Origin of the sequence: Virgibacillus kekensis (assembly GCF_042654125.1) — a bacterium.
GTDB classification, from domain to species: Bacteria; Bacillota; Bacilli; order Bacillales; family Amphibacillaceae; genus Lentibacillus; species Lentibacillus kekensis.
The window spans coordinates 446,103-503,773 of the sequence record NZ_JBHSFU010000003.1 but is presented as its reverse complement, the minus strand read 5'-3'; the positions used below and the strand labels follow the sequence as shown (position 1 = coordinate 503,773).

55 protein-coding genes, 1 other RNA gene and 3 pseudogenes (2 of these 59 cut by a window edge) are annotated in these 57,671 nt (G+C 36.2%); 32 read left to right on the top strand and 27 right to left on the bottom strand.

Annotated features, from left to right (window positions below; genetic code table 11):
- Together ACFO3D_RS03920 and recU are read right to left on the bottom strand one after the other, a co-directional pair.
- On the bottom strand, positions 1-291 hold the 5' portion of the coding sequence (locus ACFO3D_RS03920; RefSeq protein ID WP_390293299.1) for a PBP1A family penicillin-binding protein. 2,583 nt of this gene lie to the left of the window's left edge; the window shows 291 of its 2,874 coding nt (coding positions 1-291); its start codon is at positions 289-291; the stop codon falls past the left edge of the window.
- 18 nt (positions 292-309) lie between these two features.
- A complete protein-coding gene (gene recU / locus ACFO3D_RS03915; RefSeq protein ID WP_390293298.1) occupies positions 310-903 on the bottom strand; it encodes a Holliday junction resolvase RecU in 594 nt (197 codons plus the stop codon).
- 93 nt (positions 904-996) lie between these two features.
- Between recU and ACFO3D_RS03910 the strand changes: the two genes are divergently transcribed.
- The 8 genes from ACFO3D_RS03910 (at position 997) to ACFO3D_RS03875 (ending at position 7,213) form a co-directional block, all read left to right on the top strand.
- Positions 997-1,938 (top strand): DUF2515 family protein, encoded by a 942-nt coding sequence (locus ACFO3D_RS03910; protein ID WP_390293297.1) that lies wholly within the window; start codon positions 997-999, stop codon positions 1,936-1,938.
- Between the two features lie 306 nt (positions 1,939-2,244).
- Positions 2,245-2,493, top strand: coding sequence for a hypothetical protein (locus ACFO3D_RS03905; protein ID WP_390293296.1), 249 nt, complete (start codon positions 2,245-2,247; stop codon positions 2,491-2,493).
- Positions 2,494-2,555: 62 nt separating this feature from the next.
- On the top strand, positions 2,556-2,912 hold the full coding sequence (locus ACFO3D_RS03900; RefSeq protein ID WP_390293295.1) for a DUF1798 family protein: 357 nt from the start codon (positions 2,556-2,558) through the stop codon (positions 2,910-2,912).
- A gap of 159 nt (positions 2,913-3,071) precedes the next feature.
- Complete coding sequence (locus ACFO3D_RS03895) at positions 3,072-3,473, top strand: cytidine deaminase (protein ID WP_390293294.1); 402 nt, start codon at positions 3,072-3,074, stop codon at positions 3,471-3,473.
- 194 nt (positions 3,474-3,667) lie between these two features.
- Complete coding sequence (gene gpsB / locus ACFO3D_RS03890; RefSeq protein ID WP_390293293.1) at positions 3,668-3,967, top strand: cell division regulator GpsB; 300 nt, start codon at positions 3,668-3,670, stop codon at positions 3,965-3,967.
- A 65-nt stretch (positions 3,968-4,032) separates the two neighbouring features.
- Positions 4,033-4,417, top strand: an RNA gene (rnpB, locus tag ACFO3D_RS03885) — RNase P RNA component class B.
- 153 nt (positions 4,418-4,570) lie between these two features.
- Positions 4,571-5,701, top strand: a complete 1,131-nt coding sequence (locus ACFO3D_RS03880; protein ID WP_390293292.1) for a THUMP domain-containing class I SAM-dependent RNA methyltransferase — start codon at positions 4,571-4,573, stop codon at positions 5,699-5,701.
- 12 nt (positions 5,702-5,713) lie between these two features.
- On the top strand, positions 5,714-7,213 hold the full coding sequence (locus ACFO3D_RS03875) for a carboxypeptidase M32 (protein WP_390293291.1): 1,500 nt from the start codon (positions 5,714-5,716) through the stop codon (positions 7,211-7,213).
- Positions 7,214-7,270: 57 nt separating this feature from the next.
- Here the strand turns inward: ACFO3D_RS03875 and ACFO3D_RS03870 are convergent, their stop codons facing one another.
- Positions 7,271-7,417: a cytochrome c oxidase subunit 2A gene (locus tag ACFO3D_RS03870; protein WP_390293290.1), complete on the bottom strand. Its 147-nt coding sequence runs from the start codon at positions 7,415-7,417 to the stop codon at positions 7,271-7,273.
- A 185-nt stretch (positions 7,418-7,602) separates the two neighbouring features.
- Here ACFO3D_RS03870 and ACFO3D_RS03865 point away from each other — a divergent pair, with 185 nt between their 5' ends.
- Complete coding sequence (locus ACFO3D_RS03865) at positions 7,603-8,691, top strand: type III polyketide synthase (RefSeq protein ID WP_390293289.1); 1,089 nt, start codon at positions 7,603-7,605, stop codon at positions 8,689-8,691.
- A complete protein-coding gene (locus ACFO3D_RS03860; protein ID WP_390293288.1) occupies positions 8,688-9,200 on the top strand; it encodes an isoprenylcysteine carboxyl methyltransferase family protein in 513 nt (170 codons plus the stop codon). The genes ACFO3D_RS03865 and ACFO3D_RS03860 overlap by 4 nt, the downstream gene beginning before the upstream one ends.
- A 34-nt stretch (positions 9,201-9,234) precedes the next feature.
- On the opposite strand, the gene ACFO3D_RS03855 is transcribed toward ACFO3D_RS03860, so the two are convergent.
- Together ACFO3D_RS03855 and ACFO3D_RS03850 are read right to left on the bottom strand one after the other, a co-directional pair.
- A complete protein-coding gene (locus tag ACFO3D_RS03855; RefSeq protein ID WP_390293287.1) occupies positions 9,235-9,909 on the bottom strand; it encodes a queuosine precursor transporter in 675 nt (224 codons plus the stop codon).
- A gap of 300 nt (positions 9,910-10,209) precedes the next feature.
- A complete protein-coding gene (locus ACFO3D_RS03850; RefSeq protein WP_390293286.1) occupies positions 10,210-10,410 on the bottom strand; it encodes a cold-shock protein in 201 nt (66 codons plus the stop codon).
- 347 nt (positions 10,411-10,757) lie between these two features.
- On the opposite strand from ACFO3D_RS03850, the gene ACFO3D_RS03845 reads away from it, so the two are divergent.
- Both ACFO3D_RS03845 and ACFO3D_RS03840 read left to right on the top strand, forming a co-directional pair.
- The gene (locus ACFO3D_RS03845; protein ID WP_390293285.1) at positions 10,758-12,428 is read left to right on the top strand and encodes a formate--tetrahydrofolate ligase; all 1,671 of its coding nucleotides are present in this window, start codon (positions 10,758-10,760) and stop codon (positions 12,426-12,428) included.
- The gene (locus tag ACFO3D_RS03840; RefSeq protein WP_390293284.1) at positions 12,428-13,030 is read left to right on the top strand and encodes an HD domain-containing protein; all 603 of its coding nucleotides are present in this window, start codon (positions 12,428-12,430) and stop codon (positions 13,028-13,030) included. The genes ACFO3D_RS03845 and ACFO3D_RS03840 overlap by 1 nt, the downstream gene beginning before the upstream one ends.
- Positions 13,031-13,074: 44 nt before the next feature.
- Here ACFO3D_RS03840 and ACFO3D_RS03835 read toward each other — a convergent pair whose 3' ends face one another.
- Positions 13,075-14,088: a C40 family peptidase gene (locus tag ACFO3D_RS03835; protein ID WP_390293283.1), complete on the bottom strand. Its 1,014-nt coding sequence runs from the start codon at positions 14,086-14,088 to the stop codon at positions 13,075-13,077.
- A gap of 129 nt (positions 14,089-14,217) precedes the next feature.
- Here ACFO3D_RS03835 and ACFO3D_RS03830 point away from each other — a divergent pair, with 129 nt between their 5' ends.
- The 7 genes from ACFO3D_RS03830 (at position 14,218) to ACFO3D_RS03800 (ending at position 17,909) form a co-directional block, all read left to right on the top strand.
- A complete protein-coding gene (locus tag ACFO3D_RS03830; RefSeq protein ID WP_390293281.1) occupies positions 14,218-15,177 on the top strand; it encodes a thymidylate synthase in 960 nt (319 codons plus the stop codon).
- 25 nt (positions 15,178-15,202) lie between these two features.
- Positions 15,203-15,691, top strand: a complete 489-nt coding sequence (locus ACFO3D_RS03825) for a dihydrofolate reductase (protein WP_390293280.1) — start codon at positions 15,203-15,205, stop codon at positions 15,689-15,691.
- Between the two features lie 16 nt (positions 15,692-15,707).
- A complete protein-coding gene (gene mobA, locus ACFO3D_RS03820) occupies positions 15,708-16,286 on the top strand; it encodes a molybdenum cofactor guanylyltransferase (RefSeq protein ID WP_390293279.1) in 579 nt (192 codons plus the stop codon).
- A 147-nt stretch (positions 16,287-16,433) separates the two neighbouring features.
- Entirely contained in the window at positions 16,434-16,637 is a 204-nt protein-coding gene (gene tatA / locus ACFO3D_RS03815; RefSeq protein ID WP_390293278.1) for a twin-arginine translocase TatA/TatE family subunit, read from the top strand.
- Positions 16,638-16,657: 20 nt separating this feature from the next.
- Positions 16,658-16,837, top strand: coding sequence for a twin-arginine translocase TatA/TatE family subunit (gene tatA / locus ACFO3D_RS03810; protein WP_390293277.1), 180 nt, complete (start codon positions 16,658-16,660; stop codon positions 16,835-16,837).
- A 73-nt stretch (positions 16,838-16,910) separates the two neighbouring features.
- Complete coding sequence (gene tatC / locus ACFO3D_RS03805; protein WP_390293276.1) at positions 16,911-17,675, top strand: twin-arginine translocase subunit TatC; 765 nt, start codon at positions 16,911-16,913, stop codon at positions 17,673-17,675.
- Between the two features lie 12 nt (positions 17,676-17,687).
- Entirely contained in the window at positions 17,688-17,909 is a 222-nt protein-coding gene (locus tag ACFO3D_RS03800) for a YozE family protein (RefSeq protein WP_390293275.1), read from the top strand.
- Positions 17,910-18,320: 411 nt separating this feature from the next.
- Here the strand turns inward: ACFO3D_RS03800 and ACFO3D_RS03795 are convergent, their stop codons facing one another.
- Entirely contained in the window at positions 18,321-18,650 is a 330-nt protein-coding gene (locus ACFO3D_RS03795) for a YolD-like family protein (protein WP_390293274.1), read from the bottom strand.
- Positions 18,651-19,511: 861 nt separating this feature from the next.
- Here ACFO3D_RS03795 and vrrA point away from each other — a divergent pair.
- The 4 genes from vrrA to ACFO3D_RS03775 all read left to right on the top strand — a co-directional run bounded on the left by vrrA (position 19,512) and on the right by ACFO3D_RS03775 (position 21,968).
- Positions 19,512-19,958: a VrrA/YqfQ family protein gene (vrrA, locus tag ACFO3D_RS03790; protein ID WP_390293272.1), complete on the top strand. Its 447-nt coding sequence runs from the start codon at positions 19,512-19,514 to the stop codon at positions 19,956-19,958.
- A gap of 85 nt (positions 19,959-20,043) precedes the next feature.
- Positions 20,044-21,003 carry a peptide-methionine (R)-S-oxide reductase MsrB gene (msrB, locus tag ACFO3D_RS03785; protein ID WP_390293271.1) on the top strand — a complete coding sequence of 320 codons (960 nt, stop codon included), beginning with the start codon at positions 20,044-20,046 and terminating at the stop codon, positions 21,001-21,003.
- A 43-nt stretch (positions 21,004-21,046) separates the two neighbouring features.
- The gene (locus tag ACFO3D_RS03780; RefSeq protein WP_390293270.1) at positions 21,047-21,253 is read left to right on the top strand and encodes a DUF6501 family protein; all 207 of its coding nucleotides are present in this window, start codon (positions 21,047-21,049) and stop codon (positions 21,251-21,253) included.
- Positions 21,254-21,416: 163 nt separating this feature from the next.
- Positions 21,417-21,968 carry a histidine phosphatase family protein gene (locus ACFO3D_RS03775; protein ID WP_390293269.1) on the top strand — a complete coding sequence of 184 codons (552 nt, stop codon included), beginning with the start codon at positions 21,417-21,419 and terminating at the stop codon, positions 21,966-21,968.
- Between the two features lie 5 nt (positions 21,969-21,973).
- Here ACFO3D_RS03775 and ACFO3D_RS03770 read toward each other — a convergent pair whose 3' ends face one another.
- Positions 21,974-23,164, bottom strand: coding sequence for a M14 family metallopeptidase (locus tag ACFO3D_RS03770; protein WP_390293268.1), 1,191 nt, complete (start codon positions 23,162-23,164; stop codon positions 21,974-21,976).
- 155 nt (positions 23,165-23,319) lie between these two features.
- On the opposite strand from ACFO3D_RS03770, the gene ACFO3D_RS03765 reads away from it, so the two are divergent.
- Positions 23,320-23,559, top strand: a complete 240-nt coding sequence (locus ACFO3D_RS03765; RefSeq protein ID WP_390293267.1) for an indolepyruvate ferredoxin oxidoreductase subunit alpha — start codon at positions 23,320-23,322, stop codon at positions 23,557-23,559.
- Positions 23,560-23,587: 28 nt separating this feature from the next.
- On the opposite strand, the gene ACFO3D_RS03760 is transcribed toward ACFO3D_RS03765, so the two are convergent.
- Positions 23,588-23,860: an acylphosphatase gene (locus tag ACFO3D_RS03760; RefSeq protein ID WP_390293266.1), complete on the bottom strand. Its 273-nt coding sequence runs from the start codon at positions 23,858-23,860 to the stop codon at positions 23,588-23,590.
- Positions 23,861-24,126: 266 nt separating this feature from the next.
- Between ACFO3D_RS03760 and ACFO3D_RS03755 the strand changes: the two genes are divergently transcribed.
- The 5 genes from ACFO3D_RS03755 (at position 24,127) to ACFO3D_RS03735 (ending at position 27,307) form a co-directional block, all read left to right on the top strand.
- Complete coding sequence (locus tag ACFO3D_RS03755) at positions 24,127-24,354, top strand: hypothetical protein (RefSeq protein WP_390293265.1); 228 nt, start codon at positions 24,127-24,129, stop codon at positions 24,352-24,354.
- Positions 24,355-24,371: 17 nt separating this feature from the next.
- On the top strand, positions 24,372-24,542 hold the full coding sequence (locus tag ACFO3D_RS03750) for a respiratory nitrate reductase subunit gamma (RefSeq protein WP_390293264.1): 171 nt from the start codon (positions 24,372-24,374) through the stop codon (positions 24,540-24,542).
- 129 nt (positions 24,543-24,671) lie between these two features.
- The gene (locus tag ACFO3D_RS03745) at positions 24,672-26,198 is read left to right on the top strand and encodes an FAD-dependent oxidoreductase (RefSeq protein WP_390293263.1); all 1,527 of its coding nucleotides are present in this window, start codon (positions 24,672-24,674) and stop codon (positions 26,196-26,198) included.
- Between the two features lie 405 nt (positions 26,199-26,603).
- Positions 26,604-27,104 carry a tyrosine-type recombinase/integrase gene (locus tag ACFO3D_RS03740; protein WP_390293262.1) on the top strand — a complete coding sequence of 167 codons (501 nt, stop codon included), beginning with the start codon at positions 26,604-26,606 and terminating at the stop codon, positions 27,102-27,104.
- On the top strand, positions 27,101-27,307 hold the full coding sequence (locus ACFO3D_RS03735) for a tyrosine-type recombinase/integrase (protein WP_390293261.1): 207 nt from the start codon (positions 27,101-27,103) through the stop codon (positions 27,305-27,307). The genes ACFO3D_RS03740 and ACFO3D_RS03735 overlap by 4 nt, the downstream gene beginning before the upstream one ends.
- 747 nt (positions 27,308-28,054) lie before the next feature.
- Here ACFO3D_RS03735 and ACFO3D_RS03730 read toward each other — a convergent pair.
- Entirely contained in the window at positions 28,055-31,177 is a 3,123-nt protein-coding gene (locus ACFO3D_RS03730) for an NACHT domain-containing protein (protein ID WP_390293260.1), read from the bottom strand.
- A 10-nt stretch (positions 31,178-31,187) separates the two neighbouring features.
- Positions 31,188-32,390: an MBL fold metallo-hydrolase gene (locus ACFO3D_RS03725; RefSeq protein ID WP_390293259.1), complete on the bottom strand. Its 1,203-nt coding sequence runs from the start codon at positions 32,388-32,390 to the stop codon at positions 31,188-31,190.
- A 491-nt stretch (positions 32,391-32,881) separates the two neighbouring features.
- Between ACFO3D_RS03725 and ACFO3D_RS03720 the strand changes: the two genes are divergently transcribed.
- Positions 32,882-33,370 carry a tyrosine-type recombinase/integrase gene (locus tag ACFO3D_RS03720; protein ID WP_390293258.1) on the top strand — a complete coding sequence of 163 codons (489 nt, stop codon included), beginning with the start codon at positions 32,882-32,884 and terminating at the stop codon, positions 33,368-33,370.
- A gap of 104 nt (positions 33,371-33,474) precedes the next feature.
- Here ACFO3D_RS03720 and rpsI read toward each other — a convergent pair.
- From rpsI to ACFO3D_RS03675, 8 genes and pseudogenes are all read right to left on the bottom strand, one after another.
- Positions 33,475-33,552, bottom strand: a pseudogene (gene rpsI, locus ACFO3D_RS03715) (30S ribosomal protein S9); the annotation flags it as partial.
- A gap of 801 nt (positions 33,553-34,353) precedes the next feature.
- Complete coding sequence (gene tnpA, locus ACFO3D_RS03710; protein ID WP_390293257.1) at positions 34,354-34,590, bottom strand: IS66 family insertion sequence element accessory protein TnpA; 237 nt, start codon at positions 34,588-34,590, stop codon at positions 34,354-34,356.
- 432 nt (positions 34,591-35,022) lie between these two features.
- Complete coding sequence (locus ACFO3D_RS03700) at positions 35,023-36,246, bottom strand: MFS transporter (protein WP_390293256.1); 1,224 nt, start codon at positions 36,244-36,246, stop codon at positions 35,023-35,025.
- Positions 36,246-37,526 (bottom strand): gluzincin family metallopeptidase, encoded by a 1,281-nt coding sequence (locus ACFO3D_RS03695; protein ID WP_390293255.1) that lies wholly within the window; start codon positions 37,524-37,526, stop codon positions 36,246-36,248. The genes ACFO3D_RS03700 and ACFO3D_RS03695 overlap by 1 nt, the downstream gene beginning before the upstream one ends.
- Before the next feature lie 578 nt (positions 37,527-38,104).
- Positions 38,105-38,563 (bottom strand): ASCH domain-containing protein, encoded by a 459-nt coding sequence (locus ACFO3D_RS03690; protein WP_390293254.1) that lies wholly within the window; start codon positions 38,561-38,563, stop codon positions 38,105-38,107.
- Positions 38,564-38,597: 34 nt separating this feature from the next.
- Positions 38,598-40,463, bottom strand: a complete 1,866-nt coding sequence (gene abc-f, locus ACFO3D_RS03685; RefSeq protein ID WP_390293412.1) for a ribosomal protection-like ABC-F family protein — start codon at positions 40,461-40,463, stop codon at positions 38,598-38,600.
- A gap of 203 nt (positions 40,464-40,666) precedes the next feature.
- A complete protein-coding gene (locus ACFO3D_RS03680; RefSeq protein ID WP_390293253.1) occupies positions 40,667-40,777 on the bottom strand; it encodes an RAxF-45 family protein in 111 nt (36 codons plus the stop codon).
- Between the two features lie 637 nt (positions 40,778-41,414).
- Positions 41,415-41,582 (bottom strand): IS3 family transposase, encoded by a 168-nt coding sequence (locus ACFO3D_RS03675; protein WP_390293411.1) that lies wholly within the window; start codon positions 41,580-41,582, stop codon positions 41,415-41,417.
- A gap of 82 nt (positions 41,583-41,664) precedes the next feature.
- Here ACFO3D_RS03675 and ACFO3D_RS03670 point away from each other — a divergent pair, with 82 nt between their 5' ends.
- A complete protein-coding gene (locus ACFO3D_RS03670) occupies positions 41,665-42,531 on the top strand; it encodes a hypothetical protein (protein ID WP_390293251.1) in 867 nt (288 codons plus the stop codon).
- Positions 42,532-42,723: 192 nt separating this feature from the next.
- Here the strand turns inward: ACFO3D_RS03670 and tnpC are convergent.
- From tnpC to ACFO3D_RS03650, 4 genes and pseudogenes are all read right to left on the bottom strand, one after another.
- Positions 42,724-44,290: pseudogene (gene tnpC, locus ACFO3D_RS03665) on the bottom strand (IS66 family transposase).
- Positions 44,291-44,342: 52 nt separating this feature from the next.
- Positions 44,343-44,693 (bottom strand): annotated as a pseudogene (tnpB, locus tag ACFO3D_RS03660) (IS66 family insertion sequence element accessory protein TnpB).
- Complete coding sequence (tnpA, locus tag ACFO3D_RS03655) at positions 44,690-44,992, bottom strand: IS66 family insertion sequence element accessory protein TnpA (RefSeq protein WP_390293250.1); 303 nt, start codon at positions 44,990-44,992, stop codon at positions 44,690-44,692. Before tnpA (ACFO3D_RS03655) ends, tnpB begins: the two are co-directional and overlap by 4 nt.
- 344 nt (positions 44,993-45,336) lie before the next feature.
- Entirely contained in the window at positions 45,337-45,459 is a 123-nt protein-coding gene (locus ACFO3D_RS03650) for a hypothetical protein (protein ID WP_390293249.1), read from the bottom strand.
- 1,208 nt (positions 45,460-46,667) lie between these two features.
- On the opposite strand from ACFO3D_RS03650, the gene ACFO3D_RS03645 reads away from it, so the two are divergent.
- Complete coding sequence (locus tag ACFO3D_RS03645; RefSeq protein WP_390293248.1) at positions 46,668-49,241, top strand: sigma-70 family RNA polymerase sigma factor; 2,574 nt, start codon at positions 46,668-46,670, stop codon at positions 49,239-49,241.
- On the opposite strand, the gene drmB is transcribed toward ACFO3D_RS03645, so the two are convergent.
- From drmB to ACFO3D_RS03625, 4 genes are all read right to left on the bottom strand, one after another.
- Positions 49,208-50,899, bottom strand: coding sequence for a DrmB family protein (gene drmB, locus ACFO3D_RS03640; RefSeq protein WP_390293247.1), 1,692 nt, complete (start codon positions 50,897-50,899; stop codon positions 49,208-49,210). The genes ACFO3D_RS03645 and drmB overlap by 34 nt on opposite strands.
- Positions 50,892-54,191, bottom strand: a complete 3,300-nt coding sequence (drmA, locus tag ACFO3D_RS03635) for a DISARM system helicase DrmA (RefSeq protein ID WP_390293246.1) — start codon at positions 54,189-54,191, stop codon at positions 50,892-50,894. The genes drmB and drmA overlap by 8 nt, the downstream gene beginning before the upstream one ends.
- 1,326 nt (positions 54,192-55,517) lie before the next feature.
- Positions 55,518-57,209, bottom strand: coding sequence for a UvrD-helicase domain-containing protein (locus ACFO3D_RS03630; protein ID WP_390293245.1), 1,692 nt, complete (start codon positions 57,207-57,209; stop codon positions 55,518-55,520).
- Positions 57,194-57,671, bottom strand: the end of a protein-coding gene (locus ACFO3D_RS03625) for an ATP-dependent nuclease (RefSeq protein ID WP_390293244.1). The gene runs 1,580 nt beyond the window's last position; the window shows 478 of its 2,058 coding nt (coding positions 1,581-2,058); its start codon lies off the right edge, out of view; the stop codon is at positions 57,194-57,196. The genes ACFO3D_RS03630 and ACFO3D_RS03625 overlap by 16 nt, the downstream gene beginning before the upstream one ends.

Sequence of the window (57,671 nt, the reverse complement as noted above, 5' to 3'; positions counted from 1 at the left end):
AATTAACACATCGGGAAGTTCACTGTATTCCACTTTGGTACGTTGTGTAGCACCCAAATCCGCAAATAGGTCTCCATCTTTATCATAAATCTTGGATGAATAAGGACTATCCAGTTTAGATGCATCAATTTCCGGGGCAGTGGAAATATAGTAGGTGAATAGTGCACCAACCCCTATGCCGATTGCCAGCATTCCAATCAATGCAATTAGTAATATTTTTTTCCATATAGGTTTTTTTGATGTTTTCTTCTGTTTTCTTCTTGCTGTACGAGATTGGCCTTTTTCCGCCATAACTCATCTTCCTCCAATCTAAAAATAAAGCTTATCAATTATAGCTAAATAGTTAACTCTTGCCTGGTAATGAAAGGGTATTAAATATCCCTCGTTCGTTATGGTTTCATATGGAATTGACTTTTTGCCATCTTTTTTGAACTGTTGATCCCAATAAGGGAAAAAAGACTCAGCTGGAATATAATATGTCTTATTATATACTGCAAAACGGATTATTAAAAAGCTGATGCCTCCATGATGAATCACCGATTTCATATGGGCGATTTGGTGCTCGTGAATATTTGCCAGCGGAAAACGCGTCTTATTCTTTGTCTCCTTTGCTTCGAAATCAATATATTTGTTCCGGTATATACCGTTGTAGTCGGTAGTGGAAGCCTGCTTGAAATACGCTTCTGTAATTACAGCAGCACTCCTTTTCGGATAGTTAACATTAACAATTTGTACTGGTGTTGGTTTCTTATGGATGACTGCTCTGTCCGTATCCAGGTAAAAAGTATTGGTAGCATTAATATCCTCTTCCAGCGTCATCCCTCGGTTACTGTAACCTTGTGAGAAATTGGTTCCAGGGGATTTTCCAGCGCTGCTGTACTGTTTGCCGTTTGGATATTTCATTTATATTCCCCCTAGCGTATTACAGTATCATACCAAAAAAAAGATACATTGATAACCTTAATTATACACTGAAATAAGAAGGGAGGTGGCATTATGGAGTCTGAGCGGGATATCAAGTATATATCCAGGCAAGTAAGTAGTCATAACCTCGATAACATTTCCCGAACCCGAGCATACCAAAACTTTTTTCTTGAATTTCCGGAGATTAAATGGGCATTTGTTGCCAGCATGGTTTCCAGGAACGCTGGCTGGAATATGACCGATTTATTCCTGAGTCCTTTCCGAAAACTTCTTTCACATAAAGAACGTAAACAACTCTTCATGACATACGAGCGAGCAAACTGGCTTATTTTTTCAGATGCGTATCCTCAATTACTTATATATAAACTTTCCAAAGAACTAAATAAGCCTATGTTTCATTTGCTCCCAGCTTTCCACGTGTCGCGGTTTATGGTGAAGGAATGGTTTATTTTCTGGGAGGATCAAGATGAACACCGGTTAATGACAGCTTTGATCATAAATGAACAAAATGTTATCCATCAACCTGTCATTAAACAATCTTATTTTAAATATCAAATATTCCTTAGATTTCCATACCTTCTTCAAGATCGTTTGTTTATGAATGCCGTCCTGATTCCCGCTTTTCAGGATAAACTATACGGTATTTATATTCATGGATTTACCAATCTAACTCGTCGAATTACTGTTGGAAAACAAATTGCATCTGTATTATTTAATCCTCTGGTATATGAGGGTGTGAAACAGTTTGCTGTTGAGACAGAGCATACCGGTTCACGCCGTGATTATGAAAGACTGCTGTATCGCCATTTTGAAAAGGGTCCTCTGTTACGGACGGTCTACCCAGTAATAAACCATCAAGATAATATTCGGAAAGACTGGTGCAGGAAAGGGGGGATTCATCATAAATGGTGGGCACAGGACGACTGTAAACCGGACGCCGAAGTGGCTAATTCATTCTATAAAAGAAGAAAGATATTATATACCTATTATCACCTTAGAGAGTGGCTTAAGTGAAAAAAGGATTTGTGGGTGACAAATCCTTTTCTCTATAGGAATTATGCTTAAGTAGATGGACGATCCGGTCCATCCAGTTTTTTATTTCTTGTTTTGTCCTGCTTGTTTTTCCTGTATTTTTCAGTCTTCAGTTCCTGCTTGCTTTTTTTCATATATATTCCCTCCTTCCCTGCATAGTTTGTCTTAGAACAAGCGAATCTACACTTCTTTTGCCGCTTTTATTCTAGTTTTGTCGACCGTGAAGGGATAGGAGAAATAACGCCGAAATTATATAACAGCAGAAAATCTTAGGTTGGAGGTGGCATGATGGGGATTTTAAAAGAAGCGGATGAGAATTTTTACGGAGTAGACAGAAAGGAGTTTGCGGGTTCTCTTGCGAAATTGAATGATCAACTTCGGTTAATTGAGCAGAAACTAACGGTTTTTACTGACAATGAAATCAACAGGTTATATAGAATACGGAGAAGTGAACTGAGCCACTTACGGGTTAGACTGGAAAATAGCAGATTAAACAAAGAAGACGGCAGTTCAGCACAAACAAAGAAATTGTCCTGATTCCTGTTCATTATGATAAAATAATTTGTGGAATACATTAATCAAAAAAGGCAGGATTTCTTATGGATTTGGAATTACAAACCGAACTGTTTAAACAGCATACAGAGAAGTTAAAGGAAAGATACGAATTAAACGAGCCTCCGGAAAACAAAAAGGATAGAGAGTTTTTCCTGATGGTAAAAGAACATACAACACCTATTTATACGTTGCTCGAAGACTGGGAAGAAAATGCTTTGGCTGCAGTTAAGGAACGACGAGTCACCATTCACCCGCATCAGGTCACATCAACCAGGGAAAACATGGAGTTGCTTCTTATGCACAGTTTTTATGTCGATGTAAAACGAAAAAGATATATGGAGCTGAATCATTCCATACACTTCATTCTCGACCAGCTGCTGCGAGACCTGCGAGAGAAGTAATAACTTTACAGTAATTTCAATTTCTTTTAAACTGAAATAAGGAAAAGTAATCACCTTAGACCGATAGTAACAACAACGAACGGCTTATCCAAAGTATGTTTACCGAGATAAGTCATTTCTTGTGATTATCTTCCGAGTAAGATATAAGGGGAGAAGAGCTTGGCCAAAAAAGATCTGATTCAAAAAGCAGAAGAAATACGCAATAAAGCATATGTACCTTATTCATCATTCCCTGTAGGTGCTGCCCTTTTAACTAGATCGGGAAAAGTGTATACTGGCTGCAATATTGAAAATGCCGCTTATCCTGTTTCATGCTGTGCCGAACGTGTAGCTATATTTAAAGCAATTGCCGATGGGGAAAAGGATTTTACCGAGATGGCCGTCATTGCAGATACAAAACGTCCGGTACCTCCTTGTGGCTCTTGCCGTCAGGTGATGAGTGAATTTTTCAACAAAGATATGACAATCCATCTAACAAATTTACATAATGAAATCAGAACGGTAACGATGGAAGAGCTTCTGCCTTTTTCTTTCCAGCCTGAAGATTTGAATGATCGATGACAGTGGGAGCTGCTTAATTAAGCAGCTTCTATTTTTGTTCACTGGAAGCTGAAAGACAAGTTCCGAAATTAATGTTATACTAGGAAAAGAGTATTTGATGCATAAAATAGATGGACAAAAATACAATTAAAATGGACAACTGATTATGTTTTCTTTGTAATGATGACAATCGGAAAAATACGAGGTGACGTAAAATGAATTCAGATCGTATTCAACTCAGCGGTAAAGACATCCTGGAGAAAGAATTTAAAACAGCTATGCGGGGATATCATCAGGAAGAAGTAGATGAGTTCCTGGACACAGTAATTCAGGACTATGAAGCGTTTCAGCAGGAAATCGACCGGCTCCGGCAGGAAAATGAACGACTGAGAAAGCAGACAGACCAAACCAGAACACGTACACAGACACCAAATCATCAGGTTAATTATGACATTTTAAAACGTCTGTCTAATTTGGAGAAGGCAGTCTTCGGTAAAAAGTTTGCTGATTCCTGATAATTACAGAATTTGTCAGTGAATTACACCTTGAATTATGATATAATAGTTTTAGCAGATGTTGAATACTCACGTAATCGCTGTATACTTCAGTATGCAGAGGAAAGTCCATGCTCACACAGGCTGTGATGCCTGTAGTGTTCGTGCTCAACGAAATCATAAGTTGAGGTAGCCTTTATAGGTTAACGGCAGTGTAAATTCCTAAGTCCTCGGATACGGAATGATACGCTTGAAAGTGCCACAGTGACGTAGCCGGTCTGGAAACAGCCCGGGTGGAACGCGGTAAACCCCACGAGTGAGCAACCCAAATAATGGTAGGGGCATCCTTGATTAGGGAAATGAACCGAAAAAGGGACAGACAATGACTTTTGTCTGTAGATAAATGGTTACGACCATTGTACGAGGCTGACCATCGTTTGAGTACAATGGAACAGAACATGGCTTATTGAGTATTTAACGGTCAACTATTATACGTAAACTACAGACCTCATCAGTTGAGTTATCTTAGCTGATGGGGTTTTTTGCTGTCCTATGCTTTGAGTATTCCAAAAGCAGATGGTAAACTATTACTGATTTAAAATCCTGGAAGTGAGTGAAGCATTTATGGCTAAAGATGTTACATTAATCGCAACAGCTGCAATGGGTCTTGAGTCGGTTGTTGGAAATGAAGTAAAGCAATTAGGATATGAAATCAATGTGGAAAACGGCAGGGTAGTATTTCAAGCACCAATATCTGCCATCCCTCGCTGTAATCTATGGCTACGGTCTGCCGACAGGGTTAAGGTGCTAGTTGGTAAATTCAATGCTACCACTTTTGATGAATTGTTTGAAGCCACTAAAGCGTTGCCTTGGGAGCAGTATATTGATGAAAATGGTAAGTTTCCTGTTTCTGGTAAATCCGTAAAGTCCACGCTATATAGTGTTTCCGATTGTCAGGCTATTGTAAAAAAAGCAATTGCTGAACGACTTAAAATAAAACATGGTGTCGCTGGTAAAATGCCTGAGACGGAAGGTTCTTATAAGGTAGAGGTGGCTATTCATAAAGATGAAGCCCTTCTCACAATTGACACTTCCGGTGCAGGATTGCATAAACGAGGATACCGAGTCGGACAGGGAGAAGCCCCGCTTAAAGAGACAATGGCAGCTGCTCTTGTCATGCTTACTAACTGGAAACCAGACTATCCCTTGATTGATCCATTCTGCGGTTCAGGAACCATCCCGATTGAAGCTGCTCTGATCGGACAGAATATTGCTCCTGGTTTTAATCGGGAGTTTGCTTCAGAGGAGTGGAGTTGGATAAAACCTCGGTATTGGAATAGTGCATTTGAGGAAGCAGAGGACCTGGCGAACTATGATCAACCGCTTGATATTACTGGTTCTGACATTGACCATAATCTTACTAAGATTGCAAAGGATAATGCAACTGAAGCAGGTCTGGCCGATCTGATTGAGTGGAAGCAAATGCAAGTCAGAGACTTGTTTATCCGTCAGGAAAATGGGTATATAATCGGGAACCCCCCATATGGTCAGCGGATAGGGGATCAGAAAGAAGTTGCGAAAATTTATCAGGATCTAGGAAAAATCATGCGTGAACATCCTACCTGGAGTGTTTATATTCTGACGGCATATGATCGTTTTGAAAAAGAGTATGGAGTGCAGGCAACGAAAAAACGCAAGCTATTTAACGGTTTCATTGAGACCAACTATTATCAGTATTTCGGCAATAAACAATAGGGGGACAACCTGATGGACAACGTTAAACAAATTGAAAAAGATTTTAGGGAATTGCTTACCGAGCAGAATGCATATCGTGAAGCGATTACGCTGATTCATTGGGATATGCGTACTAAGATTCCTAAAAAAGGGGTTGAGCAACGCTCCGAGGTAGTTGGTTTCCTTTCAGAAAAGCTCCATCAGATTGAGACCTCTGATAAAATGAAATATTTTATTGATATACTGAAAGACAATACCGAAGATGAAATCCTCAAGAAAACCATAGAAGATTGTGAAGAGACATATGAAAGGAACCGGAAAATTCCCCATAATGAATTCAGGGAATATGTGATGTTGCAATCCAAGTCAGAATCCGTCTGGCAGGAAGCTCGGGAAAATAATGATTTTTCTCTGTTCAGTCCTTATCTTGAAAAGCTTGTGGAATTTAACAAGCGGTTTGCCGGCTACTGGGGGTATGAGAATAACATCTATGATGCATTATTACATAATTATGAGCCAGGAGTAACTACTGAAACACTGGACCGAGTATTTCCTGATCTTAGAAAATCACTCACTTCTCTACTCGAGAGAATCAAGCAAAGTACTTCTAAGCCAGACCCTGGAATACTAACGGGGTTCTTTCCCAAGGCGGACCAGGAGGCCTTTAGCTTAGCGGTTCTACAAGAGATGGGCTATGATTTTACATCTGGCCGGCTGGATGAAACAATTCATCCATTTGCTATTGCGCTCAATCAAAATGATGTACGTGTTACAACCCGATTTGATGAGGAAGACTTCCGGATGGCTGTATTTGGGACAATTCATGAGGGCGGGCATGCCTTATATGAACAGAATATTAGTCCTCAATTGGCTGGTACGCCTCTTTCAACGGGAACTTCGATGGGTATTCATGAATCCCAGTCACTATTCTGGGAAAACTTTGTGGCGCGGAAGGAAGCTTTTTGGGAGAGACACTATGATACATTTTTAAAATATGCTCCTGAACAGTTTCATAAAATGCCACTAAATCAGTTTTACCGGGCAGTAAATGAGGTGAAGCCTTCACTAATTCGGATAGAAGCGGATGAATTGACCTATTCACTTCACATTATGATCCGTTATGAACTGGAGAAAGCACTTATAAATGGTGAGATAACTGTGGATGAACTTCCAGGCCTTTGGAATGAAAAAATGAAGGAATATCTGGGTGTAGAACCACCTACTGACAGGGAAGGCGTTTTGCAGGATATTCACTGGTCTTCCGGTGATTTCGGATACTTTCCATCATATGCGTTGGGTTATATGTACGCTGCTCAGTTCCATAATACATTGAAAAAAGAAATCAACTTTGATGATCATTTGTTAAACGGTCGGTTTAATGAGGTACGTGAGTGGCTTACCAGGAATATTCACCAACATGGAAAAATGAAAAAACCTCTTCAGATTATTGAAGAGGTGACAGGTGAAAAGCTTAACCCGGACCATCTGGTAACATACCTCACCAGCAAGTACAGTAAAATCTATGACTTTTAAAGGAAAAACAGGGGCTATCCCTGTTTTTTTATATCTATAAAAATTGTTCATAAATTCCTACAACATAGTGAACAACGAATATACGCCAAACCAGCTTGCCAATACACATAATCCAATCAACATAACAGATACGAAAACCCATTTTAAATCAGGATTATTCTTTTCCTTGAACTTTTCTTCATTCTTATAATGAATATCTGCCAATTTTCAAACTCCCTCCTGACAGAAAAATTACTTGTGTTTATAATACACAATTTTAGCCGGTGATAAGTCTTTTTTTGTGATGTTTCACAAATTCTTCAATAATATTTGTCTATTTTAAGAGTAAACAAATCTGTATTATTTTTCCGGTTAGTAACCAAACTAAGCAAAAAAGGTGAGTCCAGTAAATGACCAATGTATGTTCAATCGGCCTCGGCATCCCAGAGTATGAATTATCACAGGAGGATATTAAAAAGCTTGTCGGCGAAATTTTTGAAGATCTTTCTCCTAAACAGTTGGCCAGATTTCTTCCGGTGTTCGACAATACCATGATAGAGAAGCGCCATTTTGCTGTGGATAGAGAGTGGTTTAAGGCAGACCATACATTTAAGGAAAAAAACAATCTTTATCACCGCTACGCATTACGTTATTCGTTGTCAGCTATTGATGATTGCCTGAATAACATGGATTTTCTCGAGCGAGCCATCCCATACGAAGCTGTAGATATGCTGATCTTCATTTCAAGCACCGGTATTGCAACCCCCTCACTAGATACTTACTTATTCAATGAGCGTCCTTTTCGGGAGGATACCGTCAGAATGCCATTATGGGGTCTGGGATGCGCGGGCGGTGCAATTGGTCTATCGAGGGCATTTGAGTGGTTGTGCGCGCATCCTGAAAAGAATGCCTTGGTAGTCTGTTGTGAACTGTGCAGCCTTACTTTCCAGCGAAATGATTTTAGAAAAAGCAACCTTATCGGCACTGCATTATTCGGTGACGGAGCGGCAGCTTCACTGATTCTTGGTGATAAGTCTCCGTATCAAGAATACAGTAGGGGAACAAAGCCAAAAATTAAACAGACAAGTTCCATGACCAAGAAACACAGCAACTCTGTGATGGGATGGAATGTAACCAACGAAGGGCTCGAAGTTATTTTTTCAAAAAGCATTCCATCACTGGTCAGGTCTTTCTGGAAAAGGCATACAGACAGATTTATCGGGGATATTAACAGAAACGAAATTAATTCATTTATTGCTCATCCGGGCGGAAGGAAAGTACTTGAGGCCATGGAAGAGGTACTGGGTGAGCCAAAGATTAAATTTCAGCATTCGTACAATGTCCTTCAGCGTTACGGAAATATGTCCTCAGCGACTGTATTATTTGTCCTGCAAAATTGGCTTAAGCACCAAGCAGAAAACGAGGAAACAGGGATACTGTCAGCTTTAGGTCCTGGATTCAGTTCTGAATTATTATTATTGGAGTGGAAGAAAGAATGACAACATGGATGTGGCTATTTATTATAACAGTGATTGTCCAGCGGCTGGTAGAATTGAACATAGCAAAAAACAATGAACGTTGGATGAAGGAAAGAGGTGGGGTAGAAAGAGGAGAGAAGCACTATAAATGGTTCATTATCCTGCATATGGCTTTTTTCCTGTCGACCATCACAGAAGGTATGTTTGACAACCGGGGAGATATTGGACTTAATTATGCGCTACTGCTTTTGTTTCTGATGACTCAAGCTGCGAGGATCTGGTGTATACAAACACTTGGAAGGTTTTGGAACACAAAGGTGATTGTCCTGCCAGGGGTCGCGCTTATCAAAAAGGGTCCATATAAGTATATAAAACATCCCAATTATCTCATTGTAGGTATTGAATTATTTGTAATTCCGTTTCTGATCGGTGCTTATGTAACCGCCTGTATTTTTCCGGTATTGCATTTGTTCCTTCTGAAAGTCAGGATCCCTCGTGAAGAGAAAGCCCTAACAAAAGCAACCCTTTAAAAATTAGAGGCCAGCATTTAGCTGACCTCTAATTTTATTTTACTTTCATATATTTCGCTGCATACATGAACGGTGTATCGATAAGCGCAACAATGAATTTAATTATATAAGTGGTAATAAAAATCTCAAGCCAAACGCTCGGTGAGTAAATACCTAAAAAGGCTATTGTACAAAATACAGCGGTGTCCAGCAGCTGACTTATCAGCGTACTTCCGTTGTTTCGAAGCCATAAATAGGAGTCAGAGGGAAACATTTTACGTAATTTATCATAGATCCACACATCAAAGTATTGGCTCACGATATATGCAGCCAGGCTTCCGAGTGCGATACGGGGAATCATACCAAAAATGGACTGCAATGGTCCTTGGGCAAAGTCGCTTGCTCCAGGCTCAAACTGAAGAGCAACCTGCATCATGATTGTCATGGCAATCAGGGTAGAGAATCCCAGCCAGACAGCCTGCCTGGCATCTTTTTTGCCATATTTTTCGTTTAGAATATCGGTAGCCAAATATGCTGTCCCGTAAATAATGTTCCCCAGAGTGGCTGTAAGGCCGAACAATTCAATTGTTTTAAGGACCTGGACATTAGCGATAATCGTAGCAATACCAATCCACACAAACAGCCCAGTACGTCCGAATAACCGGTAAAATAATAAAAGCATTCCAAAATTGATAAGTGCAAACAATATCCAAATAAGTTCATTTGGCATAAAAACGCCTCCTTAGTTTTGATAACGCGGGAGTTTGCGAACCGCGGTAACCATGATAGTGCCTGAAGCTACAAAGGCCTTAAACTTATTATTGGATCCAATGAATATTAGCTTAAAACACAGAATTCATTATACGTATACGCTTCTTAAAAAGCAAGATGGGTTTTAACAACCTATAACACCTAAGAATACAGGGATTTTTAAAAAAAGCCTTATACAGTTAAGAAAGTCTGTATACTATATTAAGAGCAAAAAAAGCGGTAATCCTTATTGGATCACCGCTTTATATATTTTGTACTGTTATTTTTTAACTACGTTAGCAGCTTGTGGACCACGGTCACCTTCAACGATTTCAAAAGAAACTTCTTGGCCTTCTTCCAGTGATTTGAAACCTTCTTCCTGGATTGCGGAATAATGTACGAATACATCGTTTCCTTCCTCCAACTGAATGAAGCCATAACCTTTTTCAGCGTTAAACCACTTAACTACTCCATTTTCCATGTAAATAAATCCTCCTAAAAACTTTCACGTAAAACGTGTTATTAATACAAAGCAGACACATGGATATCAAAAAGGCAGCTCAAATAGAAGAATGGGATCACTCACACATCCACTCCTATTGAAGCTGCCTGTTGTTAATGATTCCATACATCTTCTTTGCTTGTGTCTACTATAGCCCAATTCATTTTTCACGTCAAGAATTTACCCTCTAAAAAATACTGTTTTTTACAGTAAAAAATAACAACATTATTTACCCGTCATTTCCCTTGTAAATATGGTTGAAACTAATGTGAAAATTACCATAAATACGTTACACTGTAATTATTAACAGGAGGGGAGAATTACATATGAAAACTGATATCGAAATAGCTCAGGAAGCAAATCTAAAACCAATCAGCGAAATTACCGAGCAGTTGAATCTCGAGATAACAGACTGGGAACCATACGGTCATACTAAGGCTAAGATCTCCGATTCACTGCTTGAAAAGTTCAAGGATCGTCCTGATGGAAAAGTAATTCTTGTGACATCCATCAACCCAACACCTGCAGGGGAAGGTAAGTCGACGGTGACTGTAGGTCTTGGACAGGCACTTAACAGAATAGGGAAAAAAGCGATTATTGCTTTACGAGAACCTTCACTTGGGCCAGTAATGGGGATGAAGGGCGGTGCCGCTGGAGGCGGGTATTCACAAGTGCTGCCTATGGAGGACATAAACCTTCATTTTACAGGAGATTTACATGCGATTACCAGTGCAAATAATGCGTTGTCAGCGTTAATTGATAATCATATCCACAGGGGAAATGAACTGAACATAGATCCACGTAGGGTTGAATGGAAGCGTGTTATTGATATGAATGACCGTGTTCTTCGTCAAATAGTGATCGGGCTTGGTGGTCCATTACGCGGAGTACCGAGGGAAGATGGATTTAATATTACAGTTGCATCCGAAATAATGGCTATATTATGCCTTTCCACAAGCCTGGAGGATCTTCGTGAACGGGTTTCCCGTATAGTTATCGGGTACACGTACGATGAAAAGCCGGTCACAGTCAAAGATTTGAAAATAGAAGGTGCACTTACACTTCTGCTGAAAGATGCGATTAAGCCTAATCTTGTGCAGACAATCGAAAATACCCCTGCCATCATTCATGGTGGCCCATTTGCCAATATAGCCCACGGGTGTAACAGTATTATGGCAACTAAAACGGCGGCTAAGCTTGGAGATTATGTTGTAACCGAGGCAGGGTTTGGTGCAGACCTAGGTGCAGAAAAGTTTCTGGATATCAAAACACGTGCTGGAGAGTTTGATACCTCTGCGGTTGTTATTGTGGCAACCGTCCGTGCGCTTAAAATGCATGGCGGGGTTAACAAGGATGAATTGAAAGAAGAGAATGTCGAGGCATTGAAGGCTGGCATGGAAAATCTGCAAAAACATATCGAAACAATTGAACAGTTTGGATTGCCTTTTGTTGTAGCAATAAATAAATTCCCTACTGATACCGAGCAAGAGACTAACTTTATAAAATCCTGGTGTGAATCTCGGAATATTGAAGTTGCCCTGACCGATGTATGGGCAAATGGCGGTGAAGGCGGTATCGAGCTTGCTGAAAAAATTATCGATAAAGCAGATAATGAAAATCAGGATTTTCAACGGATATACGATTTAAACGATACGCTGGAAACAAAAATAAGAAAAGTTGCTCAAAAAGTTTATGGTGCGGATGATATTGAATTATCAGCAAAGGCCAAAAAACAACTTGTATTCTATGAACAACAGGGATGGGGCAAACTTCCAATCTGTATGGCGAAAACGCAGTATTCCCTATCTGATGACCCTTCGCTTCTTGGAAGGCCACGCGGATTCACCGTTACAATACGGGAGCTTCGACCGTCAATAGGCGCTGGGTTTATCGTAGTTCTTACTGGAGACATGATGACGATGCCTGGACTTCCGAAAAAGCCAGCAGCTCTTAACATGGATGTCACACCGGATGGAAAAATTCTAGGATTATTTTAATGAATAAGAATGAAAAATTAAAAGCAATCCGCGATTATGTTTCCGGAATTTTTGAAGATGATGCAACAGGGCATGATTTTTTCCATATGCAACGTGTTGCCGAAGCGGCTGGAAAAATTGCGGAAAAGGAAGGAGCCAACTTGTTTATCAGTAAGGCGGCTGCATGGGTTCACGATATTGGCGACACTAAATTATCTGATGACCCTGACGAGGATAAGAGAGAACTCCAGACATTTTTTCTTTCCATCAGTTGTACTGCAGAAGAAATCGCGTTAATTACTGAAGCGGCCCGGGATGTTTCGTTTAGTAAAGGAAAGGTACCACAATCACTTGAGGGGAAAGTTGTCCAAGATGCAGATCGGCTTGACGCGTTAGGAGCAGTAGGTATAGCAAGGACTTTTGCCTATGGAGGAGCGAAAGGCCAGCTAATCTGGCATGATCAGAATAAAGAGGGGACATCTATCCAGCATTTTTATGATAAACTGCTGAAACTCAAAGGATTGCTGAATACTGCTTCGGCAGCGGAAATTGCTGAGGAGCGACATTTATTTTTGGAACAGTTTCTCAGCCAGTTTTTTGAGGAATGGCAGTCCCAAACATAGAAAGCCGGGCATAAGTACGGTAACTTATGCCCGGCTTCATTGCATTATTGTACTCTTCGTGATCCAAGGTAGCGTTGATCCCAGTAAGGGTTGCTAAGGTTACTGACCTCCACACCACGGGAAGCGCCTGCGTGAATGAACTTGCCATCCCCGACATAAATACCCATGTGGGATGGGCCGGGTTTATATGTTTCAAAAAATACCAGCTCTCCGACAGAAGGACTGCCTGCAGGCGCTGTGAAGTTCCATGTATCGCTGACTGTTCTTGGAGTCACTTTTCCCTGTGTTTTAAAAATGTATTGGATGAATCCACTGCAATCAAACCCACCAGGGGCTTCACCACCCCATACATATGGAGTGCCAATCAGCGAATAGGCGGTATCGATCACATTTGAGTAATTCGGGCTGGTAACCTCCACTTTTTCATTAGGTGCAGTTGTCTCTTCCGATTCTTTTACAGTTTTTTGTTCAGTCTCAGCCGTTTTATCCTCTTTATTGTATAATGTAGTCAATGAGGATGGCGACACTTCTTCCACAAGCTCGATTCCGTGTTTTTCTTCGGCGACTTCAAGAGCCTTTTGTGTCAACGGACCATAAATACCATCAATTTCTCCATCGTAGTAACCAAAATAATGTAGAGCCCGCTGTACAATCTTTACATCTTTACCATGCATTCCCGGATAAATGGAATCCGACATTTCCGTAATTTGATTCATGTATTTTTCCTTTTCTTCATCAATTATCGCCAGCAGTGTAAGTTTACCGGCCTGACCGGTTACTTTAATATTGTGATCCACCTGGAATTTTTTTAGTGCATGCTCGGTTAGGATGCCAAAATCTCCATCAATATCATCATTGTAGTATGATAGCTCATTCAGTTTAAACTGTAGAACCCTGACTGCTTTACTATGCTGACCATATTGCAGCTTTTCAGCTTCCAGTAATTGATTATTCTGCAGTACTGGATATGCATCCACATATACAGCAAACGGCTGACTCAACACGTAGCTATAAAGAATCGATTGTTTCACCACATGCTCTACGGTGCCATTCAGCATGCAACTATCCCCTTTCTGTGTGGCTATCTCTAAAAAATTTATGTCGATTTTCATTTCATTATGACCCTATTGGTTTTACGTTTATGTTACAATGATTTTTAAGTATGTCTAAGGAGCGGAGGACGAAAAATGATAGATAAAGGCGAACAGGCTTATTTAAATCTTTGCAAATATATCCTTGAAAATGGAACCAAGAAGGAAGACCGGACTAATACAGGTACATATTCGAGTTTCGGCCACCAGATGCGTTTTGATCTGAGCGAGGGCTTCCCACTCCTGACCACTAAAAAAGTGCCATTTCGCTTAGTTGCGAGTGAACTGCTCTGGTTTATTAAAGGAGATACAAATATCCGTTATCTTCTTCAGAACAACAATAACATATGGAATGAGTGGGCTTTCAAAAAATGGGTGGAGAGCCCGGATTATAAAGGCCCTGACATGGATGACTTTGGAAACCGGAGCCAGCGGGATCCCGAATTTAAACGTGTTTACCGTGAGCAGATGGAACTTTTTAAAGCGAAAATACTTGAAGATGATGTTTTTGCAGAAGAATTTGGTGATTTGGGTTCGGTTTATGGAAAGCAATGGCGTAAGTGGAAAACTTCACAAGAGGATACGATTGACCAGCTGAAGGAGGTTATCGATTCTATTCGCACCAAGCCTGATTCCAGACGGCATATTGTTTCGGCATGGAATCCTGAGGATGTACCGGCGATGGCTCTGCCACCATGCCATACTCTGTTTCAATTCTATGTTGCAGATGGCAAGTTATCGTGCCAGCTTTATCAGCGCAGTGCTGACATGTTCCTTGGTGTACCGTTCAATATTGCAAGTTATGCTTTGCTGACTTATTTGATTGCACATGAGTGCGGACTTCAAGCAGGGGAGTTTGTTCATACTCTGGGCGATGCGCATATTTATTCCAATCATGTGGAACAGGTTGAGACACAGCTCGGCCGTAGCTTAAGACCAATGCCTGAGCTCAAAATTAATAGAACCAAAGAGTCCATTTTTGATTTCGAACTGACCGATTTTGAGATAACTGATTATAACCCACACCCTGCGATAAAAGCGCCGATTGCAGTGTAACTGTTAGGAAATAGGAGGTAACAAGATGATTTCTCTGCTCGTAGCAATGGACCGACAGCACGTAATTGGGGCGAACGGTGATTTGCCATGGAGGCTGCCAAACGATCTGAAATTTTTTAAGGAAAAGACGATTGGACATACCATTATAATGGGACGGAAAACCTATGAATCAATTGGAAAGCCTCTATCAAAACGAAGGAATGTAGTGATTACCAGCCAGAATGATGGCTTTCCAGACGAGGTTAAGGTGATCCGCAGTTTAGATACAATAAAAGACTGGCACAAAGAGAATCCGGACGAGGAATTATTTGTAATCGGCGGAGGAAATATTTTTAACCAGATTCTTCCAGATGCGGATCGTATGTATATAACGTTTATTGATGAAGAATTCGAGGGGGACACTTATTTCCCTGGATTTTCGGAGGATGAATGGGTATTAACAGACAGCCAAAAAGGTGAGAAGAATGATAAGAATCCGTACGACTATTATTTTCAGCAATACGACAGGAAATAAGGAGTGCTGATAGTTTATGCGTAAAATGGGAGTTGTATTGGCAGGGGGTAAATCCTCACGTATGGGCACAGATAAATCATTACTTTCACTCAATGGTAAACCGGTAATTCAACATGTTGTAAGCCGGCTGAAGTCCTGCAGTGACGAGGTATGTATAATTGCCAATAACCCAGCTTCGTATAGCTTCCTGAATACTCCTGTATATCCGGACAGGTATAAAGAGAAAGGCCCTTTGGCTGGTATTGAATCAGCTTTGTATAATACGGATGCAGATGTTTACATATGTGCAGCCTGTGATATGCCATTTGTTCATGCTTCTGTATATGAACACCTGCTTGGATTACTAGAGGATGCAGACGCGGTTATACCAGTCTATCCGGACAAAATGCATCCGCTGTCTGCCATTTACACCAAGTATGCTCTTCCGCCAATTCAGGAACTGCTGGATAAGGATATTCGGAAAGTGCGACGTCTATTCGACCGTATAAATGTCAATTATGCGAAAAAGTTCGGAGACATTCCGGACGAAACCCTATCCAGGCATTTCTTTAATATGAATTATCCGGACCAGTATGAAGAGGCAAATCAATTTTAAAGTTGTTAACCCGTAGACGTTCGTGTTAAACTAAAATCGATTCATTGAGAGCGTTCTATGAACTTTGTGTGTATTTTTTAATTTAAATCTGTATTCCTGTCAGCAAATACATTATACTAGACTCAATCATATAAAGAAGGTGCTGTTATGTTTAACATAGGATTTCCAGGACTTATCCTGATTTTAATAATTGCTTTGGTGATCTTCGGACCTAAGAAACTTCCGGAAATAGGAAAAGCTGCTGGTACAACCTTAAAAGAATTTAAAAACTCCGCTCGTGATCTTACTGGCGATGCGGCAGATGAAGTGAAAGAAGCTAAAGATATTGTTAAAGGGAAAGAAAACAAATAAGCACGCACGGAGTGATATAAATGATTGGTAATATTGGCATTCCCGGGTTAATTCTAATTCTTGTAATTGCCCTGATTGTATTTGGTCCATCCAAACTGCCTGAGATAGGAAAAGCTGTCGGCAGTTCGTTAAAAGAGTTTAAAAACGCTACACGGGATATCGTTTCTGACGATGATTCCGGTAAAAAGGATAATAAATAACTGAATTGTGAAGGTGTAGGGGGAATTAACCTTACATCTTCTTTTGTGCTTAAGGTACTGGGAGAGTGAACTAATGGCTGAAGAAAAGCAATATATAAATGAAAAGGAAATGAATTTGGTAGGGCATTTATCTGAACTCAGAAACAGATTGATCGTTACAGCGATTGTGTTTATCGCGCTGTTCGTCGTCGGGTTTGTTTATGTCGAGGATATCTTTAATTTCTTCACAAAGGATCTTGATTTCACGCTAAGTATTACCGGCCTGACCGATACTGTATCAGTTTATATTACTATGGCAGGCTTAGTTGCTGTTATTGGGACGCTTCCAGTTCTATGTCTCCAGGTCTGGCTGTTTATCAGACCTGGCCTGACTAAAGGAGAACAAAGGGCGACTCTGTTATATATCCCCGCTATCTTTATTCTGTTTATCGGAGGTCTTGTATTTGGGTATATGATTTTCATCCAGTTGATCATTCCATTTCTTCTATCACTGAATGATGGAATGTTCAATGAGATTTTTACTTATGACAGATATTTTAAGTTTTTGTTCAGTGTAATTATTCCGTTTGCAATCTTTTTTGAAATTCCTGTTATCGCCATGTTTCTAACGAGCCTTGGAATTCTCACCCCGGATTTTATGCGAAAAACACGAAAGTACGCGTACCTTATTTTAGTTATCGTGGGTGCGGTAATTACTCCGCCTGATTTTATATTACAGATTGCAGTCGCGGTACCATTAATAGTGTTATATGAAATCAGTATTTATCTGTCCGTAATAATTTACCGTAAACGACTAAAAAAGCATCAGGAATTTATGGAAAGCGATGGCGGGATTTAAAGGAGGATTATTTTGCGTTCTTTTTACCATTACATGATGACGTACCGGGGAAAGAAGCAGGCTGACGACTACAGTCGACTTGCAGACTGGATTTTTTATGACCATGACTTTCCTAAACATTCTCGTGATTATGATGAAATCAGCAGTTACTTGGAATGGAACAGTCCATTCCCAAATGCACTATCTATCTTTGATAAGCTTTGGGACAACTATTCGACGAAAAGAATTGATTAAGGCTGGGAAAAAAGTTATTTATTAAAGTAAATTCCGAACATTGATTTGAATTCTAAGATAGAATTCGAATCAGTTCGGATTTTTTGTCGAGAAGAAAATATTTTAAATCGTTGCTTCGTCAAAATACTTCGCTTTCACCGCTCCGGGTGCAAGTCCAACATCTGTTCCAGCTGAAGCTGTCACAGTGTTTCCTTCGCCGTGGGCACGGCTTCAGCTTCCTCGGAAAGCGTCAAGCCGCTTTCCTGCGGGATCTTCAGCTCGTGCTATTCCCACAGGAGTCTTTGTATTTTGACTACGCTTAATACTTGCTTTAAAAGCATATTAAAATTTTAAGTTCGTCTTTGGCTTCTCAATTTTTCTTATGTCCCAGCCACTTTTTTATTTTCAGTAATCGGGCAGGGAAGAAGGGGGTCAGACGGGCGATATAGCCAGTATATCACTAAATGGAACAGTGATTTTCTGATTGTCAGGCTTTTTCAGCAACAGACTTTGCCTGTTTTTGTCCATTCTCGAAATAACTCCGATTTGATTTACTATTTCCTTGTTGGTATAGAAAGTCAAATTAATGACAGAACGTTTATTATAGGCATTCTGCAATTTGACGTTGAGTAATTCAATTTCCTGGGGATCGAGAAGGGGCTTTTTTGTTATTCGGTCTTCTTCCCACATCGCCTTAAGAAGTTCTACATGCTCCGGAAGCATTAACGATGTCCACTTAATTGTCCCCCGATCATTTTCCATTGTAATCACCTCATTTTTAATTATATACGAACATAGGTTCGTTAATCAATAAAAAATGTGCTTCGAGAAAAATTAATCAAACGTTTGATTAATTAATTGAAAAATCAAACACATGAATACAGCGCCTTGTTTCAACCAAATTCGGCAAAAAACGCACTAATATGTTGGAACCTGTTAGAACGTGCGGTTGCCCGGGAAATAATGACTGCTAAAACAGGGAAATCATTCATAAAGTTGTCATACCTGACAAGAGTGAAGCGTTATCAAAAGGATTATAATAGATGTATAAGAATAGGAAAGAAGGGGATAACATGTTTTCAGCTATTGTGTTTGGGATTATTCTTTCTGGTTCCATCGGATTTATTATCTCAGCAGAGATAACAGGCTAATTATTTTAGATCTTCCCGTAACTTTTATTGCTCTTCACCTCGTAGTTGGTGTAACTGCGAAGTTTTACGCCTTTAAGCGGACATACGAGCCCTTATTTACTATGAATTAATCAAAACAAGCTATCACTTGGTGGCCGCAAAACTCTATATTGTTCCTGTATCTCCACAAATAGAGTCATCTATGTCCGCTAAACAGCTTAACCGGACAGGAGTCCGATTTTTTATGCTAAAAAAAGAATTTTTCCTTCATCTTGATCTATTCGAATAAATAAAAATAACGCCTTGTTGCCCAGAGTAGTAGGTACGGCTGTTACTTAGCAGTTTATAGTTTTTGTGCCACAAACTACAATATTTAAAAAACCTTTACCGCTCTAGGTGAAGGTTTTTTTGCGGTTTAGTGATTGATGCCTACACCCTTTATGGTTGATTACGTACAATAACCTAGAAAAAGGTTTATAAAGGGGAGGATATCATGATATGGGGAGCACCGGCACGGCGGCCGAATAATCAAGTCTTTCCGGCGGGATACCGACCAGAAAGACGGATTAATTACCAGCCACATCCACGTCAAGGATTTTTGGCACCATATAAGCAACAGGGGTTTTTAACACCTGACCGGATAGGAAGTCTGTCACAGAAGCTGGATAATTTGCAAAGGATCCTGAAGACAGTTAACTCAGCAGTCCCGATAATCCAGCAATATGGCCCAATTGTTAAGAACCTTCCAACCATGCTGCAGGTAATGAAGGCACTTAACGAAACCGATCACTCAGACGATGCCTCTGTAGAAGATGATGAATGGGTGGGCGATTTGAGTGATGAGAATGAAAGTTTGCTTTCGCTCGAATCCAGTATAGATGAGGAGAGTATTTCTGATAACCGTCAAATAGGTGAATCAGTTCCAAAATTGTTCATTTAGCCATTTCAGGCACACGACTTGATTTTTTGTACCAAAAAAGGAAGAATAGAGACATAAATAAACTTGCACAAAACGGAGGTATAGAATGACTAGTCAAACTGAAAAAGCAACGTTCGCCGGTGGATGCTTCTGGTGCATGGTGGAACCATTTGATGAACGTCCGGGAGTGATAGATATTATATCTGGTTATACTGGCGGAGATGTGGAAAATCCGACATATGAACAGGTATGTTCCGATACAACCGGGCATGTCGAGGCTGTACAAATAACCTTTAACCCGGACCTCATGCCATATGAGGAATTGGTGAAGCTTTTCTGGAAGCAGATAGACCCTACGGACGCCGGAGGCCAGTTTAATGACCGAGGCGAGTCCTACCAAACGGCTATTTTTTATCATAATGAAGAACAAAAGGAAATCGCTGAACAGTCAAAGCAAGACTTGGAAGCAAGCGGAAAATTTTCCAAACCGATTGTTACACCGATTCTGCCTGCAAAACCTTTCTATCGAGCTGAAGAGCATCATCAGGATTATTATAAAAAGCAGTCATTCCATTACCGATTATATAAGAAAGGGTCAGGCCGGGAGGACTTTATTAAAAAAACGTGGCAAACCCGTCCTGACAAATCCACGTTGAAGGAAAAATTATCACCTATTCAGTATCAGGTAACTCAGGAAAACGGGACAGAAAGACCTTTTGATAATGAATACTGGGACAACGAACAAGAAGGAATCTATGTGGATATAATTACAGGTGATGTTTTATTTTCCTCGCATGATAAGTTTGATGCAGGATGTGGATGGCCAAGCTTTACCAAGCCTGTAGACCCACATCAGGTAGAGGAACAAACAGACACTTCGCACGGTATGTTTCGTACAGAAGTAAGGAGTAAGAACGCAGATTCTCATTTGGGACATGTGTTTAATGATGGGCCAAAAGAGAAAGGCGGCTTACGATATTGTATGAACTCTGCAGCAATGAAATTTATCCCGAGAGACGAAATGGAAGAGAAGGGGTACGGAAGATATTTATATCTTTTTAAGTAAGTTGTTCATAATATAATTATGTAAACTGGAATGGAGTGAGAAGATGATCCATTTAAATTGGGAAGAACGAGAAACACAGAAGAAGATAGAGTGCGTACATGCCGACGCGAAAAAATTTATTGTTCATAATAAATTAACTCCAGGGAAACAGTATGATGTAAAAAATGAAACGGAGGAGTTCTACTTTATTATTGATAACAGTAACCGTATTGGCGGTTTCAAAAAGGATTATTTTAAGGAAGTAGAATAACAGGCATGGCCTGTTATTTTTTATGGCGCTGTTTTTGTCAAAGAAGTTACCGTTTATCTGTCAATCAGGTTTTTATTTTATCAGATAAATGATATAATTGATTTACTATTTAGAAATGTTTTTAGGATATCCGCCAATACTTTCTATAAGGGGTTGAATTATCTTGAAAAATATTTACCTGATTCGACACTGTTCTGCAGATGGTCAGCATAAGGATTCGCCGTTGACGAGCCACGGGATAAGACAAGCGAAACAGCTTGCAGACTTTTTAGCGGAAAAACGAATAGAAGCTGATAAGATTGTATCCAGTCCCTATTTAAGAGCAATTGAAAGTATTAGACCATACGCAGAGAAGAACAAGTTGAATATTACTGTCGACGATCGGTTAAAAGAACGTATTCTCAGCGAGGACCCTATAGATGATTGGCTGGAAGTCCTGGAACAATCGTTTAACGATCTGGATTTTCGTCTGCCTGGTGGTGAATCTGGAAACGATGCAGTCAAACGGGCAGAAATGGTCATAGAAAATGTGTTGGCTGATAGCAATGTTTCCAATGTTGTATTTGTAAGCCATGGTAATATAATTGCACTTTTATTAAGCCGGTATCAGCCTGGATTTGGGTTTGAGGGATGGAAGACACTAAGGAATCCCGATGTTTATCTAATTAATGCTGATAGGCAAAAAAACTCTATAGAATGTCTGTGGCAAACCTGAACGGCTTATAAGTACAGGTTTGCCAGCATAATTCCGAGAGATTCCTGGTAGATTTCCTCAAACTGGCTGAATGGTAGGGGATTTATCCCGCTTCCAAGTTCTACAGTGTAACCGGGACGTCTGAATTCCTGGATAAACCAATCTTTATAACCCGCATAGCTGTCAACATACTGAATTGGACGGTAACCACTAACCCGCGCATACTCGTTAACAATTATTCGGGATTCAGGGGGTTCATATCCCTCAAAGCCCCAATAAATTACTTCTCCTTGTGTATGGAAAGCATTCACTCGCAGAAAGTTACGTTCTCTAGCTAATTCCGCCATTGCAATTGCTTCCGGTTCTGTCAGTGGTTCGGGTCCCGGATAATCTCTTGGCGCTCGAGAATCAGGTTTACGTGCAGCTTCAATTTCCCACAATGCTGGATATTGGTTATTTAAATCCACTCCTCGAATATTGGCTTTCCAGTTCGAAAAATCCTCATTCTGATTATTTATATCAAGGACTTCCTGCTGAAACTCTCCTGCAGCAGAGGCACCGTTTATCACAAGATTTACTCCATCAGGATTTACCATCGGTACAACCGACAGCCGGGTGGTATTATATAGTGGCAGCAAAGATAACCCGCGTATTGGCTGATTATTTGTCAGTGAGAGGGCATAATGATTAATAAATCGCATAATCGTCGAGGTAGTGATCCATTCATTGGCATGAAAAGATCCATCCAGATGTACCTCTTTATCACCATTCCCAATCTGCAGTTCCACGAGTTCTTTCCCCATAACTGAATTTCCGATGACATTTCTAGCGATAAAAGGATATACTGATAATATATTATTTAAATCACGAATCATTTTATCGTACGTATAGTTATTTAGATCACCAATAACTAAATTTGTTACCCGCTCAGGGATTGAAATTGTCTGACCGACCTGTAAGTTTGATGGGTCAATATCTTGATTAGTAAGCAAAAGGGCATCCAAGGGAATGTTGTTTCTGTTTGCTATTGCCCATAATGTGTCATTGAGTGCTATCTGGTATGTGACGGCCCGGTAGCCTGGAATCAGAACAGTCTGCCCTACAGCAAGTTGAGTAGGATCCAATTCGGGATTGGATTGCTCAATCAGTATTAATGGGATATTAAATAAACGACTGTATAACCAGAAGGAATCGTTAGGCCGAATTGTAATTTCCATGCATGTTCGCTCCTCTATTTTATCGGATTTTAGTCATATGTATAGTATGAATAACCGTGCAGGGATGTGTATATTTGGCTTGAAAGCTGCTGGAAGATTCGATAGTATGGTTATATTGGATAATTTGGCCTTTATAACTTAAGGAGGAGATACACTTGGCATTTGTCATTACATCACCATGCAAAACTGAAAAAGCGGGCGAATGTGTCGAAGTTTGTCCGGTTGATTGTATAGAAGAAGGAAAGGATATGTTTTACATAGACCCGGATATCTGTATTGATTGTGGGGCGTGCGAAGCAGTTTGTCCGGTTGAAGCCATTTATATGGACGATGAGGTTCCAGAAGAAGAAACAGAATATATTGAGCTGAATCGCAAGTTCTTTGAAGAGCAATAGGAATAACCGCTATCGAAACAGATAGCGGTTATCTTTTTATAGTAAAATCGTCAAAACCTTCTTCATTTCCCGATTGGTTCATTTCTACTTTTTCCACCTTGATATATGGATTAAAACCATCCTTCAACATGCTGATGTAAGAATTTATGCTATCTTTTGCCCCTTCTACTTTCAACTCGACAGTTCCATCTTGTTTATTTTGTACCCACCCTGTAAGGTTTTGTTTCTGTGCATGGTTTTTAGCGCTCTTGCGAAATCCGACACCTTGAACGCGTCCATGGATAGTCATATGTGCCTGCATCTTAACCACCTCTCTATTCTTCTATAAATATATAGCCTTTCCAGTCCTTCTTCAAACAGTAATAAAAAATCATGTAAAAGGCTTATTCCATTAATCGACAACCATAGGACCCTTTTTATGTGATTATTATCACATAAGTTTCAACATTCGCAGTAATCATTTGTTCCTAAAAATGAAGCATGATATGCTTAATTTGATTAATGGAAAGGTTTTCTATTCATACCAAACTTATTAATAACACAAATTGCCATGAAAGAGGTAATTCTATGTCCGGTCCCGCATTGAAACATGTCGACAGCCATGCTGCAATCCATGAGGCCGCCTTAAATGAAGCGGTGGAACTTACCAATCTGCTCGACAAGCTTGTCAGGGATGATCAGTCTGATAAAGCAGAAGAACTTGCCTATGTGATTATAGAGCAATGGGAAACTCGAACACTAAGGCATGCAGAATCTGAGGAATCGGACCTTGGTTTAGAAGTCTGTTTACGTTAAATCCGCAATATCACCTGATGGTCAACATTCCATTTGTGTTTAAATTGCATACAATAGCGGCTTTTGGTTTATTTGCCTCCATACCGTTTACAAGACTGGTACATTTTTATTCGGTACTTGTCTATTATCCAGCACGGGCCCCGCAACAATACCGGTCTCGGGCTCAGTATCAGAAAAAGCCACAGTAGCCAAATAGCTATAAAAAGTAAAAAGGACTGAAATTCCAATATTTCAGTCCTTTTTTATACCTATCTGTATAAAAAATAACTGACAGTGAAAAATAAGAAAATAATGGTTGAATAGAAGGGATGATACAAATGGTTCAGGATTATAGTACACCTCAGTTCCCCGAATCCTATTGGAGGGACTCTGTTTCCTTTGAAAACTTTCCAAAACTAGAGAAGTCCATAAAAACTGATATTGCTATTGTCGGGGGCGGCATCACAGGAATTACAGCAGCATATTTACTTGCAAAAAGCGGAAAGAAGGTTACATTAATTGATGCAGGAGAACTTTCAAATGGCGTTACTGGCCATACGACCGCCAAAATAACTGCACAGCACGGTGTGATATATAATGAACTGATTGAGCATTTCGGGGAAAAAAAAGCAGCATTATATTTTCAATCCAATCAGGAAGCTATACAGTTTATTGAACAGCTAATAGACGATCTGGATATTAAATGTGATTTTGAAAAACAGGATGCGTATATCTACACAAATAACGTTAAATATATTCCGCAGCTTGAGACGGAGAAAAAGGCGTACGATAAACTGGGAATCCCTGGGGAGTTAACTGATTCGATGCCCCTCAACATACCAATGAAACGAGCGTTGGTAATGAAAGATCAGGCCCAGTTTCACCCGTTGAAATACCTTAAAGTACTTTTGGAAGAAGCCTTAAAAAACGGGTTGGAAGTATATGAAAATACTACGGCAACAGATATTGAGCATAATAAAGAGCCGGCAATATTAACTCGTGAAGGACATCGCATATCCTGCAATAAAGTAATCCAGGCAACGCATTTTCCGTTTCACGATTTCGAAGGTTTTTATCCTGCAAGAATGTATCCAGAAAGATCTTATATCATTGCAGTCAAAGCACCGGAAAAGTTTCCGGACGGTATGTATATTAATGCGGAATCACCAACAAGGTCGATACGTTCAGCAAAAATGGATGGGGAAGAGTTATGGCTGATTGGTGGGGAAAATCATAAAACTGGGCAGGGAAAACCTACGATTGAGCATTACGAAGCTCTTCAAGAGTATGCTGAAAAACAATTTGGGATAACTGACTATTTGTTCAGGTGGTCTGCTCAGGATCTTACTACATTGGATAAAGTGCCGTATATCGGACCAGCCACTAACGATCAACGGGACGTTTATGTGGCAACTGGATACCATAAATGGGGCATGACTACTTCAACGTTGGCCGCCCGAATTATCAGTGACCACATTCTGGAACAGGATAATCCATATCTGGATTTATATACGCCTTCACGATTCCAAGCGGATCCGTCAATTCGAGAATTTGCTAGTATAAATGCAGATGTGGCAAAACATATGGTTAAAGGAAAACTGGAATACACCAATCACAATGTTAATGATCTGGAACCTGACCATGCAACGATTACGCGTGTTAAAGGTAAACGAACAGGTGTATATAAAGATAAAGATGGTAAATTGCACGCATTGGATACGACATGCACACATATGGGATGTGAAGTCAATTGGAATTCAGGTGACCGGACATGGGATTGCCCATGTCATGGGTCAAGATTTTCCTATACCGGAGAAATTGTCGAAGGCCCAGCAAAAAGAAGTTTGGATAAAGTGGATTTATAATTTAACAAAAGCAGCCTTAATTGGCTGCTTTTGTTAACTCCAATAAAGGAAAAGTTTACGTAATGGCCAACAGAAAACTCAACAGTCCGGGTTTGAGATAAAGACAATAGCCCGGATAAATTATAAGTAAAACAACAAGTATAAATTTTTATCAAATATCTCAATATCAAAAGTATACTTTGATATGAGATATAAAATTTTATGGTTTTATATAACTTCCTATAATACATATTATGTAAACTAGGAAAAATTCAAATGTACCAATAACTCTAGGTGCCTTATTCCTATAATATCTATTATTAGGAACTTGCTTCCTCGTCCGGTAACGTTCGGTTCTGATAATGCTTCGTTCCCGCCCGTAATATTAGTTCCAGCCTCATAATCACATTTTTGGAGGTTGTTACGATGAAATTGCACCATGCCATGGATGAATATTTGGTCTATGTTGAAGTCGAAAAAAATTGTTCATCCCATACCGTTCAGGCTTACGCTTTTGACCTAGCTTGTTTTGAGGCATTTTTGAAAAAATATGTCCGCTCATGTGAATTGGCTGATATTACGTCATCCACCATCCGCTGTTTTATCCAGGATCAGGTGCTGAATCACAACATGAAACGCGCTCGGTTCAACGCCGGATATCCTGTCTCAAGTCATTCAGCAGTTTTTGCGTGGCAGCTTCTCCGTTACCTGGAAAACGACCGGCATCCATACGCACTCCGCAATGAAGCGTTGTTCAAACTGCTGGCCACATCCGGCATGCGGCGCTCGGAAATTGTGGCGCTGACCTGGGCGCAACTTGATTTGAACGAGAAAACGCTCCTAATTTACGGAAAAGGCAAAAAAGAGCGGCTCCTCCCCTTCATCCGATTGCACTTCCTGCCTTGGAAGCATGCCGCGATACATTGACGAAAGCGGAGAAGCACGAGACGGAGCCGGTATTTTACAGCAGGCTGAATGTGCCAATGAACGTCCGTTCTGTGCATAATCTGTTTAAGGAACTGCTCGAAAAAGCCGGACTCCCTTCCAAACGGTTTTCGCTGCATCATTTGCGCCATACGTTCGCGACAATTTTGCTACAGCAGCATGAAAAAGTGGATCTTCGTACGTGACAGGAATTGCTGGGCCACTCAAGTCTCTCTCTGCTGATTACACCTGTAAATATTTTGAAATTGATTTACTAGTTACATCATGCCGCCCATATATTAACCATGTAAATATGAACAAACAACCTCTGAAAACCCTATTAAATCAATGATCTTTTGTTTTCACTAAGCATGAAAAAGACCAATATTAAACATAAACATGAACAAAACATGAACAATTATCTTTATCCTTTTCTTTATGTGACTACCTTAAAACTTTGTCTATTTTTGTTCACACATTTATACAATAATAACCGAATATACGAATAAATACTGGCTTTGTTTAATCATATTATGGGCTTCGTCAAAGAGTAGCAATTGAATAAACTTCTGCACCGCCTTCATCGGTTTGCTGCAGTTTCACCTAACACACTATATACGTTCTTTTATTTCTGCTCTTTCATAGCAGGTCAAATTATATAAGAAACCTTAAACACCAATGATTTTGGCAAATTTTGGTTTCATGAATTATCATCTAATATCACTAAAGGATATTCAAAGGGTATTCAAAATTAAAACGCTGGCGGGCTATACGTTTAAAGATCTTAATTTACCGATTGAACTTATCACGGTCAATATTTAGTGTTAATTAATTTCATATATCTCGTTAATAATTTTCCTCTACGAAATTCTGTAAACTATTTTTTTGCTCTGGATTTTATATAACTGAAATAATAAAACATGACACTATAGATTCTAATCACTAGAGTAATTTTATTTTATCTTTCCAAGAACAAATTTCAAATCATCTAGTATTCTTTTATATACTTTGTTTCTCACTTCTCTATCATCATTAATGTATGTGGTTAACACAGCTGAAGATTGAGTGTATCCACCTAATGGTCTCCGACTTAAATTGAGTAATGCTCTATTTAATTCAGTGTTTTTCCTTTCGTATATTTCCACAAATGATTCTTCTTTTCTACTTTCAACATTTGGCCACGCGTCTTCCATAGATTTAACAGGAACCCATCTATAACTGATACCCCCGTCTCCTTTTTCGTCTCTTTCTAAACCAATTTGATATCTAACTGGTCCCATTGAATATAGTGGCATATACCCACTCAATAACGGAAAGCAGTTTTCTACCAATTTTCTATATGACTTTTGATAAAAATCAAAAAATACACTTAATCGTTCTTCGACTCGTTCATCGCTCCAAACTTCCCAAATCCAATAACTATTTCTTCCATTTAAATCAGGTTTTAAATCTTCTTTGGGCAATAAATAGTCTTTAAATTCAACTCCTTTTCTTGCGAAATCAAAGAACTTATAAATAATGAAGGCTACATAATCCTGATTTAAGTCCCCATACGTCCTTCTAGATTGAATATACTTGAATATGTTATCACCAAACCCCAGTACTTTTATTATGGTATCTGCAGGATGTTCATATAAACTAACAGTTTTTCTTTGACCATTTTGCTCCACATAGAAATATTCTCTAGGCAATCTACTTAGCACATATTCTATACAAGGAACAATGCTTTCGGGAGGTTCATACTCAAAAAGCATTTGTTTTTCCACCAATTTTTTTAATTGATCTTTTATTATATACATAGCTACTTCTCTGGCTGAATCCAATCCTAAATGTGTGCTCTTCAAATCAAAGTACCAATGATTACCTGCATTTAACGTTTTAATAGGAATAAGTATTTCTTTGCCATCTTTACCCATAGTTGTCATAACAGGAGCCGAGGAATTTTCTATTACTTTTACATATTCCTGCTTTTCTCCAAAATTTACTTCCACCATTAAGGATGAAGAATTAACATCCAATCCACCTTCTATAATGATATTTTCATCTAATATTATACTTTTCCTGTTTTTACACCAAGGATAAAATTCTGATTTAATCTCTTTAAAATATGAATTGATGATTACTAAATAACTTTTTCTTATTTGCTTTAAATAATCTATTAAATACTGTCTTGACCAACCTTTTTCTATTTTATTAGTAAAATTAAACCTTGATTCTAGGCATTGTCTGTATAAATAAATATTAATTTTTTCTAACCTATCTAATAAAATGTTTTGCTGTTTTGCATTCCTTAGTAGACCCGAAATAAACTTAAATACTTCTGTGTAGATTTCATCTGCATGATTTTCAAAAATATAAGTAATTATATCTTGCTCATCCATTTTGGAAATCCTTAACGCAGTAAAGTATTCTTCTAAAGATGGATGGGAAAATTCTAGCCTATTTCTTTCTTCAATTACAACACCAGTTTGTAACAATTCTCTTTTCAAAGAGGTGACACTAAGGCGATCAATATATTTACTTGCAACCTCGCTGAATTTATTATTGTTTTCTGGGTCACTAAAGTTACTATAAGCATAATCCGAAAGTATTTCCAATTTTAGTTCTAATTCATATCTCATTTCTTCTACTTTGTTAAGCCGGTGTTGCATCATATATTCAATAAAAATATCGTAAAGTTCTGATTTATTTTTTGGAATTTCTCTCTTCGTTGTACTTTTCATAATTTCAACAGTCATATATAAAAATAAAGGGCTCTCTATTAAATCCTTTAAACTTTTCTTTAATGAGTGAACAAATGGATAGGAAATATCCTCTTCATATGCTGTCGCTACATATTCTCTTATTTGCTCATCTGTCAAAGGTTGCAATATATATTCATTCAATAAATTATGAAATTCACTATGGTAGTTCTGCTGGCGACAAGTCATGATTACTTTTAAATTCTCAAATAACTCAAGCCTTTCTATTTCCTTAATAAAAAGATCTTTATTGCTTCTTATTTCGTCAAAACCGTCTATTAATAAAATAAACTTACCTTCTTTTAAAGCTTCGACAATTTTTTCATCAGTAAGTTTAGGCAAATCGTAGATTAATTCTGATTTTATTCCATCTACAATGCTTTTATAGTCTCTATGCCAATCCTTTGCTCTAAGTAGCACTGGAATTTTGTCACGGGAGAAAATGGGATTTTCTAATATCTCTAACATAAGCATTCTCAATAGGTATGTTTTTCCTCCACCGGGTTTAGATAGAATTAAAGTTGAATCATCGGTTTCTAACAACCAAGAGAAATCATATAAATCATTCGGTTTTTCCTTACGTTTTATCTTTATAGCAAAGCCAAGTGGATTTACATCTATCTTTTTAATGCCTCTACTTAAAGGGTTATCTAATTGCTTTTGTAAATATTTCTTTTTAGATTTTAAATAACCTTCATAGTCAAGATCATAATCCTTTCCTATAAGAGGAAGATCTAACCACTTAAAATACTCATTGTAAAGATACAAGCTCACCGCACTTAACCTACTGGCCTCGCCACTTTCGCTACTTTGATTCAGCATTACTCCAATAACACGATTATTAAATAATAGTGGACCACCTGAACAACCGCTATAATCTTTTATGGAATCAGATTTAACTTTTACGTCCAAATTTTTATCGTAGGAAGATCCTACAGTTTTTTTAAGTTCACCTATTATTTCCAAATCAATCAACGTACCGTTTAACTCTCGAACTGCAGGGTAACCATATGTATAGCAATCTGTCGTGTAGTTAAACTTATAATCCATACATTCTAAAATGTTTATATCAGAAATTTCCTCTTCTAGTTTTAAGGCTATTATTTGATAGTCTTTCCATTTGCCATCTTCTGGCAACAATGGCTCAGCTATTACTTTTCTTTCCTGACCTTTCTCATTAATAAATATAACTTTCACTTCGGCTTCTTCATTAGCAAGATAGGGATTGATCGAGTGCAATGCAGTAATAACTATGTTTTTCCTAACCAGAAAACCACTAGAAATGCTTTCTCCACATTTAATCTTTGGAATCGATAATCTATATGAAAAATCCATTTTTCTCCTCCTATAACTCTATTTCTATAGCCCTTTCACCTGAACCTATAATTTGACCGTAATTATATTGATTTCGAAGGCTTGTCTCATTCAGCTGTTTGGATGTCAACGTTTCATAATTAAAATAAAATTTTTTAGGAACTTTTGAATGAGAATATATTATTTTTGCAATCGCCTCTAAATCCGGATGCAAATGCTTATCCCCATTTGTAGAGACTAAATAGATTTCCGATTTCAACAGTTTTGCCAATTTCAAAGTCATATTTTTCTTACTTCCATGGTGTGGTAATTTCACCAAATCAAAGTTTGATATCTCCATACCCATTAAACTTTCATAGATAATATCTGGATGTGCATCTGCTAAGAACAGCAATCTTTTCTTATCATACTCTATCATTACAGCAATAGAGGAACCATTTGTAACAGAGCAATCTAATGTTTCATCTTCTTTAGTTGCTGCTTCCACAATTGAAATAGCATCATTTTCAGTACCCTTTGATATTTCAGAATGCTCAACAGTTGACTCTTGATCCATAAGCAACATAAATTCGTATGCATCATCGAACAATTTATCCTTACTGATTTTAAAATTCCATTTCTTTTTTTTAAGTTCTTTTAACCACTTATTTTTTAACCTTTCTAACTTGGTATCGTTAGGGGAAATAACATTTATGGAAATATCATTTAGTTCAATTTGTAACTTATTGTTAGAAGATATGGCTAATCCCTTAAAACTATAATTCCACTTATAGTTACCCTGCATTAATAGCGCACCCAATGTTGATCCCTGTCTTGCACTAATATCAGTATGTTCAACCCCCTTTTCAGTAATCCTTTTTACAAAAGATTTCCCAAGAGATATTTCACTTTTAAGTAAATTCTTCTCTTGCTCGGATAATTTACCAGCTTGCCTATCAACCTCTAAATGTCGATAACTATTAAACCAAACTTCCTCAATTTGTATAATATTTTTTTTATTATTTTCTTCAATGAAATTAAGGGCTCCTAATATGTGATCTTCATCAATATGTGAGATAATCATTAAGTTAATTTTTTCACCAACTGCATTTATTTCAATTAAATCTCTTTTTAGGAATTTTTCATAGGTCTCTACATATCCAGAATCTATAAGGATATGCCTTTTATTTTCTTTCCCTATGGAGATTAAAAAACAATCTCCATTCTTCGCTGGATACATTTTGACTTTAATCAATGATTTTCTCCATCCTTTATTGAATTTTATATCAATATTAGCATAAATTATAAGATTTTCACCTACCCTTTTAATGAATTCACTTAATACTGTGAATGATAAACTAGGACAACATTCTTTTAAAATTAGAACCTTTCTTAAACACGCATGGCAATGCAGAAACAAAAGTATAAATAAGAATCACTTCTCCTATTAAATTATTTGGAAGGTACGTTGTTTTTCTGCCCAGTCTATTTTCATTTGTTCTCCTAGCCATTTCCTTTTAGGACAACACATAAACACATGAGCAGAGCGAATTTTAAAGGCAATGCGTGAGCATTGTCGCCACCCATGACGTGTAATCGCTCCTTGCAATGAAAAGATACAAGGGAAAAATATTTTGAGCACGACACCACATAATGATGTATAAGTGCGCCCTTCATGTTTTGAAGGATGCTTATTCTAACAATGATTAGTGTAAATTCAGAAAAATTTACACCATTTTCTCCACTATGGATATGATTATCTACAAGGATTTGCTGAATAGAAAAACATTATCCACTTATGACGGGAAACAAGTTTTGCAGAAACCGAAGAGAGCTAATTCTAGGCGCGTAATTGATATAGATAAGATCACTCTATCAATTCTAGAGGATTGGCGGGCCCTTCAAAGAAAAGATTATAAAAGATTAGGTTTGAGCTATACAAAGCAGCATTTTCCAGTATCCACTCGTTTTGATAAATATGAGGAAAAAATGGAATTTCCTCGCCTAGCATCAACTAACGATACATTGACGAAGTTCTTTAAAAACCATCTTGAACTTCCAAAAATTACAGTACATGGATTCAGACATACTCACGCTTCCCTTTTATTCGAGGCAGGAGCCGCGATAAAAGCCGTGCAAGTGCAATTAGGGCATATAAAGAAATCAAACGACTATGGACGTCTACACGCGTGTCTCAGAGGCAGTAAAAGAGAAAACCACAAAATTGATACATGATTATATTGGATTTTAAGTAAAGGGTATTCAGTTCCATTTTCGGCATTAAAACCCCTTCCCGATTCTTTCAGAAAGAGGTTGTAAACGTTGATATATAAACAGTATTAACGTTTTGAGAACTGTGGTGCACGACGAGCGTCTTTGAGACCGTATTTTTTACGTTCTTTCATAGTCGAGTTTCTTCCATATTATATGGAAGTTCATAAACCGCTTTAAATCAACGTTTTCCCCTGTTTGTATTTCATGGAATTTTAACGGATTTTTCGTAAAGGGTATTCAAGGGGTATTCAAAAAGGTACTCAAAAAAAATTACGCTGGCAGGCTATATATAGGAAACCTATTTGATTTCTTTTTTTTTAGATTTCTTTCAATTGATTATAACAATTGGAGTATCCATTTGCTTGTGTTTCTAACTTTTTTAGCTGCTTTTTCAAACGACCTTTCAAAGAAAACATATACTGACACAAGGGTATCCTCATATTAATTATGCGCAGTATAGCATTCTAGCATTCTGGCTATATTCTTATCCCCCAGTAACATGCTTATGCTTCATCAGTGATGACAGCCTAAGCATGGTTGATGGGTGTCCCTAGATCTAACGCTGCAATCTCATACATATAATCACCTGCTTTTGGTTTTTAAGCGAAAAGCAAATGAGTATTCTTAACATACAAGTTAATAATGATATACAAAAATTTTTTTGAAAGTGGTAAAGTACCTAAGTTCTCATTTGGTGATATCGTTGAATTTACATCGAGAGTACAAAAACAAAATGGGTTAGAATATACATTTTCCCTAGCAAAAGCAACAAAGATAGCAAGAGAAGAAAATTAAAAGGCGGATATACCGCCTTTTCATATACTTTTAACATCTTCCCAATTACTCGGAAAAACCATTTCATTTAAGACATCATCTTTCTTTTGATTTTAAGGACTGGATTATTTTGAACAAAGTTTTGCATACTCCGGAATAACGTAAAAGAATTAGCACATTATTTCAGAATCCCTCTGGAAGTAATTTGAAAAAAGGGTGCCGAAATAATGTGCTGATTTACACCAATCGGTAGAAGAAGTATTATCTGTCTGTTGATCAAACTTACGTTTCCAGTAATACATTTGATGAATATTAATATTTTCTTTACGACACCAAGCAGCCATACTAAGGCCGCTTTCGCACCATTGATCCATTCTTGTCTCCCATTCTAAATGTTTATCTGACATGAAAAGCCTCCTTCAAGAATTAATCTATGAAGATTATCTCATCTGGAGACTGTGTTGGATACGTGGTATTTGACGCTTAAGAAACAAAGTCCCAGACTGATCGATCGGAACCTTCGAAACTATGAAACTTTACTAACTGCACATGCATTTTCTTAGCCGCACGATAATTCTTCTTTTTCTTTTTTTTCAGATCCTCCTTGATCCATTTATCTAAAATAGGCTTCACTGGATCCATGACTCTTGCTTTTCTTTTTTGAGGCTGTCTTGCCTCAAAAAATTTATGCCGGCCCCGCAGGTCCGGCATAAATTAACTGCCATAACCTACATTTTTAGTTTGCATAAACACCGAATCTAAAGTAAAACTCATCCTAAAGATTATACAAGAAAGCCATTAGCAAAATTTCACTTTTTTTTAAATAGAATTAAAAATATTTAAATCGTTCTTTTGAAGTGAATTGCTAAATATAAACCTATAGAACCCATAAGCAGAATCAAGAGCATATATACTGTCATACCAAAAACAGATAGGAAGGTACCGAGAATAATTCCCAACCGTGCTAGTAGCTCTGACAAATTGAAACCTAAATTTCCAATAGCTGAATATGACCCTCTTTTGTCAGGGGGAATAAGTTTATATTTTTGTTCTTGAACGATAGGAGAATAGATAATTTCTCCTATCGCAGCTATAGCCATAGCTAAAATTAATAAATAAAAAGAATTTAAATGCGTGATATTTGTATAACCAATGAGATAAAGAGATAGTCCAATTATTAAAATAGCCTTATTACTAAACATTGAAGAGACTTTTAATATAAGAAATGACATAGAAACAACAATGACTGTATTAGTAATCATTACTAGAGAAAACATTCTAACTCCATCAATAGTAAAGTTCATAAAACTTACAGAGTTAAACTCTTCTTGCAATCTCAGCGCAACATACGATGAAGTAGAAAGCTCAGCAGTCACTAGTAAACTAAAAGCAACTATTAGTAGCGCATAACGTTTATCTTTAAAGACTTGTTTGTAACTTTTAATAATACTGGAAAAGTTATAAATTTCTTTATTTGTTTTATTAACAATAATTGAATTCGGCAACCATTTCCAAAGAGACAATAAAACGAAGAAAAAGATTAGTGACGACAAAAATATTAAAGCAGACTTGTTTGTATAGTAGAAAACTCCCCCTAAAAGCATCCCTAATGCTATAGCAGTGTTTTCAAGCCAATAATCAAATTTAAAAACAAAGTTTTCTACTTCTGGTGTTATAGCATCCATTATAATAGCTTCCATCGCAGGAAATTGCAATCCCCATATAATACTAAATATTATATAACTCAAACAAAAAATAAATATATTTTCAAATTGACTTGTTAGGGATAATCCCATAAAAAATAGAGAGGTAGTCATTATGATTTGATAAATAATTACAGTTTTTTTTCTAGAAAAAACATCAATAATATAACCTCCAAGAATCCCCATAGGCATATTGATTAAAACCAAAGTAACCAGAAAGATTCCTGTAAATTTAGTTCCCATCATATCATTTAAGTATAACGCTATAAATGGTATGAATGCTGTAGTAATAAGTTGCTGAAAAAAGTTAGATATTAGTCTAATTTTTAAAGTTGTATCCATTAAGTTAAAGCTTGACATTACTTAATCACCTTTACTAAATTATTAAGTGAATTATCAATTTTCTCCAAAGTCTTTGTATTAAGCTTATGAAATTGTAATTCATCATCAAATATATTTTTGAAAAATTCTAAATCACTTATAGTTTCCCCACATTTAAGCAAACTCAATACTTTATCAAAATTTTTAAACGAGTAGCTCGAAGCAAGTATAAATGCTTCTATATAGTGAAGGTTATATTCCACTAATAAACCCTCATGCCCTTTAATCCAGTTGTATTTATTAATTTCTAAATCATGAAAATTTTCGAAACTTCTATAAGATGTAATTACATCATTATATAAACGACTAATATTATACTCATCTAATACATAATCATTTGCATTTGACGATAAAGTATTTAATATAGTTAAGTATTCAAAAGGAACAAGATAATCATCTTTCAAGATTTCTAATAACTTGAAATTTAATTCATCCTTTTCTATAAATACATAATTATTAGAGGACAAGTGTTGCATTAATGTGATTTCATTTAGAAATGATGTGAATTCAGTTTTTAATTCAGATGTTTCCGAGTAAAGTATAGATTTGCTCTGTTGTGATAAATATTGTGCTACTGCTCCTCCAATTTCATGAGCAAGCGCAAACAGACTTTCTAAATCATTTTCCCAGTTCATTAGTATATACGGATGGCTATTGTAGGAAGAGAATGACCTAGCACCTAATCTTTTATTTCTAGAATTTTCATAGTGAATCCAATTGTCATCAAATATTTGATTTAATATTTTTAAATACTCCTCTCCATAAATAGAAAAAGCATTTTTCAATATGATCTTTGCATCTTCATATGAAATATTACTTTTGGTATCTCCTAAATAATATATATCATAATAAGAAATATATTCATAACCTAATAGCTTTCTTCTTATATCAATGGTTCTTTTAAATAATTCTTTTATACTTTCTGACTCGTCACTAAAAGTATCTGTATCAATATTAAAAATAGATTTTTGTAATAACATCTCAAAATGATTTTCGAACCCATTAGTATGCGCTATTTTATTTTTCAATTGATAGTCCAAATTTATAGTAAATGCAGCATGTGTTTTTACAGAAGAAAATTTTTTCAACATGTTAACATATGTTTTTCTTCTTACTTCTCTATCACTTGAATTTAATTTACTTAAAAGGTCATCTGTATAAACCTTGTAGACTTTATTATTATGATTAAAAGTACATAGGAGTGGATCATCGTAAAATAAGTAATCATAGTAATTTCTTAAGTCCATATTATTATACAAAGAATCTAATTCATTTGCATTGAATCAAGGAAATAGTCAAAGTATCATATAATAATTGTTTTCTAGTAAAGCCACCTTTAACAGGTGGCTTTTTCCTTACTTTGTTGTAATTGGGGGAAAAAGCATTTTCAATATAACTACTCTACCACTAATATTTACGTTTAAATCATATTCAACTATACTGCCAGTTACTTCAACAACAGTAGGAACTACCCTTACAACAGCTCACCTAAAGCAATCGTCTCTTGATCGTAAATCTATTAACAGTATCGTTGTAAGACGCAGCAAATGATCCGGTTATAAGTGATGTCCTTCTTCACAATGTCTCTTTGTTGCTTATGTTTAGTGACAATAAAGTTATTTAATATTAATACCAAAACACGTATAACCCCGTCCTAATATGAGGACGGAGTTAAAATAAAAGTTGTTTAACTTATGATGTAGATTACTTCATTATACTTAAAAATATTGCAATAAAGTCATTTAAAAATCTATGTTTTATTCAAAAAACAACGCCCGCTTTTTTGAATAGTCTTTTTCTGCTATTGGCTGTTATTGTTGAAAAATGACAATATAATTTATTTCTTATATATTATCTTAAATCGTTCACATACAACTGGTATTTTATTATGGAACTCTTGATTAATCCCTTCAAATTCTTTTTTAAAAAAATCTTCGTGAACTTCACGCCAATACATCAATGTGCGGTCACCTTCACCCTCCAAATATGCGTGTTCTGCTGTAACTTCATCGAAAGAAACGATTTCCACTGAGGTAGTCTCTGCTACTGCAACTGCAATCCCCTCCCCATCAAGAGTAATATTAACAAGACCAACATATGGCAATTCCTCTTTTTCCAATTCATATAACTTATAATTTGATGCTGTCGCTGTTTTCGTTCCTTCTAACATTAATTTTGCAAGTTCGTCAGCCATTTCTTTTGAATCGCCAAATGCCCATGCAACATAAGCTTTTGGAGCATTTGGATTTATTTTTTGGTAGTGCTCCCACATTTGATTAATGGATTCATTTTTCATATTATATCAACCTACTTTCCTTTTAATTTTCTAGCTAATCACAAAGCTCTTCCCATTCTTGCTCTAAGTCTTCTTTTTTCTTATATAACTGTTGTAGTAACTCCAAGTCTTCAACTTCCAATAACTTTTTGTCTAACTCTGTAATTCTTTCCTCCAATGTGACTAAATCCTTTTCCATGTTTTCATTATCCGTACGCTTATTCTTTATCGGCTCCTTTTGTTGTGAGGAAATTTCTTTCTTTTTCTCCATTCTTAACTGTACTGCGTCTTCTCTTAGTTTAGTCATTTTTTCCTTGGCCCAGGTATAGTTACCCTCAAAGCAATGGATCTTCCCTGCTTCTATCCAATAAATCTTACCAAATAACTTGTTAAGAAAATACCGGTCATGGGATACAGTTAATAAACTACCTTTAAAATCCTCGAGGGCTTCTTCCAACACTTCTCTTGATTCAATATCTAAATGATTCGTTGGTTCATCTAAAATTAACAAATTAATGTCTTGGTACATCAATTGGGCTAACCTTAAACGCATCCTTTCCCCCCCGCTAAGCTGAGAAACTTTCTGGAAAACCGTGTACCCGTAAAACATAAATCTCGCTAAAATACGTCTTGCTTCTCCTTCTGTTACTTTCACTACATCTCTAAACGTCTCTATAACTGTTTCGTCTTCAATAGAAGAGAAAATACTTTGAGATAGGTATCCTATTTTAACATTGCTGCCTATCCGTACCTCCCCTTTGTCTGGATAAAGTTGTTGGAGAATTAATTTAAGTAATGTTGATTTTCCTGTTCCGTTTTCTCCTATTATGGCAGCTCGATTTTGGTAAGTAATATGCATATTTACACTTTCGAATAACAACTTGTCGTCGAAACATTTCGAGACATCTTTAAGCATAATAACATCATTTCCACTTCGATCCGAAGTCTCCATCTCTAGGTTCATTTTCTTCCGATTTAAAATCGGCCGATTTAACTTTTCCATTCTCTCTAACGCTCTTTCCATGTTCCTTGCTCGTCTATGAAGATCAGCATTTGGTGGGTTAGCTCTGTTTGCCCAATCTCTTAACCGCTTAATCGCTTCCTTCATCTTTTTTATTTTCTTTTGCTGTTCCTCATAGGCTTGAAATTCCCTTAGAAGCTTTTCTTCTTTTTCTTTTACAAACCCTGTAAAATTGGTATGGTAAGTAGTTACTTCTCCGTCTTCCAAATCAATCACCTTGTTGACTACTTCATCAAGAAAATAACGATCATGTGAAATAACAAGGACTGTCCCACTATATTCTCTTAAAAAGTTCCCAAGCCATTCAACTGCCATTAAATCTAAATGGTTCGTTGGTTCATCCAATAATAACAGGTCTGGTTGTTTTAATAGCATCAGACCTAGCCCAACCTTTGTCTTTTCTCCTCCACTTAATCGTGAGAATGGCTGATCAATTAAGAGCTGAATATTTAAACCGTGAACTATTTTTTCAATATTAGATTCTATTTCATAACCACCATTATTCGCATACTGGTCTTGTAAATTCCCGTATTCACCGATGAGATTTTGAAGTTTATTTGTGTTCGTCTCCATCCCCATTTCAGCCTCTAGCTTTTTCATCTTTTCTTCCATTTGAAGTAAAGGGGAGAAGGCTGATCTTAATACATCCTTTGTAGTTGTGGAATTATTGTGATCTGGGATTTGTGTAAGATAACCAATGGCAGCCCCTTTTTTCCAATGTATTTGTCCTGCATCTGGTGTCTCCTCACCAGCTAGCAAACGAATTAAGGTCGTTTTTCCGCTACCATTTCGACCAACTAGACCAACCCGTTCTTTTTCTTTTATTTCAAAGGATATATCTTCAAAAATAGAGTTTCCTCCATACATCTTAGCAATTTTATTAACGCTACATATAATCACTTTTATTCCTCCTTTAAAAGATACTAAAAAAGCCATGAGAAGACATATCTTCCCATGGCTAAGCTTTAATAGAACGCCAAAGTCAATCGATCCGCGTTCTATTCCATTTAAAAAAGGAGAGCATGAAAATGCTCTCCTTTAACCGTCCTTCTACCATGTGGGTTAAGAGATGTTTTTCACTGTTTTAGTTTGCTATTGAATTGCTAAAAAAAGGACACACGTATCCCGTTAACAACTACAGCAGCAAATTTTGCACGGTATAAATAAAGGAATTCAACCCAAAATCCGCGCACTAAAACAGCTTGATTCAACATCTTACCCCACCTCCGTTTCATTAAAGTTAACTATATTTTATCACTTAGAGAAGTTTTATTCAATTGGTCAACTTAAATTAAAATCAGTATTAGCCTTATAGGAGATACTGGAACGGAGCTAACCACTGTGGTGAGCCTTATTTATGAGTCACTCGTATCCTACCACGAATTGCGATTGTTTTCTTTTTTTTCCACAATCACTATTCGGACTAAGTTATTTTCTTCTTTCCAAGTACTAATCTGTATTAACCAAAACCAAACCATTAATTATTCCCCATTAATTTTTAAATCTGCATTACTGTGTGGGCAATTTTCTTTACTTGTCTTTATCAATTCATATCCTTTCAAGATAAATTAATTATCATCCATCTATTACCACACATACTGTTCGCATACCCTTGGGCTAATAGATTATCACCTATTCCCTTTCATAAATATTATATTAGTCATGGATTGGTCACAATCTACCCATGCGTAACCATAAACTAATTTCTAAGAAAATGGTTGTATATTATTGTTTAAGTTAATTAAAGTATAAAATTGGAAGAAGATTAAAGAAATGTACAACTTTATCCGATATATAAAAGAGTACATCTTAATGGAGAAAACGGTGGTTACCCCCAAAAGTTAGAGTTTATTATGCAGCTGATTGGCTGGTTTGAGTTCGATAATGTATTGGACTTAAACCAGCAATTTTTACTTTTATACGTTTATTATTGTAGTAATGCATGTACTCCTCAATAATACTTTTTAGCTTTTCATAAGGTTTTAATTCTTCCCCATAATAACCTTCCTGCTTGAGGATCCCAAAGCAAGTAAATGCAAATAAGTATCTAGAGTCATTCTAGTAACTGCATAACCTATATAGAAAGGAGAATCATCAAATAATGTTAAAATCCATTTTTAGCTTTATTCAAGACAAACAAAAAGAAGCTAATCAAAGATATACTCAAAGAATATTAGATTCATGGTTTAAAGCTGATCATATTTTTTCAGAAGAAGTTACTCCAGGAACTGAATGTATATTTGAAACACTCACTATTGAAGAACCGATTAAATTAGTTTGCGATTATAATATGCCTCCATTCGATAGTTCCAAATATGATACATATCCAGCAGAGATCGAAAGACTAAGAGAGTATTTCAGTCAAGAGTTTGGAATTGCAATATATACTGATAAAACAAATCAGAAACTTGGTTATTTACCATTATTAAAAAATATTGAAACAGACCTTGCTAGAGAAGGTTCGTACAAACATGCTGTACATGATTTACTGAAAAAAAACATAAAGGTATATTCTAAACTGGTAAGAGTGGAAAGAAATGATAATCCTATAAAACCTCTTAGACCAAAGCAAAATTTTCATTACCCAGAAAGTAGATATGTAGTTGAATTACATATCAATACAGACTTAGAGAAGCTAAATAAAAAAGTAAAAGAACGACTTCAATACTTAGAAAAACAGAGAATTGAACGAGAAAAAGAAGCTGCAATTTTTAGATCTACTCCCAAAAGTACCCATGTTTATGATAAAGATGATTATTTAGATTCCCGCAGTGTTTGGGATGATTATGATGAAGATGGTGTGCCTTATGAGGATTATGAAAGAGACGAGCCTTTTAATGATGATTTCTTAGACGATGATACAAATGATTTAAAAGATGAGGAGAATAGTAAAGAAGAAATAAGTTCTAGAAGTGATTGGGATGATTATGATGAAGATGGTGTACCTTATGAAGATTATAAAAAATAACAAGATCACTAACCTCCGATAATGTTCTATGTTGCGTAGTATTTAGTCTACTATGCAATACAAAAGTTAATATGGCCCCTTTGAGAAGACTGATCTCATTGAAAATCAACCAAATTTTTATAACATTTTTGATTCGTAAGCGTCAAATAGCCCACACCTATTATTCAGGTCTGGGCTCATGCTATGATTGGATTACTTCTTACTTGGTATGCGACAACTTTCTGGTATATAGTCTGACCAAGGTAGATACTTTTGGATTTCATTAGAATCTGTCAGATCTACATTCGGAAGTTCTTCAAATAAAAATTTTAAGTATGCATAGGGGTTAAGATTATTCGCCTTAGATGTTTCAACGACACTATAAATAAGAGCGCTACTTTTTGCACCCTTCGCCGTGTTGTGAAAAGCCAATTTTTTCTTCCCAAAACAAAGGGCTAAATTGCTCTCTCCGCACGATTATTATCCAATTCTAATCGTCCATCCAAAAGAAAGACTTCAAGTTTATGCCACTGAGACTTGCAGTATTTAATAGCCTTACCCAATGCACTTTTTGGTAACACCTTCGGTGCTTGTACTTTTAACCATTTAGAAAATTCATCTAAGATGGGAAGGCTTAATTTTTTCCTCTCGTGATAACGCTCAACGGCATCTAAGTCCTTAAGTTGACGTTCAACTTTATAGAGCTGATCACAAAAATCCAAACCTTCTTGCGCAGTAAGCCGTGAGGCGTTTGCTGTCTCTGGAGGTGCGGTTAACGCATCTTTAAAATTCCGACGTGCATGTGCCCAACATCCAACCGGCGTCACATTCGGAATCGTGTGGTAACCGGCATAACCATCCACATGTAGATAGCCACTGAATGCTCCTAAGAACTGTTTCGGATGTTTACTTGCGCATGTTTATTGGTAATCATATAACACAACAGGCTCATGTGCGGTACCTGTTCGAAACATCCACATGTATGAAGTGGATTGACTATTTCGTCCAGGTTCAGATAACACTTGAAGGGTAGTTTCATCCGCATGCAGGACCTCTTGGTTGATCATATATTGATACATCTGATCAAAAATTATAGATAACCACTTCTCTGCACCGTAAATGATCCAGTTTGCCATGGTCTGTCTCGATAAAGATAATCCAAGGCGTTCCAACGCTTTTTCTTGACGATAAAGTGGCATGCTGTCCACGTACTTATTCGACATTAAATACGCCATTGCCGAAGGTGTGTAACTGCTAAACTGCCTGGATACACAGGAGATGGTGACTTGGCGATTTGAATAGGTGTTTTAATCTCATGACGCTCACAATGACGGCACCCGTAAATATAACGCACATGCTTTTTCACTTTGGCCTGTGCAGGGATAATCTCGATTTCTCTGCGCACTTCCGTGCTCATTTCATGCAATTCTCCATCACAACAAGAACAGACCTGTTCCTCTTCCGATAAACGATACTCAATCGTTTCAGTCGGAAGGTCTTCGAGCTTCTGGTCACGCTGTCCTTTCTTCTTACGGATGTAAGTAATCGTTTCAATCGTAGGCTCTTCTACATCTTTATTTGATGTATCTTCAGCTTCATTAAATAGAGAAAGTTGATCCGTGTTTTGTTCACTTGAAGCACCAAATTGTCTTTTTTGACTCAGTCTAAATTGTTCCTCATACCATTTTAGCTTTGCTTCAAGTTCTTCTTTTTCAAGTTCAAGTTTCTCAGCGCGGTCTTTATAAAATTGGGCATCTTTTGCGTTCGTTATCTTTTCCATAAAATTTATTATACGAAAAAGAATCCGCCTTGAACTGAGCGAATTCTCATTTTTATAAAATTGTTCGTGCTTTAACTTCACGGTGCGCGGATTGTTGAATCGTCAATCCATCCAATAACCAACGGAGTTGACGCGAGGAGATATCTTTTGTTTGCTTAGATGATTCGTCTGGCCAAGAAAATTTACCGGTCTCTAGTCGTTTATAATAAAGCCAAAAGCCGTTATTATTCCACTATAGAATTTTCATTTTATCTCTATTTCGATTACAGAACACAAAGAGTACAGGTGAGAATGGATCAAGTTCAAATGTTTCTTTTACTATAATTGCTAGGCCATCAATTGACTTTCTAAGGTCCGTAGGGCCACAAGCTAAATAGCCCCTTTCATAGTATGGGTGAATCATGCATACTTCAATAAATGTAATACATCAGATAAAAGTTGACGATCAACCTGTGGTTTTACTTCCACTGATAGCTTATCTATCTTAATAATGATGGATGAATGCTCATCGTTGTTAGCCGAATGGCTAATTTCTAACCAATCGGTAGAAGAAGTATTATCTGTCTGTTGATCAAACTTACGTTTCCAGTAATACATTTGATGAATATTAATATTTTCTTTACGACACCAAGCAGCCATACTAAGGCCGCTTTTGCACCATTGATTCATTCTTGTCTCCCATTCTAACTGTTTATCTGACATGAAAAGCCTCCTTCAAGAATTAATCTATGAAGACTATCTCATCTGGAGACTGTGTTGGATACGTGTGAAGTATTTGATGCTTACTTAGCACCTATAATTACTAAATTATTTTTAGTCTCTGATATTTTTTCCAATACATCCATTTTACTCAATTCTGAATAGTAGTTTAATATTCTTATAAACATGGTTGATATTACCCGACATATTAGTTGATAAGAAATTATCTATTTGAATTAATAATTTGTTTAATGCTTCTCTGTATTGTGAAGAATTGTCTTGCTTTTCTGCAGTTCTACTTTCATTAAAACCCATAATCTTATTCTCTAATTTTTGAAGCACTTTTTTTAAATTTCTTTTTTTATAGTATCTTCAAAAGATGTCTCATAATCTATTTCTTTTATTTTTTGTATTTTATCTCTAATACTGTCACAAATATTAAAATAGGTTTGCATCATTGGCTTGTCCATCTCAATCCTCCTTCTAAACTATAAGCTTCAACTATTTAAAAGCATAATAATTATCTTATTAATTGGATTACAACCCTATCATTTATGGTTATAAATGGTAGGAAATCATAGTAAGTCATTCCATTATTTGGAAATAAATATAATTACTTTAATATTATACAGTAATTACAGGGTTGTTTAACTCAACATTTTATATTAAAACCTTTCATGAACATCAATGAAAAGATAAAAGTTATCATCGGTACACTAATAAATTATATAACCCTCTCTTTTATATTGCATTGTTGTCAATTGCGCCAAACGATCTATCTTAGTAACCTATAAGCGCATCACCTTCTAGAATTGTGGTAAGTTATACCGTAAATATTTGCCTATATAATTTTGTGACAGTGAACTCCTTATAGGAGATAGAGTAATCTGCAACCAGCATATAAATATTTCATTATGTAATCCTCTTCTACTAATTTTATAATACTAAGTTATGACACTACTCAATACCTTAACAGTTCTTCATCGGATTTTCAGTGTCAATACTTTTATGATTTGATTCCAAATCTTTTCACCTATCTTTCTATGTGCTATTACACTTTATTATTATTTTATCATGAAAATTGTACGAAAACAGTTAGATAAAGGTCGTTAACCAAAATCGATTATAAACAAAAGAAAAAACATCAAACTGACGATTAATAGTGTGCCATGACATGATTATTTCATAAAAAATGAACCTCCCAGTTTTTAAGACTTACATAAAATAATCCTATTTTTTAAAGATACTTCCTTTGCTCTTCATTAAATTCTTCTTTTCTATTCCATCTTCCTGTACCAAAATCACATATTACTATGTAGTAAAGGCTTCACGGGATTAGAAATCAACATGTCATAATGTTTATAATCAGTTGGCGCAACACTACCACGCATATTAGTGGCATCGAACAAGTCTTTCTGAAAATCAACATCTGCTTTTGCGGGCATATATTTTCACCTCAAGATTTACTTTATATGTAAATTTTAACATAGGATAGGAGCAAAGTTTTATCATGTAAAATGATACTTTGGAAATATTATGTAATATATATCTATTATTTTAAATCAATTCTGGGATTAGCTAGGTTTGCCTAATAAAAAGACATCGTAGCATCACTCTATACAAAAAGTGGAAAAGATCGTAAACTATTAGTAAGCGTTACCAATTTTGAGGTGATTATATGAAGAACGGTCCAGTCTATAGCAATATCTCAATTATAAATCGAGCTTTTGGGACCTTTGGTTCTCCCCTACATAAAGACTTAATTATAGATTATGTCCGTACACATTGGGAGAATGGGCGTGGAACTTCTTTTGAAGATGCATATAATATAGTCAAATATCCTTTAGAAGCAGAATTCTATTATAGAAAGACAGAGGAACAGGACCACTTTTCACGTAAACAAGCACTTTCTGAAAAATTAGATGAATTATATAGTCAACTACGAATGAATCCAAACCCATGGATTTTTTCCACAAAAACTGTACCAGTAAAATTAAATGAAATTTATCGAGATCCTAGGTTTGATATTGTTTCCTCTGATGGAGGTAAACAGTACCTAATCCTAACCGAATGGAATTTATTAAATGATTTGGTTTTAAGATTCATGGTTAAAAATGGTATTAAACAAACTTCGATTGCCGAAATATTTCGAGACGTAATCATAAAATATGAAATTGATGATCGTGAGGCTTATTTTTTCCCAAAGATTGATGCTCGCTTTAAGGTAGGGAGAGGCAACATTGTTTCATTAGTAACTCATGAAATTACTGAAGATTATTCTGTACATGTCACAGAATATATTATGGAGAATGTAGCAATTCAAATACCAATGATAAAAAATTATTTATTAGACAACGGTACAACTAAAATCCGTACAATTATTCAAGATGTTTTTGCAATTCAGCCTCACTTCCCATTATTTACAACTTATTTTGAGGCTATTAAAAAATCACTTTCCGTAATGAAAAATGTCTTTCTCATAAATAGCGATTCCCTCTTAATTTCTGAAGCTAATAGTGAAAATGCACCACAAACGATTCAGGTTGGTGGAAATAAAACTGACTTTCAAGCGATAAACGAAATAGTAGCACCACTCACAAATGGAACAGGTGAATCAAATAGTGAAACCCTCTTAGTTGAGCCAGCAGAAACTAGAGAGGTAAAAGTACGTGAAAATCTATCATATACACTACGCTATTTTGACAGAATACAAGAATCTCTTACCGGTCATTATTTTAAAGATTGGATTATTGATGATCATATGAAAGTTATTTTTGCGACAAATGAAAATGAAAAGATTCCCTACATTTTTCATTATGATGAGAAACAGAATATCTTATATGGAGAACACCTTAGCAACTTTATGATAGATTACGACCTTGAACCTGGGCAAAAACTCGAATTCAACCTAATAAATAACAAAGTATTTATGAAGTTGGGTTCTTTCAATGAAGCAGCTCATACCGAGCAAATGAAGTATGAAGATATTGCTAGATTATCAGAAGTTAAGCATTATGGAACCAAATCACTATTACAAAATTTAGCAGAATTATTAATGAGTCATCCATCTGGTTTACATATACGACAAATTGTACTAGACATTAAAGGAGAAACATCATATACAGAGAATACTATTCGAAGCACTCTATCTAGCTATCCATTTTTTGAAACTATCCCTGGAAAGGTTGGCTATTGGCGTTTCAACCCTAGACAATGGAAAAGAGCATATATTGATTTACCTGAAAAACCTAAAAATCATCAAAAAAATAAGGACACCGTAAAGGTGAAGGGAAATCCCATACCTTCTTTAGCTTCAATTTTTAAAAGGAATGCATATGCAACACGAAAGACGAAGCGTAGATTGACAAATCGACAATATACTCTATTACCAAAAGAAGAGTTTATTGAAATGGCTTGGGAATATTATTCATTTATCATCTATCAGTATGCCAAAAACAATAAAAGTAATTCTATCCCATTAGAAGATTTATACCAGGAAGCATATTTCGCCCTTTTAAAAGCTTACGAAAAATATAATCCAGAAGTCGGCAATAGTTTTTATCACTATTTCAAGCGGCGACTTTCTGCTCATATTCATAGATATGTTATTGATAATAAAGGGTTAATTCGTATTCCAGTTCATAGGGCGGAAGAACTTGCAAAAGTTGATAAAGAGATTACAATTGATCTATTACTTACTGGTAATGTTGATGTCGAAGAAAGCCTACTTGATGACTACACTTTATATAAAACAAACTATCTTAGTTTTGATGAATTATATCTATATCACTCCAATAAAGCGATCAATAGTGAATTGAAGGGACGTTCATATTTCTTTTTTGATAACCCTATTTTTCTGGGTGAGTATGACACAGAAGAGAAAGTCAGTACAAACTATTTCTCAGTTGAGGAACCAGAAAAGTGTGACTTACTTATTGATGATATTGGATTCGAAAATATAGTATTAAATAATATTATAGCAAAACAATCGTTGGAATACTTAAAGGATAATGTTAGGAATAGCAGAGATTATGAAGTTATCCTTTACAGAAATGGATTTGTAACTGGTGAAGAAATGACGCTTGAAGAAGTAGGTACCATTCTCGGAGTAACTCGAGAAAGGATACGACAAATTGAGAAAAAAGGAATCGAACTATTAAAAAGTTATAGAGCTATTAAAGGGGGAATTTGTATAGAATACAAATTCCCCCTTTTGGATTATACCTCAAAGAAGGCTAAATTTTCCTGTTGATTTAACAATAATAGTACTCTTCTATCTAGTAATTGATTTCCCCATTCACAAGAAGTTTCTGAAACAAAAGCACAAGAATGACAAGCAGCACCATTTATCGAAGATTGTAATGCGTGATTTCCAGAAGAGCAATACGGATCTGAAGAACAGTATTCCATCTTCTCCAACGCTCTTATAAAAATTGGATATAGTTTTTCTGGCTTAGCTAACTCGATTAGTCCTCCTAAACTTCCTTCTGAATCAGATGATGAAGTATAAATTAATACTCCATGCATATCTTTTCCACTATAAATTCTCTCTCGCAATGAGGTTGTTGAATAACCTGAGAAGCGTGCAAATTCGTGTATCAACGCATGAGCAAATGAATGGATAAGAACATGCCTTTCGAGTAACTCCACATTGTTTAAATCCATTTGTTCTCTTCTTTCATTAAATCTGTGGAAAACTTTTCCTAATTCATTCTTTACTTCAATTCGTTCTTCCCATTGTCTAAGTTGATCTATATTAAACTCGAAAAAGATTCCTTCTCCTAAATTCTTTACACCTGGGAGCCAATTTGCATTTTCATCTTTCATAATAGAACTGGTTTTTACTTCTGTTTCTTCAAATAAATCCAAATAACTTAATCTTGTAAACCCTTGTAATACTTGAATTTCAGGTAATGAATCGACTCTTAAAATGGATTGGAAGTAAGAGCTCATTTTATCATGAATGTCCATTTTCAAAGCCTTATAACCTGAGTCGTTAATGTCATCTTTTGCACCAGCCTTAAACGTGTTCCATTCTTGTTTTCTTATTGTTTCAATTGTCACTGGCTCTTCATAAACACCATCTAGAATTTTAGCTACGTTTTCAATCTCATTATCATCTATATCTAAAAGTGCTTTAGCAGTTTCTTTAAATAACAATTCATTATTTTCTCTAAGAGTTTTTAAAGTTGCCTTATGTGCTTGCACTCTTTGATATAACGAATCTTCTTTACCATTTGTAAGGGGGATAGGAAGAATACTTTTAATAACTGGTGAATATAGCTTTGAAGCACCTCTTAATACCGTCTGCATCCTAACATTGCAACCTTTTTGTGAATCCCCCAGCCATGTCCTTTCGCCAGTACAATTTCTTTCTTCTTTCATGATTTTGGCAAGTGACTTAGGCTTTGATTTACATTTAACACATCGAACGGTCATATCAGCTAAGGACCCAACAACCCCATCCGACTTCATCTTCAATATTGGATTCTTACAACATTTACCATCGTGTACCCAGTCTTCCCATGGAAAATCAGATATATGTCCATTCTCACAAGCTAATACAAAACGACTTGGAAACAAATTAATCGATTCATCGTGATCTCTCTTACAAAAATAACATTCTGTTTCTCTTGATTTGGTCATCATTCCACATTTAGGACAAACTTTCCATTTAGGAAATGGCCTTGCTTTGATTTCTAAATTTTGTGGATTACCATTTAGTAGTTTTATATAGTCTACTCCAAATAGTCTACTAACTCTATCATCATAATGAGTAGGAACATCCCAAAGTTTCCAAGTATCTGCCCCCATAATCATTACGCTCTGATCTAACATATCAACGATGGCCCCTGGGCCATGATGAAAGATAAGTTGACTTGGACGCAATTCACCTAAAGTTTTACTCATCTTCCCACAGCTCCTTTACTTTTATGGACCCTTCTACGCTTCTTAAAGACTGCATCGCAGGTTTAGAACCATTTTCAACATTTGTTTCACTAAATTCTCTTAACAAATATGGTAAATCTCTTCTTCTAAACTTGTAATCACGATATGAAACTTGTTCATTATTACTAGATAAATTATCCCACCACAATAGAATTCTTTCAAACTCACTTTCCAAAAAGGCTAAATCAATATCACCTGTTCTTTTTGCGCGCTTTATAAGAAACTCTTTTACTTTTTGAACTTCATCGTTATAATTAAACTCTCCAGCACTATTAGTTTTACTTATTTCAGGAAAACTCTGACGTATTGCGCCTACAACAACCCCAACTAACCCACGATTGATAGATCCTCTAGAAAAGGATGTAACACTCGTTGGTTCTACATAACGATAAATTGCACTATGATAAGCTTTAAATCTTTCATAATGCGATAAATCACGAGGCCTCAAGGAATTATAAGCAGTTAATACTATCCCAGGATAAGAGCGTCCTACACGACTTGTAGCTTGTATGTATTCTGATGAAGTTTTGGGTTGATTATGCATCACCATTAATCCTAATCTATTAATATCGACCCCAACAGATATCATATTTGTTGCTAAAACTGCACTTAATGAACCTTTATCATCTACTGTTTGTTCCATTTTAGAAAGTAATTGAGGAATTTCACGTGCCTTCCTACGGCTTGTCATTTCTTCAAAGGTTAACTCTCTTTTTAACTTTTCACCTTTATTCAATAGCTTTAGGCGAACGGGTATTTCGTCTTTAAACAAAGTAGTTGTACCAGATAATTCTTTTACTGTATTGAAATAACCAAGGATAGTCCAATAAGGATCAATATAGTCATCTTTTATTTTTTCTGCTATGGATAATAGTGCAGAGTAAATATGAATTGTATGGATTTTTCCACTTACACCAGGAGCACAAATTCCAATGTATAACCGACCTGGTTTCTCCTTTACGGGTACTTGATATGAAACAAAATTATCAGAAGGATCTTTAACAGGAAGTGGGAACTGACTTACTTTTCTTCCATAAAGTTTTCTCACTTGCTCTTCCGCTCCTCGAATAGTTGCTGTTGAAGCAATAATTTTTGGGCCTTTTCCTTTGTATTGACATAAATAATCAACAGCTATTTCGTAGAGACCTGTCATTGATCCAAGAGGACCAGATATTAAATGCATTTCGTCTTGTATAATAAGCTCAGGTGGCTCAAGTCTATTAATTTTCTGATACCCTCGCTTATTATTTTCATCAAAAATAAAACCTTTTTTAATATTGTATTGATTCTTCAAACCAAATAATTCATACATATCATCTTTCCAGGCAATTTGAGCAACTTTATCAACAGTACCAATTAGAATCGTTGGAACATGCTGATAGATTGCCTCATCTATAGTTAGCGCTGGAATCCCATCACCACGAGAAAACTCGCATTCAGAATAGTGGCATCTAATATATTGATTTGATGAAGTAATTTCATAATCCTCTGGACGTAAATCTGTTCCACACCAAGGGCAATGTGTTACTTGCATTGGGTTACCTTCTTGTACATCATTTCCGTCAAGAATTTCACTAAGCTTTTCCTTAGCATCTTGAAACTTATTTGGTGATGAAGAAGCACCAATCCACAAACCAATACGAAACGGTTCTTTTCCATATTTATGAGGGTCACCATTTCTAATTGATTCTGCTGCACAAACTAAGGCAGTTGCTCTTTGAAACTGCTGAGTTGTCAGCAGCCTCAATGTGTAACGCATGAACACAGTTACTCCTGCATAAGAGCCAACATCTTTCACATCTCCAATTAACCGACGATACGAAATTAAGAAAGCTGCAACACCTAGATAAGCTTCAGTTTTTCCACCACCAGTAGGGAACCATATTAAGTCAACGATATCTCGATCGTTATGATTTTTATCACTAATCCCAGCAATATTCATCAAAATGAAAGTTATTTGAAATAAACGCCATTCTCCTTCATAAACAGGTTCTATTCTCTCGTTATTACTTCTGTATTTCAAAGCTACACGAGTTCTTGCTTGTTGAATCATCATTGCCCTGTTCGCAAATCTAAAGGCTTCTAATTCATTTGAATCCTCAGATTTAGTTATTATCCTTATTCCCTCTTCAACTCTTGATATAATTATTTCAATATCATTAATTTTTTGCTCAGCTACTTTTTTTAGGTGCGGTTCAAGAGTGTCAATATACTTCTTTTGTTTAGCCAACCATTCCCTATAACTAGTAGGAATAACAGAAAGTTTTTGCTTCAATGTGCTAGCATCTATCGTTGCTAACTCTTTCATAGAGTAAGTAACGTCTTTAATCTTTCTATGTTCGACTAATGGCATTTCATGAAAAGGCATCCAAGTGCTCTCTATAGAAAAGTTGTTACCAATTTCTTTCCAGTCCACACCTACACCATGACCAACCGCATATTCAGGAACATCACCATAAAGTAATTCGTCTTCATAATTATGTTGATCAGCTTTTGATGTAAAAGATTTTATTAACTCCTTATCTACAGTTACTTTCATTTTTGTTTGAAACATTACCTCATCTTGTTTTGGAAAGGTTTCTTCTCTAACAAATGCATTGATTAAGAACAGGCTTACATGAAAAATATTATCCTGTTCTTTCATTTGGCAAAGAATCTTGGCAGGTTCGTGTTCAGACGATATTTCTTTATTCCCAGGGACAAAAGTAAAACTATCTACCTTTTCCATTCTTTTATGGCTATCTTCAACATACATTCCCCATGAAATATCAACTGTTATTTCTGTCAATCTCTTCATTTTAAAACTAAAGCCCATAGAAGAAGGTCGAAATACATGCCGATTAGAAATTACTTCGTCTAGTTTTTCTTCTTTTGCTAACTGCTTTGTTTGAATATCTTCTTCAATTTCATTAATAACATCTTTTGTTGAACCTATTGGAACAAGTTTTCCTGTCAAATAAAGATTCATAGGATTATTTTTCTTCCCTAGTTCTTCATCAGGATCGAATGGACCAATAAGGTACTTTTCCATTTCTTTAATTACTTCTTTCCTCTTATCAACAAAAGGCTGCATATCCTTCTTTCTCGGCTCTTCTTTCTGCCAAAGAAGGACTTGCCCTCCTTTTATCATAAAATTTTCCGGATAGTCGTTAACAAATCGTTTAATAGCTTTTTCTGACCAATAAGGATTAATCTTATTAGCGTCTTGTAGTTTTAACTGTTTGTTTTCGGTTAAGTAGTTAAATAATTTCATAGCACCTGGCTTCACTTAAACACCCCTCTCTAAAAATAGATTATTATTATATATTCAGATACTAGAGCTTTGAATGAGTACTAATACAAACGCTTATCTAAACGATGTGCTCTATCCTAAAAGAAATAACTATGAGCTATTCTGTCTACTACTTTTAGATGTTTAAACAGGTAAACAATATATTTATACAAAACTATAAAAATAGTGGAAAGTAAAAAGGTCATAAATTATCTTCAATTGGAGCTATCAAACCCAATAATTAAAACATTATATATTACCACATATAGATAAAAAGGAATTTAGTGCTGATAATATTCAATAATACTTAACAAATTTTGATAAAATTTGTTTATTGAAAGATTACCATTCTATACATAAAAATCCAGTAAGTACCATTCGTACAATTGATGGTAACAATACTACGGTTCCTTATATTCTCGAATTACACTGAGATGAGACGTGGGAAAATTCTTGGACTAAAGTGGCTATTCTCGCAGCCATACTCTGCTTTATTCTTCTGAGTGGTTAGACATCGATCTAGACAAATGAAAAATCAATATCCAAAGAAGTTTATGCTCTATTCCTAAAAAAGTTTAACCTTTAAGAAAAACAAAACGTCTAAGTCGAAAAGGCAAATATCTCTTTCAAACAATTATAACAATCCTAAGAAGGCGATAGGAATTTAAAAAGAGCAACAATTGAAAATTATGGTGGTAGCAACCTAAGATAGCAGGCCCCTGGATCCAAGAAACTTGCTAAGACAATTTTATTTGTACATGGAGAAGACAGATCTTTCAAACCTAAGTTTACCCGACCTTCTCTACACACACACAACGATATTAATGAAAATTGGCGAGTATTCTAAAATCTTATCAGAACGATTGCTCAACCGTATCGGTATTACGTATAATATCTATATGTCTAAACTTATAATGCTGATGCTGATTGCCATTTCCTTCAAAATAATTGCCAAATACAAAAGCCTCACCTGGTTATTACAGCCACAATAATGTACAACCTCTGTAAAATTTTTTACCAGTAGTTTCCATAGATTTAACCACTTTATGTAAGCAGTTTACCATTAAAAATCATATTCCTCCTTATTTTCCCGGGAAATTGGCTTATGATCTTATCCACCACTACTAAACCAATGCTCATCCAAAGTTGATAAGGTCTACTTCCAAAATTGCTATAAGGATATGGACTATTTATTATCCATACGTACCGATAATAATCCCCTTTTACAATAGGATTTCATATTTAACTCTTCTTATCCATCACCTATAAAAGAAGCATTACAGCTGTTTGTAACGTTAATAAAAATATCTATACTACTCTTTCAACGCTAAAACCAAGCGCCTCTAATTGTTTTTCCTTTTCTTTATCGAGTGAAGGTACATTTATGAATAGATTCATCATTGTACGTGTGATAGCAACATAATAAACTCTATTATCTTCCTTTTTTATATCAGGACTAGTTATAAAATCTAACTCCTTTTCATTAGTCAATACAAGAAAAACATCGTTATATTCTTCTCCCTTAACTTTATGAATTGTTTTATAAAGACTTACATCATCTATAATGTTAATCATATATGAGAATTCTTTAAACGTAGTACGTTCGTATATCTCCTTATATTTACCTCTTTGAACTTTTTGTTTCACACCATGCCTACCGTAAATATATTGATTATAAAACTCCTTTAAAGAAGCTTCATATATATCAGAGTAGTTATCAAGCAACCATTTTAAATCTGAAATTGCTTCCCTTTCATCATAGGCTTCTACTTTCCTGTAAGCTTTTTTTAACAATTTCAGTGCTTCTTTAACTTGCATTTGCACTCCGTATTCTAGTGCACTCAAAATAAAATAAATCATCCTACCTCTTTCATTATCTTCATAAAAGAGATCCAAATCTGCTGCTTGTTTCTCTTTACTACTATCCATAGTTACATTTTTCGCATCTTTATTTCTATAACTGATAACACACCAATCAGAGGTATCTTGATTGTAAGATTCCATATATCGAGAATACGCCTTTAAGGAATTTCCTACTAATATTTTAAGTTTACCGTTAGATTTATTGTCTGGATTATATTGTTCAAACTCTGTATCTGACCTTACATGATTCGCTAAGGCTATTATTTCATTTGCACTTCTTCGATTATCAGTAATAGTGTATGTAACCATTTCTTCCAAAGTAAATTCACTAAAAGATTCGATACTAGCCCCTTGGAAAGAATATATAGATTGAGCTGGATCACCGATAACCCCTATTATGGTTTCCTTTTCTCCTAGCATCTTTAGTATCTCAGACTGTATAGGATTAGTATCTTGAAACTCATCTATAAAAATATAAGGAAACTTAGCCCTAATGACTTCTCTAATTGATTTGTTTTCTTTCAACAATTGATATCCAAAATACAAAACGTCGTCATGACTCATAATGCCCTTTTCCCAGCAAAGTTCTTTATACTTCAGACATGACTCTTCCTTTAAGAAATACTTTCCTACTTTTTTGTGGTGCACTTTATAAAAACCTGGCTGAAGTTCTTTATTCTCGTTAAACATCCATCTTACTTTATTGAGAGCTTTGCCCAATTCTTTTTCGTCTGTAAGGTATCCTTGCTTAGTTTTTGATTTAAACTCGGTAAGAAAAGTAAAACCATGTTTAGGTTCCTCATGACCATCCAGCTTATCAAAAGGAAAATTCAAATCTTTAAGAACCCACAAATAAGGCTTTACGACATGTTTATATAAAAAACTGTGAATAGTACTAACTTCTATATTATTGCTACTATCATTGAGCCTTTCAATTATTGTATTAACCCCGCTGTTGGTATATGTGATGCAACCTATTTTTTTATTCTTGCCTAGTCTTTTTGAGTTTGAACGAACGTTAGAAAGATGGTTAATCAAAAAACGCGTTTTTCCTGCTCCTGGCCCTGCCACTAACTTAAAATGTTGTTCAATATTTATAAAATCCCCACTGGAATTCAGTCTTACTTGTTTAGCCATGTTATCGCCTTCTTAAGATATTCTGGACACTTTATATTAGAGTTTTGTTTCTCTAAATCCTCAGATATAGCTAGCGCTAACTCTTGAGCTGCTTCACCTTTATTAATTGATTTTAGATATCTTCCTGCTATTAGATGTTTCTTGAACCAATCTTCATTTTTTTTGTTAATTTTTACATTTTCTGCTTCTTCTTTATATTTGCTCTTCCTTATTATAGAAACTAAATCACTGAAATTTTTTCCATCATTGTAATCTTCCACTAAACTAATAATTTCCTTTTTGTTAGACATAGAAGATACTACTATTGTCTCGTTTGTAAGGTTATGTAATGCAATATCATATTCTAACGTGCAACTCTCATTTCTGTTTTGTGTGGAGATGTATATATTTTCAGATATTTGTTTACCCACTAAATCATTCGACGTATTCTTATAATCATAATCACTTTCATTAAGGTTAAGA

Bases quoted from the DNA above. Each gene is read 5' to 3' on its own strand.
- recU (WP_390293298.1), bottom strand. From the start codon at position 903: ATGAAATATCCAAACGGCAAACAGTACAGCAGCGCTGGAAAATCCCCT.
- ACFO3D_RS03910 (WP_390293297.1), top strand. From the start codon at position 997: ATGGAGTCTGAGCGGGATATCAAGTATATATCCAGGCAAGTAAGTAGT.
- ACFO3D_RS03905 (WP_390293296.1), top strand. From the start codon at position 2,245: ATGGGGATTTTAAAAGAAGCGGATGAGAATTTTTACGGAGTAGACAGA.
- ACFO3D_RS03900 (WP_390293295.1), top strand. From the start codon at position 2,556: ATGGATTTGGAATTACAAACCGAACTGTTTAAACAGCATACAGAGAAG.
- gpsB (WP_390293293.1), top strand. From the start codon at position 3,668: ATGAATTCAGATCGTATTCAACTCAGCGGTAAAGACATCCTGGAGAAA.
- ACFO3D_RS03880 (WP_390293292.1), top strand. From the start codon at position 4,571: ATGGCTAAAGATGTTACATTAATCGCAACAGCTGCAATGGGTCTTGAG.
- ACFO3D_RS03875 (WP_390293291.1), top strand. From the start codon at position 5,714: ATGGACAACGTTAAACAAATTGAAAAAGATTTTAGGGAATTGCTTACC.
- ACFO3D_RS03865 (WP_390293289.1), top strand. From the start codon at position 7,603: ATGACCAATGTATGTTCAATCGGCCTCGGCATCCCAGAGTATGAATTA.
- ACFO3D_RS03860 (WP_390293288.1), top strand. From the start codon at position 8,688: ATGACAACATGGATGTGGCTATTTATTATAACAGTGATTGTCCAGCGG.
- ACFO3D_RS03855 (WP_390293287.1), bottom strand. From the start codon at position 9,909: ATGCCAAATGAACTTATTTGGATATTGTTTGCACTTATCAATTTTGGA.
- ACFO3D_RS03850 (WP_390293286.1), bottom strand. From the start codon at position 10,410: ATGGAAAATGGAGTAGTTAAGTGGTTTAACGCTGAAAAAGGTTATGGC.
- ACFO3D_RS03845 (WP_390293285.1), top strand. From the start codon at position 10,758: ATGAAAACTGATATCGAAATAGCTCAGGAAGCAAATCTAAAACCAATC.
- ACFO3D_RS03840 (WP_390293284.1), top strand. From the start codon at position 12,428: ATGAATAAGAATGAAAAATTAAAAGCAATCCGCGATTATGTTTCCGGA.
- ACFO3D_RS03835 (WP_390293283.1), bottom strand. From the start codon at position 14,088: ATGCTGAATGGCACCGTAGAGCATGTGGTGAAACAATCGATTCTTTAT.
- ACFO3D_RS03830 (WP_390293281.1), top strand. From the start codon at position 14,218: ATGATAGATAAAGGCGAACAGGCTTATTTAAATCTTTGCAAATATATC.
- ACFO3D_RS03825 (WP_390293280.1), top strand. From the start codon at position 15,203: ATGATTTCTCTGCTCGTAGCAATGGACCGACAGCACGTAATTGGGGCG.
- mobA (WP_390293279.1), top strand. From the start codon at position 15,708: ATGCGTAAAATGGGAGTTGTATTGGCAGGGGGTAAATCCTCACGTATG.
- tatA (WP_390293278.1), top strand. From the start codon at position 16,434: ATGTTTAACATAGGATTTCCAGGACTTATCCTGATTTTAATAATTGCT.
- tatA (WP_390293277.1), top strand. From the start codon at position 16,658: ATGATTGGTAATATTGGCATTCCCGGGTTAATTCTAATTCTTGTAATT.
- tatC (WP_390293276.1), top strand. From the start codon at position 16,911: ATGGCTGAAGAAAAGCAATATATAAATGAAAAGGAAATGAATTTGGTA.
- ACFO3D_RS03795 (WP_390293274.1), bottom strand. From the start codon at position 18,650: ATGGAAAATGATCGGGGGACAATTAAGTGGACATCGTTAATGCTTCCG.
- vrrA (WP_390293272.1), top strand. From the start codon at position 19,512: ATGATATGGGGAGCACCGGCACGGCGGCCGAATAATCAAGTCTTTCCG.
- msrB (WP_390293271.1), top strand. From the start codon at position 20,044: ATGACTAGTCAAACTGAAAAAGCAACGTTCGCCGGTGGATGCTTCTGG.
- ACFO3D_RS03780 (WP_390293270.1), top strand. From the start codon at position 21,047: ATGATCCATTTAAATTGGGAAGAACGAGAAACACAGAAGAAGATAGAG.
- ACFO3D_RS03770 (WP_390293268.1), bottom strand. From the start codon at position 23,164: ATGGAAATTACAATTCGGCCTAACGATTCCTTCTGGTTATACAGTCGT.
- ACFO3D_RS03760 (WP_390293266.1), bottom strand. From the start codon at position 23,860: ATGCAGGCACATATGACTATCCATGGACGCGTTCAAGGTGTCGGATTT.
- ACFO3D_RS03755 (WP_390293265.1), top strand. From the start codon at position 24,127: ATGTCCGGTCCCGCATTGAAACATGTCGACAGCCATGCTGCAATCCAT.
- ACFO3D_RS03750 (WP_390293264.1), top strand. From the start codon at position 24,372: ATGGTCAACATTCCATTTGTGTTTAAATTGCATACAATAGCGGCTTTT.
- ACFO3D_RS03745 (WP_390293263.1), top strand. From the start codon at position 24,672: ATGGTTCAGGATTATAGTACACCTCAGTTCCCCGAATCCTATTGGAGG.
- ACFO3D_RS03740 (WP_390293262.1), top strand. From the start codon at position 26,604: ATGAAATTGCACCATGCCATGGATGAATATTTGGTCTATGTTGAAGTC.
- ACFO3D_RS03730 (WP_390293260.1), bottom strand. From the start codon at position 31,177: ATGGATTTTTCATATAGATTATCGATTCCAAAGATTAAATGTGGAGAA.
- ACFO3D_RS03720 (WP_390293258.1), top strand. From the start codon at position 32,882: ATGGATATGATTATCTACAAGGATTTGCTGAATAGAAAAACATTATCC.
- tnpA (WP_390293257.1), bottom strand. From the start codon at position 34,590: ATGTCAGATAAACATTTAGAATGGGAGACAAGAATGGATCAATGGTGC.
- ACFO3D_RS03700 (WP_390293256.1), bottom strand. From the start codon at position 36,246: ATGTCAAGCTTTAACTTAATGGATACAACTTTAAAAATTAGACTAATA.
- ACFO3D_RS03690 (WP_390293254.1), bottom strand. From the start codon at position 38,563: ATGAAAAATGAATCCATTAATCAAATGTGGGAGCACTACCAAAAAATA.
- ACFO3D_RS03680 (WP_390293253.1), bottom strand. From the start codon at position 40,777: ATGTTGAATCAAGCTGTTTTAGTGCGCGGATTTTGGGTTGAATTCCTT.
- ACFO3D_RS03670 (WP_390293251.1), top strand. From the start codon at position 41,665: ATGTTAAAATCCATTTTTAGCTTTATTCAAGACAAACAAAAAGAAGCT.
- tnpA (WP_390293250.1), bottom strand. From the start codon at position 44,992: ATGTCAGATAAACAGTTAGAATGGGAGACAAGAATGAATCAATGGTGC.
- ACFO3D_RS03650 (WP_390293249.1), bottom strand. From the start codon at position 45,459: ATGGACAAGCCAATGATGCAAACCTATTTTAATATTTGTGACAGTATT.
- ACFO3D_RS03645 (WP_390293248.1), top strand. From the start codon at position 46,668: ATGAAGAACGGTCCAGTCTATAGCAATATCTCAATTATAAATCGAGCT.
- drmB (WP_390293247.1), bottom strand. From the start codon at position 50,899: ATGAGTAAAACTTTAGGTGAATTGCGTCCAAGTCAACTTATCTTTCAT.
- drmA (WP_390293246.1), bottom strand. From the start codon at position 54,191: ATGAAATTATTTAACTACTTAACCGAAAACAAACAGTTAAAACTACAA.
- ACFO3D_RS03630 (WP_390293245.1), bottom strand. From the start codon at position 57,209: ATGGCTAAACAAGTAAGACTGAATTCCAGTGGGGATTTTATAAATATT.